The following is a 42,459-nucleotide window of genomic DNA, read 5'->3' on the forward strand; positions in this document are numbered from 1 at the left end:
GTTAATTACGGCGGCAGCACTGGTTACGGCCGAGAATACAGAAAAAGGCTGCAAGATAGTTGGGGAATTGTCGATGTTGACGACTGCGCTAACGGTGCTAAATATTTAGCTGAAAAGGGTTTAGTTGATGGCGAAAAAATGGCGATCGCCGGAGGCAGCGCAGGGGGGTACACTACTCTGTGCGCTCTTACTTTCCGCGATGTGTTTAAGGCCGGTGCGAGCTATTATGGAGTTAGCGATTTGGAAGCTTTGGCAACGGATACTCACAAGTTTGAAGCGCGCTATCTGGATGGATTGATTGGGCCTTATCCTGAAAGAAAAGATTTGTATGTAGCTCGTTCGCCGATTCATTCTGCCGAACGTTTATCTTGTCCCGTCATCTTCTTTCAAGGATTAGAAGATAAAGTGGTTCCGCCCAATCAAGCGGAAATGATGGTAGAGATATTGAAAGCTAAAGGTTTGCCGGTTGCTTATGTTGCTTATGAAGGGGAACAGCACGGTTTTCGCCGCGCTGAAAATATCAAAAGAACTCTTGACGGCGAATTCTATTTCTATTCGCGGGTGTTTAAGTTTGAGTTAGCTGAACCTGTGGAGGAAGTGGTGATTTTCAATCTTTAGAAAACATTAAGTTTGTAGTTGCTCGGTCTTCCATCAAACGCACCTGCCCACTTTATCATAATTCGCCAATTTCAAATGTGATTTACTTCACAAATTTTGCTGTTTATTGTCACACCTTTAAAGGCAATAGAGCTATAAATTTTTATAGTGCGATCGCCTTTTGTTAATGCAGAAACGCCCGATCGCGCGATCGTCGAATTTAGACTCAATCGCTATGCAAACTCCTGTCCACCTGATTCCATCTGCTTTGGCCGAGCTGTTTGCCGAAGTGAATCAAAATGGCTACATTACTCTAGCCGATAGGTATGGTTTGATGGCTGCTATTTTTGACGAAAATTTGACTGAGGAAGACAAACGCTCGATCGATCGGCTGCTGCGCTCTGTGTGCCGGGGAAGGATAAAATTAGTTAACGAATTGTCTATGCTCAGGTAAGTGACGACATTTTTCCTTAAGAGAAATTTTAAACATCTCAATAATCAAAAAAAGTCCCACTTGTCTGTTAGTTGGAACTTCGAGCGAGAAAACTATTGTTAATCTTTTATCGACATAGAACTTACGCAAAAAAATGTTTGGCGCGCGAATTTATAGCGGTAGGGTTTGCACTGCGAACCTTACATATAGTTTTGCGTAAGTGCTCAACCAGTTTAATGTGCAGGTATAGTTGTAGCCAACTGTAACTTACTCAAACTTTCTTCAGGCTGAACCTCCATCTGATAGCTGAGTGCCGAAGGAATCCCGAGTACGCAGCACGGAAAATTATTGCCTAGTTCCCTAACCAGCGAGTGGTTTCCCGAATCGCAGCCCAAGAAAAGTAAGTTGGCTGATTCTAATTCAACCACATTTCTCAGTTCTGTAGCAACCCGCCCGATGCGTAAATGAGCTTTGAATAAACCGCGCCACTCCTCAGCCAAACAGCGCGCTTGCCACAGCAACTTATCTGCTACCTCGTACTCATTTTTTTGACCAAAAATTTCTCGAAAATAATGCGGATCGATCCAACTTTTTTGCTGGGATACCGATGAGATTTCGGTTTGTAAAGCCAGCGCAGGCGCTGCACAATTAAGGGCGAATGCTTCCTCTAAATTAGACACTTTCTGCTGTGCGACCAAGGCATTTGCTACAGCAAATTTGCAATTATCTTCACCGTAACTTTTTGGCGATTCGTCGATCACGTAGACGACTTGAACCGTGACTTCTTTAGTTGTTACTAAACGAGTTTGATGCGCCATCCAAAGGGTAATATCCAGAGCTATTTGACTTTGGGGAGAACTGTTGTAACCGACAATAAAATTGATAGTTTTTGCCTGTTTTGGGGATTTTGATTTCTTAGAAACTGGTAATGTTTGCTCCGGCAGCAATACCATTTCTTCTGCTAAATTTTGGTATCCCAATGCACTTTCAAAACGCGCTAACATTGTTTTGAGATTCACAGGCTTAACCTCTCTTAAGTGAATTGTTATGTCGATCGGTCGGGTGTTATTCGTCTTGAGTAAAGTAGCGATCGAGAAAATTCAAAGCATAGTTGCGGAGTTCGTAATAATCCTTCGATTCCCGCAACTCCTGGCGATCGCGCGGGTGCGAAAACGGCACTGACAAAATCTCTCCTATTGTCGCTGCCGGACCGTTTGTCATCAGCACAATGCGATCGGACATATAGATAGCTTCATCCACATCGTGAGTAATCATCATTGCAGCTTGTCTGTGATTTTCCCAGATATCCAGCACCTGTTTCTGCAACTTGCCGCGAGTTAGAGCATCCAGCGCTCCAAACGGTTCGTCCATTAATAACATTTTCGGTCGAATCGCCAAAGCTCGCGCAATCCCAACCCGCTGTTTCATGCCTCCTGAAATTTCGTCTGGATATTTATCGGCTGCTGCCGTTAAGTTTACCATTGCTAGGTGTTCGTTGACAAGACTAATCTTCTCCGCGCGGCTAAGACTTTGCAAAACTTCATCAACGGCCAGCCGAATATTTTCCCGCACTGTCAGCCAAGGCAGCAATCCGTAGTGCTGGAATACCATCATGCGATCGGCTCCCGGTTTGCGAATTTCTTTTCCTTCCAGTGTCACCATACCCCTGCTCTGTTTTTCCAAACCAGCCACTATTTTTAGCAGCGTTGATTTGCCACAGCCCGAGTGACCGATTACCGAAATATATTCGTTTTCTCCAATACTTAAATTGATATTGTCCAAAACGCTAAATTCGCTACCGTCAGGATTTTTATACGACTTGAACAAGTTGTTAATTTCCAAAAATTCAGGCTGCTTCTTGACTTGGCTGCTGGCTTCGATAGAAGTAGAAAAGTATTGAGTCACGGTATTCTCCTAAAAAGTAGTAAAGTGTTAATTTGATTTCCTTCCGCTTGGGTAAGCGCCGGTAAGGTTCGCCACCTCGCAGAGGTTCTGCGTTCAGGAATGTAGAAATTAAGACTGAAAAAAAGACTGAGGACGGTTGGCTCGAATTTCAAAACTATTCAAATAACCCACCGGATCGCTTGGATCGAATGCCTTTTTATCAATAAAAAGTTCCGCAGGTTCCACTTGGTAATCCTCCTGGGGACAATCGATCCCCATTTCGGCAACAATCTTGCGGTAAATGTCGGTTCTCCAAGCTTTTTTAGCTAATTCCTCAGCATTTTTTGGAACTTCTTTAATCTGTCCCCAGCGAGCGGCTTGAGTCATCAACCAAATACTCTGAGACTGCCACAGAAATGTTGAATGATTTCCCGGTATTTGAGGCAAATTCTTAGGAATGTCATAGAAAATAGTTGCATCTTCCGATTGTAGGATGCGGTCTTTTCCGTCAAACCCTCCATAGTTGTAGTCCCCAACTATTGCCGGTCGCGTAAATTTGTCGATCGCCCCTTTTTTCGGTCTCGCCCCCGTAAACGATCGCTCAGTCAGCAGCGCCGATATTTCACTGCGATTTTCCGGCTTGCTGCAATACTGACAAGCTTCCACCATTGCCTTAACCAGCGAGTAATAAGTCTTGGGATTTTCCTCAATGAATGATTCCATTACTCCCAAAAGGCGATCGGGATGTCCCAGCCAAACTTCCTTGCCTTGCACGAAGGTAAAACCCACTCCCAAATTGCCTTGAATTGCCCGCGTATTCCAAGGTTCGGCCACCATGTAAGCCTGCATGGCGCCAATCCTGATGTTGGTTACCATCTGCGGCGGCGGCACAATAATTACCCGAAATTCTTTGAACGGATCGACACCGGCAGCCGCCGATATGTAGCGGACAAAGTATTCGTAAATCGCAGAACTCAGAACCACTGCCCAAACCCTGTTTTCCGGTGCCTGACTGTCAAAAAAGGCTCGAAATTGTTTGCCAAATTCTTCCAAATTGCCGTTGTATTCGTGCCACGGGCGCAAACCGAAATCCCACATAGCTTTGTTCATAGTCATGGCGTTGCCGTGGCGGTGAATTGTCATTGCCGCGCACAGGGGTGCGTGGCGCGCTCCTTCGGCGCCAACTCGGGCGTTTGTGACGGCGCCGGATACGACTGGGGAGGCGTCGAGGCGGCCGAAGATTACGCCGTCGCGAGAAGTTGCCCAGCTAGCTTCGCGGTTGAGTTGGACGTTTAAACCGTATTTGCGGAAAAAGCCTTTTTTCCAGGCGATCGCAAATGGTGCACAATCGTTAACCGGCACGTATCCTACGGTTAAATTTGGTTTTTCTAAGGTTCGGGAATCGACTACCGGCTTTACGGCTGAGGCTTCTTCTGTGAGTCCTTTTGCCGATCGATCCGCGCTAATTCCACAACCAGATAAAGCCATTCCCGCCGCCACCGAGCCCATTCCTTGCAAAAACTCGCGGCGCTTCCATTCATTGGAAAACTTGTCACTCATATTTAATTTGACTAATGACTGTTAACTGTTGACTGTTGACTGTTGACTGTTAACTGTTGACAACTGACAACTGACAACTGCTTTCCTAACAATTGCCAACTGCCAACTGACTAATGACTAATGATTCTGGATAGATCGATGCGTTACCAATTCCTGAACTTTGTCAACCGTAGCGTCGAGCAACAATCCAGTTAAGCCAATTACAAACACCGCTAAAAATACCGAACTCAGATTCAAACGGCTCCACTCATCCCAGACAAAAAAGCCAATTCCCACACCGCCTGTCAGCATTTCCACCGCCACAATCACCAGCCAAGCAATCCCTAAACTAATCCGCAAACCTGTAAAAATGTATGGCAAACTCGCCGGCCAAATTATCTTGGTAATCCGCCTCCAGCGCGGCATTTCCAACACTCGCGCCACATCCAGATAATCTTGGGAAACGCTAGAAACTCCCAAAGCTGTGTTGATAATTGTCGGCCACAAAGACGTGATAAATATGACAAAAATTGCCGACGGCTCTGCTAAATTAAAAATCGATAAAGCTATCGGCAGCCACGCTAGCGGCGACACCGGTTTGAAGATTTGAATCAGCGGATTGAGCGCCATCATTGCCGGTTTCGACATCCCGATGAGAAATCCCACGGGAATCGCAACTGCTGCACCCAGCAAAAATCCCACCAACACCCGTCGCAAACTCGCTAGCAGCAGCCAGCCAATGCCTAAATCTCCAGGCCCGCGCTGATAAAATGGATGGAATATGTAATCTAAATTAGCGATTAACGCCTGATAGGGAGTGGGAATCAAATCGCTGTTGAAGCTGGCAACAATCCACCACACACCAAGAATTCCCAAAAAACCAGCCGCAGGCAACAAAACTGCATCTCGGATAACAACGGGTTTGACCCGCTTCCACGTTGCAACTCCTGCAACTGCGATCGCAGATAAATTAAGCTGTATGAACATTTCAATCTCCTTCAGAGTCAGGGCAGGTACAAGAATCTTGAACAATACCAACCTGAGACACTGACGAAGCCAAACAATCTTTTTCAGAAATTTGGCTTTTCAGTCTCTTCTCAATGCCTGCGAAGTTAGCTGACGGGCTAGGACTGAGAGATGTCCTTCTCCTTAGATTTCAAAATCAAAAACTACACTCAAATTTGGCACTTTTTAACTTTGCTTTTTAATTCTGTAGAGATTAGCCCCGAAAATTGGTTCCTCCGCTCCAGCCACACGCTTGGTTCGATCGCGCATTGGTGGATTAGGCTTGACGTTTTAAGCCAATTCAACTTAAGCTAGCACGACCATTTAATTTTGTCAATATGTCTTTAGAAGTAGCTCTTAACGATCGGCGAAGCTCAAATGTTGAGAGAAAATTCAAAAAGTTAACTATTAAACTAACCTAGAGATATAAAATGCGATCGCTTACTTGATTTATATAAAAGCAATGATAGATTTTAGCCAAGCGTTACAAGATCAAATTGATATAATTACCGAAAACTGGATCGAAGCTGTTCGCGGCGACGAGGAAATCGAAACCGCCAAGCAACTCACCTACGATTCCGTGCGCGACAGCCTTCCCATCGTACTGCAAGCGATCGTAACTATCCTGTCACAATCAGAAGAAAGCGACATTCGGACAGTCGTAGAAGAAAGCTTAGAACACGGGACTGTCAGGGCACAACAAGGCTACGATGCCGAAGAAATTGCGCGGGAATACCGCTTGCTGCGGAGGGTCATTTTCGAGGCTATAGAGCCAGAATTGTTAAAAGGCTCAGCCGTTGAAGTGAACCGAGCTTACCGCTTAATTGACACTGTACTCGACGAAGCAATTGCTAAATGTTTCAAAACCTATACCCAGGCAAGATTCCAAGAACTACTGGAATTGCAAAACCAATTGCAACTTACAAATCAAGAGCTGACTCGCTTACTTCGCGCCAGTCAAGAGAGTCTATCTCACTTAGCTCACGAATTGAAAACCCCCCTTACCTCTATTATTGGCTACTCAGAATTGTTTTTGCGCCAAATAAACAATCCTAGAGTTAAAGATTCGGCTCCCAATTTGGCACATATTGATAAAGTCCTCAACAACGGCAGACTATTACTTAGATTAATTAACGATACTCTCGAAATCTCGCGGTACGACGCGGGACGCATAAAATTGCAGCTAAGTGCTACAAATGTGCGATCGGCGATCGGCACGGTTGTCGAAATAATCGAGCCTTTGGCGAAAGCCAAAAATTTAGAGATTGCCGTTGAGTGCGATCCGGTTCTCGATCGAGTTATGACAGATTACTTGCGCTTGCAGCAAATTATCAGCAACTTGGCGAGCAACGCCATTCGCTACACCCAAGCTGGTACTATTACCATAAAAACCGAATTATTGCGCGACCAACATTGGAGTATCTGCATCACCGATACAGGAATTGGCATTGCTTCAGAAGACTGCGATCGGATTTTTCAGCCATTTTTTCGCGTCAACACCTCCCTGGGTTCTGTGATGCCTGACAGTACGGGCTTAGGGCTAGCTATTGTCGCTCGATTAGTCAACCTCTTGCAAGGTAAAATCGAATTAGTTTCTGAAGTAGGAGTTGGCTCCTCCTTCACGGTAATTTTTCCCTTAGAATTGGATGGATTTTAGATTACTGTTAACTGTTAACTGTTGACTGTTAACTGTTGACTGTTAACTAATGACTGATGACCAATAACTAATGCTCAATGCCCAATGACTAATGACTAATTACTTCTTCAAATCAGAAATCGAATAGTTACATAAACAGCCGCAGCCACCAATTGCACCGCCATCACAGGCAGCCCATAACGCAGAAAAGTTTGAAAAGAAATGCGGCGCCCGTGCAGTTCAGAAATTCCCGCCGCCACTATATTAGAAGAAGCTCCTACCAAAGTGCCGTTTCCGCCTAAAGTTGCTCCGTACATCATCGCATAAAACAGCGGCAGCACAGCAGGTGGAAACTGCCCTGCAAAATCGGGAGCCAGCACCTCTGCCGGTGCGAGCCCGATATTAACAACATACTGTTTTAGCAGCGGCACCATCGCCACTACCAGCGGAATATTTGGCACCACACTCGACAACAAACCCACAAAAAATAACAAAACTAAAGAACCCAGAAAAATATTCTTCCCTAAAATTACTGCTAATACTCCAGATATATTGCCGATAACTCCGGTTTTTTCCAAACCGCCAATCAGCACAAAGATAGACATAAAAAATAGCAGCGTGCTCCAATCTAAATCCCGCAAAATATTATTAACAGAATCAATTTTGGAATGGTGAGCTAAAAGCATTGCCAAAGCAGCCCCCAACAAAGCAACCGCTGCCGGTGAAATAGGCACGGGCAGAGACTCTCCTATGACAAAAAATGTCAGCACGAAAGTTATAATTAAACCGCCCACTGCTAAGACTCGCGGGTGATTAATTTTTGGGTTCGGCAAATGTTCCAAATCCTCTAAGTTTTTGTGCCAAATTTCGCTGAACAGCCAAGGCAACATAACTACTATCACTCCTACGGCAATTGCCCCGCCCAAACTTAACTTTATCAGGTAATCTGCAAAGCTCATGTTAATAGCATCGCCGACAATGAATGTCGCCGGATCGCCCACGATTGTCAGCAGTCCCGAACTGTTAGCCACAAATACCATTAAAATCAGTAACGGCACAAAATCTACACCGACTTCTTCTGCCATTGGCGGAATTAATGGTGCTAGCAGCATGACTGTCGTGGCATTGGGCAAAACTGCACAAATTGGCGTAGTAATCCCGACAATACCCAGCAAGAGATTTTTGCCTTTACCTTTCGCCAAAAGAACCATTTGAGTTGCCAAGTAGTCGAATACTTTGGTAGGCTCAAAGGCTCTTACCATTACCATGACTCCGAAAAATAAGCCCAGGGTGGCGTGACTCCGACCGATATATTCGATCGCGTTGTTTAACGTCATCACGTGGGTAAAAACCAGAATTACCGCTCCAAGAAATGCCGCAACTGTGAGGTGTATCCATTCTGTAATTATTAAGAAAATCACACATATAAATGTTGTTGCAGCAATCACAGCTTGCAGGTTTTCCATTTAGTCCCCTGAAAAAAATAAAACTTAAAAATTAAAAACTTTCGGTTCGAGTGAATATACTACTTTCTGGCTCTTCTGTCAATAAATTTAAGTGCTGATTTTGGCAGCCACAAGCTGGGAGCAACTCATCAAGAGCTTTCCGGTACAGGGAAAAAATCACCTCAAAACTACTTCTTTTGGGAGGGTCGCGATCGGCAGAAGTTTGGTATGGCGATCGGGCGATCGCTCAACTACAATGAAGCATGGGCAATCTCTGCCAAACTCAACCCCCACGCAGACATCATGGACTACAGCCAAGTGCTCGCCGACAAAACCGATACTATCGTCCAAAACTGGATTGAAGCAGTTCGTCAGGATCGGAAAATTGAAACCGCTGACGCCTTACCGCACTCAGCAATCGAAAATCACATACCTCACCTGCTGCAGGCGATGACCACAGTGCTTTCCCAATATCAAAACAGCGAAATAAAACTAATAATTGAAGCCAGTTTAGATCACGGATTTCTCAGAGCCGAACAAGGCTACGACGCAGCAGAAGTAGCCCAGGAATACCACTTATTGCGTCAAGTAATATTCTCGCAATTAGAATCCGAATTGCTAGCCGGAAGCACCGCCGACGTGTTCAGAGCTTTTCGGCTGATAGATGCCGTACTAGACGAAGCAATTGCCCAGTGTTTCAACAGCTACGTAGCTCAGAGGCTGCAGGAACTTCAACAAATCCAAACTCAGTTACAACTCACCAATCAAGAACTCTCTCGCCTCGTCAGCGTCCATCAAGAAAACGTCTACCATTTGGCTCACGAACTCAAAACTCCTCTCAACTCAATTATTGGTTATTCCGAACTATTCCTGCGAAAAGAAAAATGGCAATCAGAAGTCAAAGATACCCTCCCCGGCATCGAACACATCGAGCGAGTATTGCGTAACGGCAGACACTTGCTTCGCATGATTAATGACACACTAGAACTTTCTCGCGCCGATGCCGGCAAAATTAAACTTAACCTGCAGCGAACTAATGTACAATCAGTAATTAACACCGTAGTAGAAATGATGCAGCCAATTGCTGATGCTAAAGGACTAAAGCTCGCTGTTACCAGCGACTGCGCCCCAAGACAAGTAATCGCCGACGCACAGCGGCTGCAACAAATTCTGATCAACCTGCTGAGCAATGCCATTCGCTATACAGAATCTGGTAGCATCGAATTAAGTTGCCACTCTGCTGGAGAAGGAAAGTGGGCGATCGCAATTACAGATACCGGCATTGGCATTGCCCCCGAAGATACAAAGCGCATCTTTGATCCCTTCTTTCAAGCAGGAGAAGCAGGCAAACAGCTCTTTCCCACCGAAAGCACTGGCCTGGGATTAGCAATAGTATCGCGGCTCGTCACGCTGCTCCAAGGCAAAATCGAGTTAGTATCAGAAATAGGAGTAGGCTCAACTTTTACCGTGATTCTACCCCAAGAAGTTAAAATACTCCAAGAAGTAAGCTAAACATTAAGTTCAAATTTTTACATCCGAAAATCCTATGCCCGCAGCCAACCTTAGCCCTTCCACCACAGCCTTTCCCCTCACCGCCGTAGTCGGGCAAGAAGCAATCAAATTAGCCCTGCTGTTAGCAGCAGTCGATCCCGGATTGGGAGGAGTTGCGATCGCAGGCCGCCGCGGTACAGCAAAATCAGTAATGGCCCGCGCCTTGCACTCATTACTGCCACCCATTGAAATTGTTAAAGATTCTTTTTGCAACGCCGAACCTAATGAAATTATTGCCGAACAAACATCAGGCTTGTTACCAGAAAATGGCGGACAAGATGCCCACACCACCGATACTAATTCATTAACTACTGAAATAATTCCCACACCCTTCATTCAAATTCCTTTGGGTGTCACAGAAGACAGACTCTTAGGTTCAGTCGATGTCGAACAATCAGTAAAATTCGGTCAAACCGTATTTCAACCCGGACTCCTAGCCCAAGCAAATCGAGGCGTACTATATGTAGACGAAATTAACCTCCTCGATGACAACATTTCCAACCAATTGCTAACAGTATTAACCGAAGGGCGCAACCAAATAGAGCGCGAAGGCATCAGCTTTCAACACCCCTGCAAACCTCTATTTATCGCCACCTACAACCCCGAAGAAGGGCCGCTGAGAGAACATTTGCTCGATCGCATCGCGATCGTACTTTCAGCCGACGCAGCACTCGAACTACAAGAAAGAGTCTATGCAGTAGAACAAGCTTTATCCTACTCCAGCTCCCCCCAAGACTTTCTCAATCAATACAGCGAAGACACCGACAACCTCAAAACCCAAATCATCCTAGCCAGAGAATGGCTCAAAGATGTCAGCATTAAACGCGAACAAATTGCCTACCTAGTAGAAGAAGCCATCCGGGGTGGCGTTCAAGGACACCGCGCCGAAATATTCGCAGTCCGCGTCGCCAAAGCCGCCGCCGCCATGGAGGGACGCACAGAAGTTAACGCCGAAGACCTGCGCCGCGCCGTAGAATTAGTCATCGTACCCCGCGCCACCATCATCCAAACTCCCCCAGACGAAAACTCTCCTCCTCCTCCCCCCCCACCGCCTCCCCAAAAGCAGTCAGAACAAGAACAAGACGAACCAGAAAACGAGCAAGAAGACGAAGAAGACCAAGAGGATGAAGACAACCCGGAACCTGAACAAGAACCAGAAAAAGATACCATTCCCGAAGAATTTCTTTTCGACCCTGAAGGCGTAATTCTCGACCCCAGCGTGCTTTTCTTCGCCCAAGCCGCCAACCGCCAAGGCAAATCGGGCAGTAGAAGCACCATTTTCTCCGAAGATAGAGGGCGTTACGTCAAGCCAGTATTACCCAAAGGCCCCGTCCGCCGCATCGCCGTTGACGCCACCCTCAGAGCCGCCGCACCCTACCAAAAAGCCCGCCGCGACAGGAATTCTCACCCCCCCCAAGCTTCAGGGGGGCAACAGGCGAGTCAACCCCCCGGGCAAGGGGGGGTTGAGCGCCGTGTATTTGTCGAACAGGGAGACATTCGGGCGAAGCGCTTGGCTAGAAAAGCTGGAGCTTTAGTCGTATTTGTCGTCGATGCTTCGGGTTCGATGGCCCTCAACAGAATGCAGTCCGCCAAAGGTGCAGTCATGCAGCTACTCACAGAAGCTTATCAAAGCCGTGACCAAGTTGCTCTCATTCCCTTTCGCGGAGAACAAGCAGAAGTGCTGCTACCGCCGACTCGCTCGATAGCCTTGGCCCGCAAGCGTTTGGAACGGTTGCCCTGCGGAGGCGGTTCCCCTTTGGCCCACGGTTTGACTCAAGCAGTGCGGGTGGGAGTCAACGCGCGGCAGTCTGGAGATATCGGTCAAGTTGCGATTGTCGCCATTACAGACGGACGCGGTAATATTCCTTTGGCTCGTTCTTTGGGCGAACCGATTGTAGATGGAGAAAAGCCTGATATTAAGCAGGAATTGTTAGAAATTGCTGCCAAAATTCGCGGGTTGGGAATGCAGTTGCTGGTAATTGATACCGAGAGCAAGTTTATTTCGACTGGCTTTGCGAAGGAATTGGCCAAGACTTCTGGAGGGAAATACTATCACTTGCCCAAAGCTACCGAACAGTCGATCGCAGCTATGACTAAAAATGCTCTGCGCGACGCGATCGGCTAAAATCCTGACACCCGGATTTATCTCCGTTTATCTGCAGTTAAAAACCAAAAAATTAGACTTTTGCCCAAAAGTCTAATTTTTTACTCTTGCTCTCCGGCGACTCACCGCCAGGGAACCGGCAACTAAACCCAACCCTACCACCGTCGAAGGCTCAGGAATTCTTACGGGCAGAGGTACGCGGTTTGCCGTCCCCCGGCTCGGGGTTGAAGAAGTTGTACCTTGGGGGAGTTGACCTGTCTGAGCCAGCAGCAAATTTTCTGAACCCTGGCCTGAAGTAGCCGTATAAACGGCTCGGACATTAGCTGCAAGTGCAGCTTGACCGCTGCAAATAATGGCGGCGGCAGCCAATAAAATCCCCGCTGTAGGGGGCAATAATTTGCGCTCAAAAAAGGTGGGCATTGGACATTACCTATTTAGCAGTTTGTCGATACAACTCGATCTTTTCATTTATTTTCTCGGTATCCTGTGTCTGAGCTACTGTCTGAGCTACCTTAGCAATTAACGGAACCGATTTTAGATTTTAGATTTTATTTATATTTTATATTTTAGATTATTGAAGTTTCTTGTCCCTAGTTTCAACTAAGTCGCGAATCAAAAACCTAAAATCAACTTGGGCTACTGCCTCTAGCATATACTGTATAATCCCCAATCGTAAATCTCCCCTCCCAAATTGATTGACTTCAGCTATCTGTGATTTGCGCGACTTTAAGCTAGCCCTTGGCCCCAGATAGCGCCGATACTTTAAACTAAATTATAGCTTTGCAGCGAGACAGCGAAACAGCACCGACTTGTACGCAGTCTATTATAAACAATCGATCCCTGGTTTGGAGTGATTTCACCCCCGTTCTTTATCAAATCTTTAAACTCTTTCAGGTTTTGCAAACAAAGTGTAAAGCTGTCAAAATGATAGATAGCAATTCTCAGCCAAAATTAGGTAAATCCTCGTGAGTAACACTAGCAATTTCCGCGAAGCCGTGCGCGAGGCCAAAAACCACGCGCTGGTAGGCCCCAACGTCATCTCCAACGCTCTCCCCTTCGTGGGAGGCGGACTTGTCTTAACTGCTGTCGGCACCTACGGCGGGCTCGGAGTGATTCGTAACTATCCCAGCATCTTCTTTCCCACATTCATTGCCGCGATCGTCGTAGAATTAATTCTCTTCTTCATTGCCCGCGGCGCCGCCGAACAAGGCAACAAAAACACCGCTTTGCCCCTGCTGGCAACCTACAGCCTGCTTTCCGGCTACACCCTCAGCGGATTGGTATTTACAGCCCTCAGAACCCAAGGCGTCGGCATCTCCGGCATCGCTTTTGCAGCCCTCGGATGCGGCATTACCTTTATCGCCGCCCGCCAAATTGGCTCCAACCTTTCTGAACAAGATGGCATGGCCCTCACCAAAACTATCAGTTTAGGTGTGATTGCTTTGTTAGTCGTCGTTGGCGGTCAGTTTCTGCTCTCTCTCTTTGGCGTCTACACCCCAACCTGGTTGGAAATTGGCATTTCTGGCATCGGCGTGTTTATATTTGCCGGCGCTGCGATCGTCGATTTTTACATATTACCCCGCAGTTACCGCGACGACCAGTATTTGCCCGCCGCTCTGTCGATGTACTTGACCTACATCAACTTGTTCATTTTCATTCTGCGCCTGCTGATTGCTATCAACAGCCGCGATTAATTGAAACTTTAGCTTAATAAAAAAAACCGCGGCCCGATCGACATCCGGCCGCGGTTTTTTTTATTAAGATTTGGAATCAAGATAGTCGTCCTCGCCTCCTTTGTCCTACATACAAAAAACTTATATCATGTTCACAGGCGGCAAGGATAAGGTATAATTTTACTTTTTAATCACTCTACCAAACCTCTTGCTATCTAATTGTGTCGATCGCGATTTCAATATTAATCACAAATTAATCGGGGAAAACTCATGTACTTAAAATATGAAGATATTAGGAGAGTCAGCGTAGAAATTACCTCCAGGTGCAATGCAGCTTGTCCGCAGTGTCCCCGCACCGGCAACCCGATTTTGCCGGGGGCGGAATTAAAGATGGAGGATATTGAGAGAATTTTCCCACAAGAGTTTTGCTCTCAGTTGGATTTGGTGTATATGTGCGGCAACTACGGCGATGCTATGACTAGCAATACCACAATTCCCGCGATCGAGTATTTGCACCGCATGGGAGTTCCTCATATCTCCCTGTACACCAACGGTAGCGGACGCAATCCCGACTGGTGGCAAACCCTCGCAAAGGCGATGACAGGAGAACACGATCGCGTAATTTTTAGTATCGACGGGTTGGCCGATACTAACAGCATCTACCGCCAAAATACCAACTGGGACAGGATAATGCAGTCGGTTAATGCCTTCATCCAAGCTGGCGGAAAAGCTGTATGGCACTACTTGATATTTGAACACAACCAGCACCAAGTAGAAGCAGCACGCGATTTAGCCCAACAACTAGGATTTGTCGAGTTTGTACCGAAAGCAACCTCTCGTTTTGTGGCAAAAGAGATTTATGACAAAGAGTCCGCAAATCAACAGCCTCAGAAGCCAGAAAACTCTCAGGTAGAGGCTAAGAGCGATCCCCCCAACCAACCAGCAACAAATAATGCGTCAGCCCCTCAAAATCAAACACAGACCGCTGTTGGGTTGCACAAACAAGCTGAGGAATGCTTGAAACAAGGAAAGCTATCAGAGGCGATCGCAGCCAGCCAACAAGCCCTCAAAATTCAACCTAATTTTGCAGCAGCCTGGAAAACTTTAGGCAATGCTGTTCAAGGTTTGGGGAAGATGCAAGCAGCAGCAGATTGTTACGCTAAAGCCCTCAAAATTCAGCCTAATTTTCCAGAAGTTTATGCTAATGTCGGCAGTCTTTACGCTCAACAGCAACAGTGGCAGCCAGCTAGTGCTTATTACCAAAAGGCGATCGAGCTTAAACCCAATTTTGCCGGAGCTTATCGCAATTTAGCTAAAGTTTTGACGCAGTTGGGGCAACCAGAAAAAGCAAATTATGCTTGGTATCAAGCGATAGCTATCGAAACCTCTCAAGCACCAGAACCAACTCCTTCTGTCCCATCAAAGCCAGCCACCGAAGAACTTCAACCCCCATCGTTGGAACAATATAAAAATCCCCAGGGAGACCAATTTATCCAAGCTGTAGAAAAATTTGGTAGCCTAAACAATTACTACAGAAATGTAGAAATTAGCTGCCAAACTCAAGCCACCCAAGAGATTTTTATCAGTTTTGAAGCGGAACTCTGGCCTTGCTGTTGGGTAAGCCATACTAAATACGCTATTTATAACCACACTTACAGACCGCAGATGCTGGCTTTAATTGAAAAGTACGGAAATGGCTTTAATTCTCTCAGAACTCAATCGGTGAAAGATGCGATCGCCAGAGATTGGTTTCGCGAAGACCTCACCAAAAGTTTTTCCTGTTCTAAAAGGTTGGACGTATGCGCTCACGAATGCGGTAAAACTTTCAATTCAACAGGTTCGCAGTATATATAAGAAGGAAGGCACGACACGGATACATGGATTAATTGCTGAAATGTCGAAATTTCAGCTAAAATCGATATTACCACCCAAAACCAAGAGGACTAATAGTGGAAGTTCTAGACATCAAACACAATATCGAAACATTGTCCGATCGACTGGGTGCAACCCAGGACTATCTTTGACATCCCCGCACTCACAGCCAAAATTCAAGACTTAGAGCAAATCTGCGCCCAACCAGCATTTTGGGATGACCAAGATCGAGCTCAAGAAACCCTCCAAGAACTTAATGACTTCAAATCTCATTTAGAACAATATCGCGGCTGGCAAACGAGCTTGGAAGATGCTAAAGCTATTTTAGAACTGCTGGAGTTAGAGGCCGACGAGTCCCTGTTCCAAGAAGCCTCATCGAGTCTTTCTCAGTTAACCCGCGAACTCGACCAGTGGGAACTGCAACAATTACTATCTGGGCCCTACGACGAAGGCGGCGCTGTTTTGACGATTAACGCCGGGGCCGGCGGCACAGATGCTCAAGACTGGGCCGAAATGCTGCTGCGGATGTACACCCGCTGGGGGGAAAGTCAAGGTTACAAAGTACATTTAATGGAAATTTCCGAGGGAGAGGAAGCAGGTATTAAATCTGCTTCTTTGGAAATAGTCGGCCGCTACGCTTACGGTTATATGCGATCGGAAAAAGGCACTCACCGCTTAGTCAGAATTTCGCCTTTTAACGCTAACGACAAGCGTCAAACCAGTTTTGCAGGCGTCGAAGTAATGCCAATTCTCGATCGATCCGTCAAGTTGGACATTCCAGAAAAAGATTTGGAAATCACGACTTCCCGCGCTGGCGGCAAGGGCGGGCAAAACGTTAACAAGGTGGAAACCGCAGTCCGCATCGTTCACCTTCCTACTGGTTTGGCCGTGCGCTGCACTGAAGAACGCAGTCAGTTGCAAAATAAGGAAAAAGCTTTGGCATTACTCAAGGCTAGACTGTTGGTGGTTGCTAAGGAACAGCGGGCTTCGGAAATTGCCGAGATTCGCGGCGACATGGTGGAGGCGGCTTGGGGCAACCAAATTCGCAATTATGTTTTTCACCCATACCAAATGGTCAAGGATTTGCGTACAGGGGTGGAAACAACCGCCATCGCAGATGTGATGAACGGCGAATTAGACCCGTTTATTCAAGCTTACCTGCGGCAGGAAAATCAGTTGATAGCCCAAACCGATGCAACCGCGGGAATCTAATTCGCTCCTTGACATACAAAGTCTGCCTGTGCAGACTAAAGAATTAAGAGCCGTGATGGCAGCGGATTTGGTATAATTTTGGGGTTTTGGTCGATCGCCCGACCTTCAACAGGTCGCGCGGCCAAAAACCTTGATATGATAAAACTTGATCTAACGAACAAAAGGAGAAATAATGACCCAAGTTGTAATAGGCGAAAATGAAGGGATTGAGTCAGCCCTGCGACGGTTTAAGCGACAAGTTTCTAAAGCGGGTATTTTCCCCGACATGAGAAAGCACCGCCACTTTGAAACCCCGTTGGAAAAGCAGAAGCGCAAAGCTATTGCCAGAAGGACTAAGAGACGCTTTCACCGCAACAACAAGCCCTAGAATTATTAGCACTAAATTGATTCGGCAGATATAATGCCTTGCGATTCTAGTACCGCAGCGACTCGGAGAATCACCGCTTCGCTGTAGGGAGCACCAATAATTTGTACCCCCAAGGGCAAAGCGCCGGGCCGCTGTACGGGCAGGCAAAGAACGGGCAAGCCAATAAATGATAGGGGTTGGGTGAACAGTCCGAGATTGGGACGCACTAAGATTTCTTGTCCGGCTATTACCATTTTCTCGACGCCAATTTCAGGGGCAGCTATCGGGGTTGCGGGTGCGAGGATGATGTCTGTGTGTTGGAATATTTCGCGAATTCGATCGCGGTACCACTGTCTGAATCTCTGGGCTTGCAAGTACCAAGTCGCAGGGATCAGGGTTCCCGCTAAAAAGCGATCGCGCGTCGCCGGATCGAAGTCTTGAGGGCGCGATCGCAAATTGTCCAAATGCAAGTTTCCCCCCTCGCAAGCGGTAATGATAAATGCCGCAGCCCTGGCGCGATCGGATTCCGGTATGCTGACAGTTGCAAGCCCCCCTATTTTTGGGGGGTTTGTTGTTTTTTCTGTGCTTCTACCACAATCAAAGACACTGGTCAAGGCTTTAGCAACTATTTCTACAGCATCCATTGCTTCCGGTTCCGCCCCTGTGGCAAAATAGCCGTCAGCAACAGCAATTCGCAATCCTTCGATACCTTGATTTAACTGCGGCGAACAAAGTTCTGGCGGGCGTTGAGTGCAAACTGGGTCGCGAGAATCAGGGCCTTGCAGGATATCGTACAGCAGCGCCATATCTCTGATCGATCGCCCAAACGGCCCCACACAATCCAAACTACCCGAAAATAAATAAGCGCCAGCCCTCGACAAACGGCCGTAAGTAGGCTTAAACCCAAAGACACCGCAAAAAGCAGCCGGTACGCGGATGGAACCGTTAGTATCGGAACCGAGAGTGAAGGGTACAAAACCGGCAGCGACTGCTGCTGCGGAACCGCCGCTGGAACCGCCAGCGATGCGCGCAGTATCGCGGGGATTGCGAGTCGGGCCGTAGTGGCTGTTTTCGGTGACAAAACCGTAGGCGTACTCATCCATGTTGAGAGTACCTACGAGCACAGCCCCGGCTTGTTTGAGTCTGGCGACCACAGCCGCGTCCTGGGTAGCCGGAGGATTGTCTGCGTTGATTTTTGACCCAGCTAGGGTGGTAATTCCGCCGATGTCGAACAGGTTTTTGACTGCGAAGGGAACGCCTGCTAAAGGGCCTGGGTTTTGGTTATTTGCGATCGAACTATCTATATTTTCGGCTGCTGCGAGGGCGCTTGATGCGGTGATTGCAGTAAAGCAATTAACAGCTTTATCCTTAACAGCAATCCGTTCCAAAGCAGCACTTACCGCCTCTGTAGCCGTAACCTTACCACATTTAACAGCCGCTGCCGTAGCAACCGCATCAGCCTTCTCTAAAAAACATCTGCGTTCCTCTGCGTTCATCGGCCCTCATCTGCGGTTAAAAATCTAAGGTTCAAACACCGGCGCGACTTCTACTTCTGGAGGTAAAGGAAACTCAGTAACGAGTCGGGCGATCGCAGCTATTCTCTCGAAGTTTACCACAACACCGGGCCGGTGTTCCGGGTCTAATGGTAAGTTTATCAGTTCGGCCGTGCGATCGACATATTCTTCTATATTTATCATTAGTCCATCCCAAACAACATCAGCGTTCATCCGCGTACATCTGCCCTCATCTGCGGTTGAAAATCTAAGGTTCAGATATAGGTGCGATCGATTATTGTATTGTAATCGCGATCGGGCAGTCAGTTATTATTGCTCAGTTTTTTGTATTCCTCGGATTGTCTGATATCATCTAAAGGCGATTTTTGCTTTGCTGGTTCATCAGAAGAAAACTTTATACATACCTGCTGTTTCCCAGGCTGCAAATTTGTATTAATGGCTATTTGAAGCTTTCCTTTTTGCCAACCCTTAGAACCTATCTTGAGGATTTGACAATCAATTCCTTCTTGAGGGGAGTTCCAGTTTATTTCCCCTCCTCTAATTTTTGTTTCTTCGTTAATCTGTACCTCTGTCATCCACTGAATTATCGCCTTATGACGTTGATTAGTTTCTGGTGCATTAGTCAGAAGCATCTTCTGAAAGTTACTGCCGGCTAGCTGTTTAAACCTACCCACCGTAAAAGTAGCTTGACCCAATAACAAAACATCATCCTCGCCGTCTAGTGTCTCATAGCTTCTATTGATTTCAACTTTTTCGTCCATTTTATTTCACAAGATGCTGCTACTTGATATTCTATACTATTTGGAGGTGTGTGAGTCAAGCTGGTTAACAAAATCAATTAACTATCGCACTTTTCCACTCAAACACTGACAGTTTCCCGCAACTTCTCAACTGCAACATCCAGCGGAGGCAAAGCAAAATCCTCAGCATCCATTAATTCCTTAACCTTATCAAAAATTTCCACCTCCGCCTCTTCTTGGTCGGTCAGCTTATCATAAAAATAAGGATCTGTAAACCACTGTTCAAACGCTATCATTAACAAGCCATTGGGCGAAAGTTCAAACCGCCAATACTTAGAAACCCTACTGTCAACCACTTCAAACAGCGGTGCCGGATTCTCCATCGGATAATAGCTAAAAATATCGTCGCAGATGTAGTACCAAATACTACCTTGCCATTCTCGGATAGCGTAAACAATATATTCTTTGCCTATTGTTAATGCCAACTTAATTTTTTTAGTGTAACCGCGTGGCGGATCTATATATTTATCAGGGAGAGATTCACCCGTATTAGCAATACAACGAATTTTCATAACTTGATGACCTACAAATTTTTAGGAGCAATTTTGGGATACTGTCGCTTGAACTTAAACTCCACATCTTGAAGAGTCTGACTGTTCCGAAACCAATGAACTTGTACGGAAGCTCCATTAATTTCAAAAGCCTCAATACTTGTCATTTTATCCCAATCTTCAGAATTCCCGCCATAAACAGCAATAAGTCTCGGCGCATCCCCCAACAATCTATCTGTACCGCGACGAATTACTTTGCAATTACCAGCCTTAGCATCTTGCAGTAGCAGTTGCTCCTGCAAATTTCTCGGACTCTCATCGGGAATAGCACCTTGATTCACAATTTAACAGCTTCAAATATTATTTGTCAAATACCATAAAAACTAATTTTAGCAGGTGAAGTTTCCGCCAACAACTTACCCCGCGCAATCACATACCGAACCGCAGCGCGCCTCCTAATTGCATCATAACAATCCTCAGCGTCCAACACAACCAAATTTGCAGGTTTCCCCGCATCTATCCCATAATTATCATCTCCCAGATTGATAGTTATAGCACCGTTGACAGTCACCATATTAAAACCAAGGGAAATCATCCTAGATTTCCCTGCACTTGCAATTCTTATCCTCTGCAATATCAGTGTGTCATCCACTGTTGCAGGCGAGAAAATAAAGGACTCTCAGAATACAGCCAAACCACATCATCAGTCATCTTTCCTGCTTGCGCTTTAGACAATTGTAACCGATGGCCCAAACCTTCCCGTTTCGCCTCCAAGTTAAAAGCTTCATAGCCAAAGTCATCCATCACAGAGCAAAGTTCTGCTACACTTGAACCAGCCCGTTCCAGATGACTTCCTACAACTTCTGTCAACACCGCAGGGCGAAGCTTTTGCAGCGTTTGGGAAAAACCTTTAATCACATTCACCTCAAACCCCTCCACATCAATTTTAATAAAAGTAGCACCAGGAAGATTATCTGGGAGCATTTCATCTCCGGGATACACAGGTACTTGATACTGATTAGAAATCAGACTTCGATCTTTTTCTGCGAGTTGAGCGAAAGTACCCAAACCAGTAACATCTGTAGGCACTGTCAGTGTCAGTTCATTTCGCTCGTTAGAAAGCCCACACTGGTGCAGAGAAACTTTCTGCAATTCATTGTCTGTTACCGCAGCTTTTAATTTTTGAAACGCCAGAGGATTTGGTTCAAAAGAGTGTACGCATCCCGTTGTTCCTGTATGATAAGCAGCCAAAAGAGTAATCATGCCCGTATTTGCCCCCGCATCAATAAAACTGTCCCCAGGCTGTACAGCATTTTGGATGAAAAGTTGTGTGGGCAAGTCATAATAACGGCCTAAAAAATAGCTCATGCGATCGTTCCACTTGGAAAGATCCATCGCCATCCGATAACCGTGGAACTTGCCTCGAATCTCCCGTATAGGAGCATTTTTCCACAAATCGTCCCGGTACACCCCTGTGAGTGTCATCAATTTTCCCCATCCTGGGAGTTCGCGGCGCGTATATGGTAAAATCAAAAGAGAATAGAGTGGATAATTCATAATTATTATACCTGTCCCAAAACTATTAAACACGGTTAAGCAGGTAGAATCAGCCTAGTTGATATACTATCAAAATTCTACGATAAAGTTTTCTTAAATCAATCAGACAATCTCAAATTCCTGATTGTGATTTTTCACCAAATCAAAGGTAAAATGGTCAACCACATTAGTATCGCTCAATTCCAGATTGTAAAAATCAACAAAGTCCGCATCAAAGTAAGGCCCAGCGTGCCAAGTCCCCACATCTAACTTAATAAAACAATTGCCCGGAATCCGAAAAGCAGCCAGATCCTCTAAACTCGGTTTATAGCTATCCCCAGGAGGCGCAACCGCCATCAACCAATCCTTCCCATCCAAAGAACCCAAACATTGAGTACATTGAACGTGTCGTGTAATTTTGCCAAACTTGCGACCTTTATTGTGCAGCCGCATAATGTAAAATCTAGGAATACCATTTTGCAAGTTTAACTGAGCATCCTCAGCATCGAAAGACTTGCCATCAACAGCCGCAAAGATAACTTGACCGTAACTCCGAAAATTCTCCGGTGTCACCCATTGTGCGGATAACTGCTTAGTCGAAATTGATTCGCTCATAAATTCCAACATCCCCTCTCTGCTTTCCATCAAAAACATTTTAATACAGTAAATCCTCTCTCATCTCTTCTCTGTGCCCTCTGTGTCCTCTGCGGTTAATTAAATAAAAAAATCTAGTTCGCTTTCTCGATCGCCCAAAACACCCTTACAATCAAAATCAGCACACTGCTGCAAAAAACGAGCCGGAATATCAGGCCGAGCACCCCAATGCAAATGCAAATAAGAAGCGTGTACCTGACAAACTCCCCAACCTTCAGCAACCGCCTCAACTTCCCCCCGCTTGCCATACCTCCAACTGTGATAAACTGGATTACTCGGTTCAACAGTTAAATGCGATCGATGAAACTCATGTCCCCAAACCTCATCAAGAGCAGTTAACACCGAACTATCCCTCACCGCCACAGCTTCTCGGTATCCCAGCGTCAAACGCTTTCCCATCGCAGCAGCAGTTTCCAACACTCCCACCCCTTGCCAAGAATTGCCATCGAAGTCTACAATAGAATCGCACAAATACATCAAACCGCCGCACTCCGCATAAGTCGGCATTCCCGCAAAAATCGCACTTCTTACCGCATCCCGAATTAAAACATTACCGCTCAATTTTTGAGCAAACACTTCGGGAAAACCACCACCAAAATATAACCCTTGCACATTGTCAGGAAAAACCGAGTCATCAAGGGGACTCCAAAATACCAACTCCGCACCCAACTCTTCCAACAAATCAAGATTGTCCTGATAGTAAAAATTAAAAGCCCGATCGCGCGCAACTGCAATCCTCACTCCAAATTGTTTTCCCAAACTGTTGACAACATCATTTTTTTGAGTTACAATTACCGAAGGGAGACCGTGCCTACCCAAAAGTTGCTCAGACCCCTCACCCCCCTCATTTCGAGTTGCAGCCAACAAAGGCAAAAGTTGCTCCCAGTCAAAACTAACAGCAGCCAAATCAGCCAGTTTATCGATCGCAGCATGAAGATTCGGCAACTCCTCAGCAGGAATCAGCCCCAAATGTCGATCGGGAATAGTAACAGCCTCATCCCTACGCAAAACCCCCAAAATCGGTAAATTGAGCGGTTGGAGAGCATCTTGAAGCAGTTCCAAATGTCGATCGCTCGCCACCCGATTCAGCACCAAACCAGCGAATTTAAGGTCAGGGTTAAAAGAACGAAAACCGTGCGCGATCGCAGCCACAGAACCAGAGAGCCTGCTGCAATCTATCACAAACAATACCGGCAAATTCAGCAAATAAGCAACATGAGCCGTAGAAGCAAAGGAAATAGAATAGTGTTGTTTTCCTTCTGGCTTCCTTAAATCCGTTAAATCCTTTACATCTCGTACAATCGTTGCCGAAATTTTATCCGTTACATCCGTTACGAAATCCGTTGCCGAACTTTCTTCTTCTTTCTTCCGAGAAACCCCATCAAATAAACCCATTACCCCTTCAACTAAGGCATGATCGACATCTTGAATATGACGAGAAAAACAATTTTTCACATAAGATTCAGACGTTAATACCGGGTCTAAATTCCGACAGGGGCGACCAGTAACAAATGCGTGAAACATCGGGTCAATGTAATCGGGACCAACCTTAAAAGATTGAACATTCAAGCCGCGGCGGATTAAAAAAGCTAAAAGGGCGATCGTTACAGTAGTCTTTCCCGCCCCGCTGCGTTCGCCAGCAATTACTAAAGCCATAGTTCTAAATTATTTACAAAAAATACATATTTAACGAACCGCGAAGACGCGAAGGGCGCGAAGGAAGAATGAGAATAATAATAGTAATTTCGTTGCTTTTTAGAAGTAATTTATAGTTTTGAGTCAAAGAACATTATTAATTAAAAACTCAAAACTCAAAACTCATAACTCCTAAAAAAGTAGGGCAGACATTGCCTGCCCCACTGAATACTAACTCAATCCTTCTTCCTTCTTCCTTCTTCCCGACATCCGTTACATCCGTTACATCCGTTACAGAATCCGTTGCCGAACCTCTTTTTACCGCTTAGCTAACTTCAGCATTTGAGCCGTCACTGCCAAACTTTCTTCGTAAAGCACATCTCGGCCCCAACTCTGCAAGTGTTGGCCCAGCAACTGTTCCGTCACCTGATCGAACAGTGGACTCACCTGGTTAAACCGATCGGTTTGAGCGCCGCCCTTCGTTTCCATCCGCATACAGCCGCCCACTTCCGAACACAAAACCGTACCGCAGTCAGCCTTCTCGTTCGTAGAATTCAAACGCAGAGCAATCAAATCGCCCGGAACATCGCCCGTATCAGCAGTAGGAATAGCAGCCAACTCCGCTTCTACAACCCGTTCGTCCGGCCCCGCGAATTTAATTCGCTTGATTTGGTAATCGCCCTCTTCTTGTTTGAAAGCAACAGGACGCCACTGAAGCCGGCTCGCCAGCCAACCCAAATACATCAGCGCTTGCGTAGAATTGTCCTGTTCGTAATCGATCGTCACCCGATCGATTTCCCGAATCGCAGCGCGGCGTTCCGGGGCGTCAAAAGCCTCAGCAGCCAACTCCTGCCATGCGGCCAGCCGGCGCCAATTGAGATCCGCGATCGGAATTCCCTCTTCGATCAGACTGTGCATCAACAGCAATTCCGCTTCACACTCGGCAAAGCTGCTAGAGTCAACAATCACAGAACTGCTAATTGCCGCCAGCCGCTGGAACAAACCTCGATCGGCATCAGGATTCGCCTTCCACCACAGCAGCGTCGGCAAATCAGCGATAGTCAACGCCGTCACGATGCCGCTCACCCGTTCCAAAGCAGCTTCCGTACCCCGCAGCGTTATATACTCGCAGCAGATCAGATTGCCAGTGGTGCGCTTGTGAACCGGACAATAAGCAGCGACTTGAGCCTGTACGCCCGTATCTTCTCCCGCCGTCGGGCACAGAGCAATAATCCGGCAGGGATTGGCAGCCACGATCGCATCAGCCACCCCCGAACCCCCGGAACCCAAACCACTCGATCCCATCTCCTCGCCTTTTGAATTTTTGCGAGCCACTTCTTCCCGCAAAGTTGCCAGCAATTCAGCGTTAGGTTTGCCAGTTCTCGGCAGCCCGTAAGCTTTTTGAGCCGCCCTGATGCTAGATGCCGTCATCGGCCCGGTAATACCGTCCACCGGCCCGTCGTAAAATCCCAGATCCGCCAATAACCGCTGAGTTTCTTCGGGTTCGTAGACTACAAAAGTAAAAGTTGTTGCCCTACTAGCGATCGGAACATCCCCTTTCGACCCCGATTCTCTGTAACTTTCCCAAATTTGACTCAATTCGGCCTCTATTTGGTCGATCGACACATCTTTAGGATTTTGCAGCGAAACCAGAGGCGGAGCTTTCATAGGTGTCATCGTCATAAATCTTCTCTCCCTTGTTATCAGTCATTACTCATTGGTTATTAGTCCTGGGTCATTAGTTAGTAGTTATTAGTTATTAGTTAGTAGTTATTAGTTAGTAGTTATTAGCTAATCACTAATACTAAGGCTGACCAATAACTAATGACTAATAACTGCTGACTAATCACTCTTAAAGTCTGCGCCACTTGCGGCCGTCTCTGTTAATTAGCAGTTCTGCTTCCGCCGGTTCCCAAGTACCCGCTTCGTATTTAGGAACCAAATCTTGGTCGTTGGACGATTCCCACTCCATCAGGGCCGGCGTTACCACCCGCCAAGCTTCTTCCACTTCATCAGAACGGGTAAACAAAGTTTGGTCGCCCAGCATACAGTCAATTAACAGTCGATCGTAAGCATCCGAAGATGTCACCCCAAAGGAAGAACCGTAACTGAAATCCATATCCACCGTCCGCGTCCGCAAATCCGGCCCCGGCATTTTCGCCTCAAACCTCAGCGAAATCCCCTCGTTCGGATGCACGCGCATAGTCAAAACGTTAGGAGTAGTTTGTTGGGCCGCGGACTGAAAGATTAGCAGCGGAACTTCGCGGAACTGAATAGCAATTTCGCTAACTTTTTTCGGCAACCGTTTGCCGGTTCGCAGGTAGAAAGGCACTCCCTGCCAGCGCCAGTTGTCAATCATAAACTTCATCGCCACAAAAGTTGGCGTTGTCGAGTTGGGAGCAACCCCCGGCTCTTCGTGATATCCCGGCACGGGTTTGCCCTTCATCCAACCTGCGGAATATTGACCCCGAATCGCTGAGAAGTCCAAATTATTCAAATCTGCCAAGCGAGTTGCTTGCAGAACTTTCATCTTTTCGGTGCGGATGCTGTCAGCGTCGAGCGAGTTCGGCGGTTCCATCGCCGTCAGACAGAAAATCTGCATCAAGTGGTTTTGCAGCATATCCCGCAACGCCCCAGAGGATTCGTAGTAACCGGCCCGGTCTTCTACGCCTACTGTTTCTGCAACTGTAATTTGTACGTGATCGACAAATTGCCGATTCCACAGCGGTTCAAAAATCGCGTTGGCAAACCGGAATACCATTAAATTCTGAACAGTTTCTTTACCCAAATAGTGGTCAATCCGGTAAACTTGCTGTTCTTGGCAAACCTGCTGCACGACTCGGTTGAGAGCTTTTGCCGAACTCAAGTCGCGGCCGAAGGGTTTTTCAATTACCAAGCGGTGTTTTGCTGGGTCAACCAACATTTGAGCCGCGCCCAGTTGCCTAATTGCTTCTGGGAAAAAGTTCGGGGAAACCGAGAGATAAAATATGTGATTGCCGCGAGTTCTCCTTTCTTCGTCGAGTTCCGCTAAGAAAGCTTTGAGTTTTTGATAGCTTTCCGGGTTGTCAATGTCGCCCGGACAGTAGTACAAACCTTGAGCGAAATCTTGCCAAAATTCTTCATTGCCAATGCCGCCGCCAAATTCTTCAATACCTTCGCGCATTTGCTCTCGGAAGTAATCGTGACTCCAAGGGCGGCGGGCTACTCCCACCACGGTAGTTTCCGGTGGCAAGCGCCGATCGCGCTTCATCTGATAAATGGCAGGTACCAGTTTGCGCTGGGTGAGATCCCCAGAAGCTCCGAAGATTACCAGAATTTGCGGTTCCGGCACCCGTTCTTTTCGCAAACCGACCCGCAGTGGATTTTCAAGTAGCGTTACCATTATTTATTTTCCTTGTTCTAGTGGTGTTAACCCTGCCAAGACACCATGATAGTTTGCGGTCATTTCTGCTAGTTGCTGGGTGAGAGAGTTAATCGATTCTTAATACTGCTAGAGGAGGCAGATGATTTTGCTCTCTAGGAACTCTGACACCCATTTATCTCAAAATTCCTAGACAGGATTTAAAACTCAGCCTTTAAGAACCCAAATAATTATCTACTCCCATTCCTAAATGCTTCTGCCTTTCAGGATACAGATATCTGCCTAAGCGACGGGTGACAACTTCTGGACTTTCTCTTGCAAGGAATCCATCAGGGATTGGAACGGATTGACGAATTTCTCAATCCCGTCGATGAGCAAGTCTGCCATCACTTGGTCCAAGTTGATGTCTATGTCGGGATCTTTGAGACTTTCGATCAGGGTGTAAGCTTCTTCAACGTTGTTCTCAATCCGGGGTGCGACATCGCAGTGATCGAAACAAGCTTCAACGGTGTTCGGTGGCAAAGTGTTAACGGTGTCGGGGCCGATTAATTCATCGACGTACATCACATCGCTATAGTTGGGGTTTTTGGTGCTGGTGGAAGCCCACAATAAGCGCTGCACTTTCGCTCCTTTAGCCGCTAATGCTTGCCAGCGATCGCTCGCTACGATCTCTTTATACTTCTGGTAAGCTATCTTCGCATTGGCGATCGCAATTTTCCCCTTCACTGCTTCCAGTTTAGCTTTTGTGGAAATATCTGTGACATTTTTGAGTTTCTCGTCAATCTTGCCATCGATATTGATGTCGATCCGGCTCAAGAAGAAACTGGCAACAGAAGCAATATTGCTCACATCCAAACCTTTAGCCACCCGCGCTTCCAAACCGCGAATGTAAGCCCAGAAGGTTTCGACGTAGCTGTCAACTGAGAACAGCAAAGTCACGTTAACGTTAATGCCTTCGCTGATGACTCGCTCGACTGCGGGCAAACCTTCAGCGGTTCCCGGAATCTTAATCATCACGTTTTCTTTGCCGAGGGCTTGGTAATAGCGCATGGCTTCGCTAATCGTGCTTTCTGTGTCGTTGGCGATCGTCGGTGGCACTTCAATGCTAATGTACCCGTCCAAACCCTTCGACTCTGCGTAAACTGGAGCGAAGATGTCGCAAGCGTTGCGGATATCTTCAAATACCAGAGATTCGTAAATCTCCATTACAGATTTACCCGCCCGGATGCCGGCTTCGATATCTGCGTCGTAAATCACATTACCCGCGATCGCTTTCTCAAAAATAGCCGGATTAGATGTAATCCCGCGCAGTCCCCTACTTTCAATCATCTTTTTGAGTTCGCCGGACTCGATCAGATCGCGAGTCAAATTGTCCATCCAGATACTTTGGCCAATTTCTTTAATTTCTAACAGGTGATTCGTTGACGTTGCTGTCATTACTGTAACTCCTACAATTTGATAGCTGTTAATTGGGAATTTAGGCTCTGGTCTAAAAGCATTGGGCATTGCTTAGTTGTTAGTTGTTAGTTGTTAGTTGTTAGTTGTGATTTTTTGGTTCTAATAACCAACAACCAATAACCAATAACAAATAACTAATAACTAATGACTTCATTCTTCAAGTTTTCTAGGATTGCGCGATCGATCTTGAATAAAAGACTCCACCATCGCTACATTTTCTTTACTGCCGACAATCAAGGGCGATCGCTCGTGCAGTTGGGTCGGCACAACGTCTAAGATGTCTTGAGTCCCCGTACTGGCGCGCCCGCCGGCTTGCTCCATCAAAAACGCCAAAGGAGCCGATTCGTAGAGCAAACGCAATTTGCCTTCCGGTTTTTTCACCGTTCCGGGGTACAAAAACACGCCTCCCTGGAACAAAATCCGGTGGAAATCTCCCACCAAAGCCCCGCCGTACCGGGCGGTGTAGCCTTCGCTGCGGTGTACGTAGCGAATGTAGTCCCTCAAAGATTCCTCCCACTGCCAGAAGTTGCCTTCATTAACGCTGTAAATCGGGCCGCGATCGGGAACCTTAATGTTTTCGTTAGCTAGAATAAACTCGCCCAAACTGGGGTCGAGGGTAAAGGAATGAACGCCCTGACCGATCGAATAAACCAGCATCGTACTGGGGCCGTAGAGTACATAACCAGCGGCAATTTGTTTGCGTCCGTGTTGCAGCAAGTCAGAAGCAGAGCCATCTGCATCGTCGCCCTCTTGCTTGCGGATGCTGAATATGGAGCCGACATTGAGATTGATGTCAAGATTGGAAGAACCGTCTATGGGGTCGTAGAGCAGACTGTAACGCCCGATCGGACAATTTTCGGGAATGTAGTAGGGTTTTTCCATTTCCTCGGAAGCCAAGCGACAGACAAGTCCACTTTGCTGGAAGACCGAGATAAACACTTCATTGGCATAGATATCCATCTTTTTGACGGATTCTCCCTGCACGTTCGTAGCCCCTGTAAACCCCAAGGCATCTGCCATTAATCCGGCTCTGCTGAGTCGCCGCGCGATCAGCTTGGCAGCTAGTCCGATGCGATTCATCAGGGCGCTGAGATCCTGAGCATCTGCTGAAAAGCTGTGAAGTTGCTGGAGTACGTGACGAGATAGGGTTGTGCAATCGCGGTCTAAGGCTTGCACCTGATCGATCGGGCCCAGGCGGGTTTCCCCTGTCGGCGCTTGTACCATGATATTGATAACCTCCCTGTCTTGCGGCTCTGAGTTTGGGATTTTCAGGTGCTTGACACTTGCCCCTGAATCGGCTATTAGACCGATCGTCCCCTAACTTCTATCTTAGGGAGGGTTTTGCCAAAGGGCGTCGAACTTTAGGTGAATTTTAGATCCCCACCGAAAATTGAGGAGTGCGATCGGCTGTTGAGTCGGGAATTGTATCCAAAATCACTACTTTTTTTGATTAACCGCAGAGGACGCAGAGGGCGCTGAGAGAGAAAGTGGCGATAGAGAAGCCTACCAACGTTGGCTAGCATCTCAAAAAGACCGACAACTTCCTTTGCGCGAAGAAGATGTAGAACCTATTGTTAATTTGCCGGAATTGCTTGCAGGCATTTACGATCGCGTCGGCTATGATTATCGGCTCAATTACGATCGATATCCCGTACGTAAATTTTCGCCAAAGGTGATATGCCCCTCAAAAATTCTGGGTAAGCTATCCATAGAAATACGGTAATTGAAATTTAAGCAAATATAAAGAGTCAGTCATTGACTTTTCTATTGACTTGTTTGAAATATACTCAAACACTCAAATTACATTGCATAAATTTCTCAACATTTGGGTTGTAAAAACCCAAATAGAAAATGTTTCTTGGCACTCATCAACCCAGGAGAATGCTATGGATATTGTTGAACAAATTCCCCATAACTTAGTCAAAGACTATCAAATTAAAAAGCTACTCGGAGAAGGCGGTAGTAGCACAACTTATGAAGCCGTTGACCTCCAAACACACCAGCGAGTCGCACTCAAAGCTTTGTCTTTACAGAAGATGAATGACTGGAAAGTCCTGGAACTCTTTGAACGAGAAGCCAATGTTTTATCAACATTGAATCATCCGGGAATTCCGCGTTATTTGGATTATTTTTATGTCGATACTCCCGATAACCGTTGTTTTTATATAGTACAAGAACTGGCAGAAGGGCAATCTCTAGCCAGTTTAGTCGAAAGTGGCTGGCACGCTAGTGAGTCCGAAATTAAACGCATTGCCACACAAATTTTGAATATTTTGGTTTATCTCCATTCACAGATACCACCTGTTATCCACCGGGATATTAAACCAGAAAATATTGTTTTTAAATCCCCCATTAATTCCCACCAACCAAAAGACGGGGAAGTTTGCTTAGTAGATTTTGGAGCAGTGCAAAACACTTATTACAATACTTTAATGCGAGGAAGTACCGTAGTTGGAACCTATGGTTATATGGCTCCAGAACAATTTCTCGGACAAGCCGTACCTGCAACAGATTTATATGGTTTAGGAGCGACCTTGTTGTATTTACTAACCCACCGTTCCCCGGCCGAATTACCAACAAATATACTAGAGGGAGATTTTCGCTCTCAAATTCAGATTTCTTCAGCATTTGCCGATTGGTTAAAAAAGATGATAGCGCCAGATTTAGAAAACCGCTTTCGATCGGCAAAAGAAGCGCTTGAATCTCTTCGCAATCCTCGAATAGTTAACCTTAAATCCAATCCGACGCAATGGAAAAAGCGCCTAAAAATAGGAATTGCTGCTATTGCTACTGTTGCTGTTTTAAATCACTTTAAATATCCCATCCTTAACCGGATTGGATTTACACCAAATGCAGTTGTCAAGGCTGTCGAACAGGGAGATACTAACACTGTTAGGCATTATCTGGATCTTGGTATTAGTGCCAATAGCAGGATAGGCGATCAAAATTTACTACACTTTGCTGGCTCAAAAGAGGTGGCAGAATTGTTAATTGCCAAAGGTGCAGATGTCAACGCTAAGGGTGGATGTGGCTGGACCCCATTACACATCGCTGCTGTGTCCGATCGCATAAAAGTGGCACAGACGCTAATTGCTAAAGGTGCAGATATTAACGCCTGGACAGGAAGTCAATATTTTAATAGAACTCCTCTGTTCTTTGCCCGATCGCCTGAAATGGCTAAGTTGCTGATTGCTAAAGGTGCGGATGTCAATGCCAAAAACAAAAATGGCATGACTCCTCTACATACGGCGCGATCGAAGGCGATCGCAAAGATACTACTCGCCGCAGGCGCAAAAATTAACATCAAAGAAGACAATGCCCGAAATGGCAAGGGTACAACTTTATTACATAACGCAGCAAAAATAGGCTTTAAGGAGTTGGTACAACAGCTAATTAAAGACGGCGCAAATGTTGTTATCAGAGATGGTATAAAAAGAACTCCACTGCACTATGCAGCCACCAAAGAAGTTGCTGCTTTGCTAATGCTGGATATCAACGCTATAGACGAATCTGGAAATACTCCGTTACACCTAGCTGTCGATCGAGGCTCTCAAGATATCGCTGAACTGCTAATTGCTAATGGTGCAAGGGTTAACGCTAGAAATGAGTACGGTCAAACTCCATTGTATCGAGCGATCGCGATCGGACACAATGATATTGCTGCACTGCTAATTAACAACGGTACAGATGTCAATAATATAGATGGATCTGGCACAACTCCACTGCACAAAGCCGCACATTATGGCAGTGTAAAAATCTTAAAATTGCTGATTGCTAAAGGTGCAGAAATTAATATCCAGGATAATCAAACAAAAACTCCACTGGATATCGCCGTAGACCTGAAACTTCAGGATACAGTGGCGCTGCTAATTAGTAAAAACCCAGATGTTAATAGTGAAGACAAAGAAGGCAGAACTTTACTGCATATCGCTGTCGATTTCAAACTTGAGGATGTAGCCAAACAACTCATTGCCAAAGGTGCATTCGTTAATGCCAAAAATAACTTGCTTCAAACTCCCCTGCATCTTGCTGTTGCTCAAGGATCTCAAGATATCGCTGAACTGCTAATTGCTAATGGCGCAAGGGTTAACGTTAGAAATGAGAACGGTCAAACTCCATTGTATCAAGCGATCGCGATCGGACACAATGATATTGCTGCACTGCTAATTAAAAACGGTGCAGATGTCAATAACAGAGATATATGTGACACAACTCCACTGCATAAAGCAGCACATTATGGCACGGTAGAAATCTTAAAATTGCTACTTGCTAAAGGTGCAAAAATTAACACTACCAACTGCTATGGCGAGACACCGCTAAAGATAGCAGAAACCAACTGGAACCCCGACCGAGAAGCAGCAGCCAAAATACTCAGAGATCGCGGTGCAACAGACTAATTATCCAAAATCAACCCAGGCATAACAATATGGAAACACTACAACAATCGGAAAAAATCCTTGCTGAAAGATATCGCATTCTCGGCAAATTAGGACAGGGCGGAGTTGGAATCACCTATGCTGCTGTAGATTTAAACAGCAATCAAAAAGTTGCACTCAAAGCTTTATCCCTGCGTCTGACAACTGAATGGAAGAAAGTCGAGTTATTTGAACGAGAAGCAAAAACTTTATCGGGATTGAATCATCCGGGAATTCCTCGCTACATTGACTACTTTCAAGTTGATACTTCCCAAGATCGTTGTTTTTATATCGCCCAACAACTCGCACCTGGAAAATCTCTCGCACAGTTAATAGAAAATGGCTGGAAACCCAATGAAGCGCAAGTCCGTCATATCGCCTCTAAAGTGCTAGAAATTCTAGTTTATCTGCAATCGCTGTTACCTCCTACTATCCACCGAGATATCAAACCCCAAAATATTATTCTGCAAAAAAATGGGCGAGTCTTCCTAGTTGATTTTGGCGCAGTTCAAAATACTTACCATCATACCGTTACTGGAGGCAGTACCGTTGTCGGAACCTACGGTTACATGGCACCAGAACAATTCAGAGGAAAAGCTGTATTATCAACAGATTTGTATGGATTAGGAACAACGCTGCTTTTCCTGTTAACCCAGAAATTTCCATCCGATTTACCCAGACAAAAGCAGAAGATAAAATTCCGCGATCGCGTCTCTATTTCTCCAGAGTTTGCCAACTGGTTAGAGAAGATAATTGAACCCGCAATTGAAGATAGATTTGACTCAGCAAAAGATGCTTTATCAGCGTTGCGAGGGGAACAGCCAAGCGGGATTAATCGCGAAAAAATGTTTAAGCGATCGCCCCAATCCCGAATTACTTTAATTGACACTAAACGGTGGTTATTAATCAAGATACACCCCGATCTTTCACCTAGCAAACTCAAATGTTTTTTCCAATTCATTCATTTTATTTATAAAGTTTTACTTCCATTCTCTTTGATTCTGGGATTTTTGCTATGTAGCTTGTTTGAATACACTTTAACCGACTGGCTATTGACATTATATGAGCGATCTTTTGTTATATCAATCCTGGGTATAACAACATTTACCCTATTTTATGCTTTGATGTGGTTGTGTAGGTGCTTGTGTAGGATTGTTGATCGTCGATTCGCTCGGAAAATTCAAATCAGTCCTCAACATATCCAGCGGGTAAAGTGGAGTGGAATTCATCTGCCATTGCTCAAAATATCGATAACTTTTTGCCGGATTCGCACCAAGTCGCGTAACTATTGTTTTGGCTTATTTTTGCCGCAAGCTGAGAAAGAATGGTTGGTAGGGGAATTGAGTGATTGTTTAAGTAAACTAAAATAAATCATTGTTGATATCCACAGAGTCGATCAAAAATCCGTTTTTTTTCGGAGTGCGTGGGTTAAATAAATGCGGAAGTATAGAAGATTTTATGTACTAATTTAGGCAATAATAATCATCAAAAAATCCTGGCTCGGGCATGAAAATAAAAATATAAAGAATCTCGATATTTATGAAATAGGACTGCAAAAGGGGAAGCCGATCGCACTTGTTGAATACGTAGCTAAAAAGATTAGTTGAGAGTAGCGATCGCCTTGTCGATTGGTTATGCTTGAGTCAGGGTGCTCCTTTCTGCCAATTGACTGACCAACAAAAATAAAGATGTTTGTGCTTAAATACCGTCAAGGCAAGAAATATCTCGCCCTGACTGGGGTAGTGTGCTTAAGCTCCAGTATCTCCTAAGCGTGAAGGTTCGATTGATGAGTATTTCTACTCGAAATAAAAAAACTATCCTGTTTTTAGCAGCCAACCCCAAAAATACCACCCCTGTGGACTTACAGAAAGAGGCGAAGGAAATTGCAGAGGGGTTGCAACGCTCTCAAAAGGGCGACAAGTTTCAACTTGAGCAACAGTGGGCGGTGACGCCAAGAGAGATGCAGCGAGCAATATTAGATTATAAACCAGAGGTTGTGCATTTTTCTGGGCATGGTGCAGGAGAAGGGGGTTTAGCCCTAGAAGATGACATGGGGCAGATTAAGCTGGTAAATGCCAAAGCTTTGGCAGCTTTGTTTGAGGCGTTTAAGGAGTACGTGGAGTGCGTCATACTCAACGCTTGCTATTCAGAAGTGCAAGCTGAGGCGATCGCACGTCACATTCCCTACGTGATCGGCATGAAGCAAACGGTGGGAGATAACGCCGCACGAGAATTTGCTGTAGGTTTTTACGATACCTTGGCGGCGGGGGAGTCGATCGAACGTGCCTATAAGTTGGGTTGCGTTAGCATCAGCATGGCAGGAATTTCCGAAGAACTTACGCCGGTATTAAAGAAGAAGTCGGATTTTTCTGAAGAATCAGATCGATCGCCCGATCCTTCTAGCGATATCGTTGAGGAGTCGTCGCCTGTGGTCGAAAATGCGCGATCGATCGCCGCACCTCCCGTTTCTCTTCTCAACTTAGACAACCCCGAAGGTTCTGTGAGTTTAGATTCACCCCTATATATCGATCGGCCTCCCATTGAATCGGACTGCTACCAAACTATTGTTAAGCCCGGAGCTTTAATCCGAATCAAAGCGCCCCGGCAAATGGGAAAAACTTCCTTAGTGCAGCGAATTTTATACCGCGCCAAGGAACAGGGATATCAAACGGCTTATTTAAACTTTCAATGGGCAGATGGCTGTTTTCTCACCAATCTTGATGAGTTGTTGCAGTGGTTTTGTGGTGAGATTACTAATGAATTAAATTTAGAAGACAGGTTAGGAGAATATTGGAAAGGCGTTCTCGGCAGTAAAAATAAAAGCACCAAGTATTTCCAACGCTATCTACTATCTGACAGCGATCTGCCTCTTGTTTTAGGGTTAGATGAAGTCGATCGGATTTTTCAGCATTCGGAAATAGCCACCGACTTCTTTGGATTATTACGAGCTTGGCACGAGCGGGGGAAAAATGAGGAAATTTGGAAAAAGCTAAGGTTAGTCATTTGTCACTCTCAAGAAGTTTATATTCCTCTCAATATTAATCAGTCGCCATTTAACGTGGGATTGCCCATAGAGTTACCTGAACTCAATCAGAGACAGGTAACAGATTTAGTGAATCGACACCAATTAAATTGGTCAAATCAAGAGATTTGTGACCTGATGGAAATGGTGGGCGGTCATCCTTATTTAGTGCGAGTTGCTCTCTACCAAATTGCCAGGGGGAGAATTACCTTAGAGCGCTTGCTAGAAGTCGCTCCTACTGAAGAAGGCCCTTACTACGATCATTTACGACGGCATTTAGTTAACTTGGAAACAGATACAGAACTAGCAGCAACAATTAGACAAGTGATTAACAGCGAACAACCTGTAGAGATAAAAACGGGAGAGGCTTTTAAATTGCGAAGCATGGGGTTGATCAAATTTCAGGGGAATGCTGTAATGCCATTGTGTGGTTTGTATCGTGAATATTTTCGCCATCGCCTAGCCTCTCCCCAACAGAATATGACTGCTGTGCAACAAATTAATAACCAATCAAGCTTGCACGTAGAGAGTAATTTAGCAGCTATTATTTTCTCGGATGTCGTTAATTCCACCGCCTTATCAGTTGCCAACCAAAAGCTGACACTAGAATTAGTGAATCGAGATTTCAACATCATCCGAGGCATCTGCGCTAAACATCAAGGCAAAGTCCTTAAAGAAATGGGCGATGGTTTATTAATTTGCTTTCCCGAAAGTGCCGTAAAAGCAGTCGCCTGTGCGCTAGAAATACAACGAAATTTCGCCGAAGCTGCTACAAGCTTACCTCCGAGTCATGTCCTCCAACACCGGATTGGTATTCACTTGGGGGAAATATTCTCTCTTAATAATGATATCAGAGGGGCTGGTGTAAATTTAGCGGCTCGTTTAGAAGGGAAAGCACAGCCAGGAGGAATCTGTATTTCTGAAACAGTTTATCAAGTCGTTAAAACCCATTTATCTTTAAATGTGATTGACTTAGGAATGCAACAGTTAAAGGGAATTTCTGAACCTGTACGGCTGTACAAATTGATTCCTTGATTCTCGGATTTTCATATATAAATTAACAATGACCTATGAAAGATTATCAATATCAAGTTGGAGGGAGCCTGCCAGCAAACGCCCCAACTTATGTCACTAGAAAGGCGGATGAAGAACTTTATCAAGCTTTAAAAGCCGGAGAATTTTGCTATGTTCTTAATGCCCGACAAATGGGAAAATCATCCCTGCGAGTGCGGACAATGCAGCGGTTACAAGCAGAGGGAATCGCCTGTAGTAGCATTGATATCACAGAAATTGGCACCTCAGATATTACGCCAGAAGAGTGGTATGCAGGCGTGATTGATAGCATCGTCAGCCGATTAGATTTGTATGACGTTTTTGATTTAGATGAATGGTGGGAGCAGAACAGCTTACTATCAAATGTTAAACGATTTAGTAAATTTATTGAAGAAGTATTACTCAAAAACATCTCAGAAGATATAGTAATTTTTGTCGATGAATCGGACAGTTTAATGAGTTTAAGTTTTAAAATAGAAGATTTTTTTGCTGTAATTCGTGATTGCTATAATAATCGAGCTGATCAACCCGACTATCGTCGATTAACATTTACGATGTTAGGGGTAGCAACTCCATCAGATTTAATTCAAGACAAGCGACGCACTCCTTTTAATATTGGTCGAGGTATAGAGTTAACGGGGTTTCAATTAGCCGAAGCCCAACCTTTGGCAGTTGGGTTAGAAACTCAAGTAGAAAATTCTAAAACTTTGTTAGAAGCAGTATTATATTGGACGGGCGGACAGCCATTTTTAACACAAAAACTTTGTAAAATACTGCTCGATAATGCCAACTCTGCCTCAATTCACAATCCTGCTGAGTGGGTGGGAGATTTAGTCCGAGAAAAGGTGATTGAAAATTGGGAAGGGCAGGATGAACCAGAGCATTTAAAGACGATTCGCGATCGCATTTTACGCAGCGAACAACGGGCAAGTAGGTTATTGGGACTATATCAGCAAATTTTGCAGCACAATGAAATAGCGACTGATGATAGTCCCGAACAAATGGAACTACGATTGACTGGGTTGGTGGTTAAGCAGTCTGGCAAACTTAAAGTTTATAACCGGATTTATCAATCGGTTTTTAACCTTGATTGGGTGGAAAAACAATTAGCGAATTTCCGCCCTTACAGCGAAAGTTTTAAAGCTTGGCAAGATTCTGATTGCCAAGATGAATCGCGACTGTTGCGGGGTCAAGCCTTGCAAGATGCTCAAAATTGGGCAGCCGATAAAAGTTTGAGCGATTTGGATTATCAGTTTTTAAATGCCAGTCGGGAAGTCCAACAACTGGAAGTTGAACGAGAGTTAGAAGCACAAAAACAAGCGAATAAAATTTTGACTGAAGCGAATCAGACGCTAATTAAAGCAGAGCAATTAGCCACCTATAAAGTCACTCAAGCTCAGAATTTAGCAAATGTCATCCAGGAAAGTGCTTTTTCTAATGAATCATTTCGTTCAGGACAGACATTCCAAGCACTGTTGGAAGCATTAAAGGCAGGGCAAGCATTCAAACAACTAGATGCTTCAGCGGAGACGACAAAACATATTAGAGGACGAGTGATAGCTGCGCTGCAACAAGCAGTGTCCGCAGTAAAAGAGCGCAATTATTTGGAAGGGCATAGCAATTCTGTCAGAAGCGTCGCCTTTAGTCCCGATGGCTTGACTGTGGCTTCTGCAAGTGATGATAACACCATCAAACTGTGGCACCTGGAAAGCCAAAAACTCATCGCTACCCTCACCGGGCATAGCAATCGGGTCAATAGCGTCGCCTTTAGTCCCGATGGCTTGACTGTGGCTTCTGCAAGCAGTGACAACACCATCCAACTGTGGCACCTAGAAAGCCACAAACCCATTGCTACCCTCTCCGGGCACAGCAATTCGGTCAGAAGCGTTGCCTTTAGTCCCGATGGCAAGAGATTGGCTTCTGCAAGCAGTGATAACACCATCAAACTGTGGCACTTAGAAACCCAAAAACCCATTGCTACCATCACCGGGCATAGCAATGAGGTCTATTCCGTCGCCTTTAGTCCCGATGGCTTGACTTTGGCTTCTGCCAGCTTTGACAAGACCATCCAACTGTGGCACCTAGAAACCCAAAAACCCATTGCTACCCTCACCGGGCATAGCAATCCGGTCTGGAGCGTCGCCTTTAGTCCCGATGGCTTGACTTTGGCTTCTGCCAGCTTTGACAAGACCATCAAATTGTGGCACTTGGAAAGCCAAAAACCCATCGCTACCCTCACCGGGCACAGCGATTCGGTCAATAGCGTCGCCTTTAGTCCAGATGGGTTGACTTTGGCTTCTGCAAGCCGTGACAGAACCATCCAACTGTGGCACTTGGAAAGCCAAAAACCCATCGTTACCCTCACCGGGCATAGCAATCCGGTCAATAGCGTCGCCTTTAGTCCAGATGGGTTGACTTTGGCTTCTGCCAGCTTTGACAAGACCATCAAATTGTGGCACTTGGAAAGCCAAAAACCCACCGCTACCCTCACCGGGCACAGCGATTCGGTCTATTCCGTCGCCTTTAGTCCAGATGGGTTGACTTTGGCTTCTGCCAGCCGTGACAGAACCATCAAACTGTGGCACCTGGAAAGCCAAAAACCCATCGCTACCCTCACCGGGCACAGCGATTCGGTCTGGAGCATCGCCTTTAGTCCCGATGGCTTGACTGTGGCTTCTGCAAGCTTTGACAACACCATCAAACTGTGGCATCTGGAAAGCCAAAAACCCATCGCTACCCTCACCGGGCACAGCAATCCGGTCTATTCCGTCGCCTTTAGTCCCGATGGCTTGACTGTGGCTTCTGCAAGCTTTGACAACACCATCAAACTGTGGCATCTGGAAAGCCAAAAACCCATCGCTACCCTCACCGGGCACAGCAATCCGGTCTATTCCGTCGCCTTTAGTCCCGATGGCTTGACTGTGGCTTCTGCAAGCAGTGACAACACCATCAAACTGTGGCATCTGGAAAGCCAAAAACCCATCGCTACCCTCACCGGACACAGCAATTCGGTTTGGAGCGTCGCCTTTAGTCCCGATGGCTTGACTTTGGCTTCCGCTAGCGGTGACAAAACCATCAAACTGTGGGTTTGGGATTTGGATAAACTAATGGCATTTGGCTGCAACTGGATCGGGGATTATCTCAAAACACATCCTGAAGTGGCAGAAGAATACAAACAGATATGTGCTGATTACCTCAGCCAAGAGTCAATCAAATAGAATTTAGGAAAAAACAGCCAGCCAGCCAGATGTTCGCCCTACATTTTTTTTACCACTACTTCCACTTTTTCCGTTGTCCATTTCTCACTCGCATCAGTCACAATCCTAATATTTCGCTGCGGCGAATCTTCATCCACAACCGGCACCAGCATCGGATTATTAAATCTTGCTATTTAATTTTCACTTTTGTAGTTAGTCGAGGTTTGGGGAGTTCAAAAAGCGGTAGGTGCTAACTCTGAGGGATATTACACTGATGTCCCTTTGAATATAAAACATAAAACTCCTGGAGTGCTGACATTTTTTCTCTCAATCTAGATATCTCTACATCCAAGGGAGGGAGTAGTTTCTCAAGGTGGCGAACCTCACTAAACCACAGTCGTAACTCGGGTTTGAGAGTCGCATAGAGCGTTTCGGGACAGGAGAGTAATATTGCTGTTATTATCTCTGCTACGAATGGCTGTTGCGGCCACTTCCCTACAACAGACATTGCATCCCCCTCATCGCTTGACAAGCATTGGTGAACAATATCAAACAGTGAATTTAACTGAATAGCTGCCCGTAATTTCTCAAGTGTCTCTGCCGTCTCTGACGAGGTATGCACCATAGTTGTGAATTCAACAGGCAAATGGTGCAGGATGGTACTGACAACTGAAGCAATGGAATCAGGTTGCTCTTTTCTCAGAATATCTGGGAGTATTTCTGTAAAGTAAGGAGCAACACTACGCCACTGATGTAAATCACAAGCAACATGAAAGAAGGTTTCTGGCAACCTTTCACTCTTCTGCAATAAAATATAACCTCGACATTGATTAGTGACCGGATCGAGAGCTTCAAACGCTTGCCATAACAAAGGCAGAGAAACCCAGTGAGGTGGATATTTGAAACGGGCAACATCCAGCAGAAGAACTAGATCCCGCTTTGGATGATAGCCACCAATTGGTGAAAAGTGACCATCACCCGTTTGTCCCAATACCTTTCGGCTGTAGGAAACAACTAGATGAATATCACCTGACGCCGCACTCACCTCCTCAACTGCTTGCCGAAAGTTTTCCAAGCTGCTTTGGTGGTAACGATTAGGTTTTACAACAGCACCGTTGCAACGTGCTATACAGACAAACTCATCAAAGGTGATACCATTTTCTTTAATGACTGAAAGAGGTAAGCAACAGTCTAAAAATTCCTCTCCATACCATCTCCACACCCCTTTCCAAATGCGACCCGGATCGATGGATAAGGCATTAAGAACCACAACTAAACTACCCAATCCACAAAAAGCGGGTTCTGCTTGAGTGTGAAACTGTTCCGCTAGAGCAAAATACCCTTCCATACCTCCCAATGCCAACGCTTCTCGAAATATTTGCTTTCCCTCTACGGAGGAAAAGGCAATAGCAGAATCGGGGAGTGAACGACGATAAAACCCTTGAGCAGACATTGAGTGTTTTAACCTTTATTGCTTGTGGTGCTAAGCTGTTGTGCATTTAAATTAAATATTGTCGGTTGCCCGTTGCCCGTTCCCTGTTCGCTTTCACCAAATCCTCACACCCTATTTAAAATGCACAACAGCTTATGGGAATTAGCAAATATAGCCTTTCTCAAAAAGATGAGGTATGATTGATAGATTATATCAACACTGAAACTATGAGGGCTGAAGCCCAACTACGTACCTCATATGAGAGCTCGAACCGCTATATCTCACAGGGCCACTTTCTGCTCCCTTGTTGGTTGGCAGAACTAGCTATCTCGTCAATAATTGCTCTCAGCTATCGGATAATTGTAGAGCAGCACAAAGGAGACTTAAAGTGTTTTGGGCAGCCTGGTAAAGGTACTATATTTCCGATAGAACTTCGGCTGCGTCGCAGTTGATTAATAGTGTTTACCGTTGGGTGGGGGCGGGTTTTTGAGATGGTTGGTTTTAGCCTGAGATTGTTGGTGAACCCGCCCCTTGTATCTTAAAAGAGTGAGCTAGCCGATCGCCACGTCATTGATTCGATCATACCGACAATCA

The 42,459-nt window shown here is 45.7% G+C and carries 34 protein-coding genes and 1 riboswitch (1 of these 35 running past the window's edge); of the genes, 14 read left to right on the forward strand and 20 right to left on the reverse strand.

The window, feature by feature from the left end:
• A protein-coding gene (locus tag QUA33_RS04345) for a S9 family peptidase (RefSeq protein ID WP_333146760.1) crosses the window boundary here: on the forward strand, positions 1–618 show its final stretch. 1,326 nt of this gene lie to the left of the window's left edge; only the last 618 of its 1,944 coding nucleotides appear in the window; its start codon lies off the left edge, out of view; its stop codon occupies positions 616–618.
• 214 nt (positions 619–832) lie between these two features.
• A complete protein-coding gene (locus QUA33_RS04350; protein WP_333066921.1) occupies positions 833–1,051 on the forward strand; it encodes a hypothetical protein in 219 nt (72 codons plus the stop codon).
• A 212-nt stretch (positions 1,052–1,263) separates the two neighbouring features.
• Here QUA33_RS04350 and QUA33_RS04355 read toward each other — a convergent pair whose 3' ends face one another.
• The 4 genes from QUA33_RS04355 to ntrB all read right to left on the reverse strand — a co-directional run bounded on the left by QUA33_RS04355 (position 1,264) and on the right by ntrB (position 5,440).
• The gene (locus QUA33_RS04355) at positions 1,264–2,049 is read right to left on the reverse strand and encodes a universal stress protein (RefSeq protein ID WP_333146761.1); all 786 of its coding nucleotides are present in this window, start codon (positions 2,047–2,049) and stop codon (positions 1,264–1,266) included.
• Positions 2,050–2,095: 46 nt separating this feature from the next.
• Complete coding sequence (locus QUA33_RS04360; protein WP_333146763.1) at positions 2,096–2,935, reverse strand: nitrate ABC transporter ATP-binding protein; 840 nt, start codon at positions 2,933–2,935, stop codon at positions 2,096–2,098.
• A 108-nt stretch (positions 2,936–3,043) separates the two neighbouring features.
• Complete coding sequence (locus tag QUA33_RS04365) at positions 3,044–4,474, reverse strand: ABC transporter substrate-binding protein (RefSeq protein ID WP_333146764.1); 1,431 nt, start codon at positions 4,472–4,474, stop codon at positions 3,044–3,046.
• Between the two features lie 117 nt (positions 4,475–4,591).
• The gene (gene ntrB / locus QUA33_RS04370; protein ID WP_333146766.1) at positions 4,592–5,440 is read right to left on the reverse strand and encodes a nitrate ABC transporter permease; all 849 of its coding nucleotides are present in this window, start codon (positions 5,438–5,440) and stop codon (positions 4,592–4,594) included.
• A 99-nt stretch (positions 5,441–5,539) separates the two neighbouring features.
• Positions 5,540–5,752: riboswitch (cyclic di-AMP (ydaO/yuaA leader) on the reverse strand.
• Positions 5,753–5,921: 169 nt separating this feature from the next.
• On the opposite strand from ntrB, the gene QUA33_RS04375 reads away from it, so the two are divergent.
• Positions 5,922–7,115 carry a sensor histidine kinase gene (locus QUA33_RS04375; RefSeq protein WP_333146768.1) on the forward strand — a complete coding sequence of 398 codons (1,194 nt, stop codon included), beginning with the start codon at positions 5,922–5,924 and terminating at the stop codon, positions 7,113–7,115.
• A gap of 107 nt (positions 7,116–7,222) precedes the next feature.
• Here QUA33_RS04375 and QUA33_RS04380 read toward each other — a convergent pair whose 3' ends face one another.
• The gene (locus QUA33_RS04380; protein WP_333146770.1) at positions 7,223–8,560 is read right to left on the reverse strand and encodes an ArsB/NhaD family transporter; all 1,338 of its coding nucleotides are present in this window, start codon (positions 8,558–8,560) and stop codon (positions 7,223–7,225) included.
• Between the two features lie 207 nt (positions 8,561–8,767).
• On the opposite strand from QUA33_RS04380, the gene QUA33_RS04385 reads away from it, so the two are divergent.
• Together QUA33_RS04385 and bchD are read left to right on the forward strand one after the other, a co-directional pair.
• A complete protein-coding gene (locus tag QUA33_RS04385) occupies positions 8,768–10,051 on the forward strand; it encodes a HAMP domain-containing sensor histidine kinase (protein WP_333146772.1) in 1,284 nt (427 codons plus the stop codon).
• Between the two features lie 34 nt (positions 10,052–10,085).
• Entirely contained in the window at positions 10,086–12,215 is a 2,130-nt protein-coding gene (gene bchD, locus QUA33_RS04390) for a magnesium chelatase ATPase subunit D (protein ID WP_333146774.1), read from the forward strand.
• Positions 12,216–12,287: 72 nt separating this feature from the next.
• Here bchD and QUA33_RS04395 read toward each other — a convergent pair whose 3' ends face one another.
• Positions 12,288–12,614, reverse strand: a complete 327-nt coding sequence (locus QUA33_RS04395) for a PEP-CTERM sorting domain-containing protein (protein WP_333146776.1) — start codon at positions 12,612–12,614, stop codon at positions 12,288–12,290.
• A gap of 545 nt (positions 12,615–13,159) precedes the next feature.
• Between QUA33_RS04395 and QUA33_RS04400 the strand changes: the two genes are divergently transcribed.
• The 4 genes from QUA33_RS04400 (at position 13,160) to rpsU (ending at position 17,318) form a co-directional block, all read left to right on the forward strand.
• A complete protein-coding gene (locus QUA33_RS04400) occupies positions 13,160–13,888 on the forward strand; it encodes a Bax inhibitor-1 family protein (RefSeq protein ID WP_333074202.1) in 729 nt (242 codons plus the stop codon).
• Between the two features lie 249 nt (positions 13,889–14,137).
• On the forward strand, positions 14,138–15,721 hold the full coding sequence (locus QUA33_RS04405) for a tetratricopeptide repeat protein (protein ID WP_333146778.1): 1,584 nt from the start codon (positions 14,138–14,140) through the stop codon (positions 15,719–15,721).
• Between the two features lie 95 nt (positions 15,722–15,816).
• Positions 15,817–16,951, forward strand: a protein-coding gene (gene prfB, locus QUA33_RS04410) for a peptide chain release factor 2 (protein ID WP_333146780.1) whose coding sequence is annotated in 2 segments (ribosomal slippage) — positions 15,817–15,888 and positions 15,890–16,951 — 1,134 coding nt in all. Because the reading frame shifts where the segments join, the coding sequence is not laid out codon by codon here.
• A 172-nt stretch (positions 16,952–17,123) separates the two neighbouring features.
• Complete coding sequence (gene rpsU, locus QUA33_RS04415) at positions 17,124–17,318, forward strand: 30S ribosomal protein S21 (RefSeq protein WP_006632476.1); 195 nt, start codon at positions 17,124–17,126, stop codon at positions 17,316–17,318.
• An 11-nt stretch (positions 17,319–17,329) separates the two neighbouring features.
• On the opposite strand, the gene QUA33_RS04420 is transcribed toward rpsU, so the two are convergent.
• From QUA33_RS04420 to fbp, 13 genes are all read right to left on the reverse strand, one after another.
• Positions 17,330–18,793, reverse strand: coding sequence for an AtzE family amidohydrolase (locus QUA33_RS04420; RefSeq protein WP_333146782.1), 1,464 nt, complete (start codon positions 18,791–18,793; stop codon positions 17,330–17,332).
• A gap of 24 nt (positions 18,794–18,817) precedes the next feature.
• Positions 18,818–18,994 (reverse strand): DUF4089 domain-containing protein, encoded by a 177-nt coding sequence (locus QUA33_RS04425; protein WP_193974111.1) that lies wholly within the window; start codon positions 18,992–18,994, stop codon positions 18,818–18,820.
• A gap of 119 nt (positions 18,995–19,113) precedes the next feature.
• Complete coding sequence (locus QUA33_RS04430; protein ID WP_333146784.1) at positions 19,114–19,572, reverse strand: KGK domain-containing protein; 459 nt, start codon at positions 19,570–19,572, stop codon at positions 19,114–19,116.
• 98 nt (positions 19,573–19,670) lie between these two features.
• Entirely contained in the window at positions 19,671–20,123 is a 453-nt protein-coding gene (locus QUA33_RS04435; RefSeq protein WP_333146786.1) for a hypothetical protein, read from the reverse strand.
• A gap of 11 nt (positions 20,124–20,134) precedes the next feature.
• Positions 20,135–20,443, reverse strand: coding sequence for a hypothetical protein (locus tag QUA33_RS04440; RefSeq protein ID WP_333146788.1), 309 nt, complete (start codon positions 20,441–20,443; stop codon positions 20,135–20,137).
• A 26-nt stretch (positions 20,444–20,469) separates the two neighbouring features.
• The gene (locus QUA33_RS04445) at positions 20,470–20,697 is read right to left on the reverse strand and encodes an amidohydrolase family protein (RefSeq protein WP_333146790.1); all 228 of its coding nucleotides are present in this window, start codon (positions 20,695–20,697) and stop codon (positions 20,470–20,472) included.
• A 41-nt stretch (positions 20,698–20,738) separates the two neighbouring features.
• Positions 20,739–21,659 (reverse strand): FkbM family methyltransferase, encoded by a 921-nt coding sequence (locus QUA33_RS04450; RefSeq protein ID WP_333146792.1) that lies wholly within the window; start codon positions 21,657–21,659, stop codon positions 20,739–20,741.
• 102 nt (positions 21,660–21,761) lie between these two features.
• Positions 21,762–22,253: an ureidoglycolate lyase gene (locus tag QUA33_RS04455; RefSeq protein WP_333146794.1), complete on the reverse strand. Its 492-nt coding sequence runs from the start codon at positions 22,251–22,253 to the stop codon at positions 21,762–21,764.
• A gap of 99 nt (positions 22,254–22,352) precedes the next feature.
• Complete coding sequence (locus QUA33_RS04460; protein WP_333146796.1) at positions 22,353–23,948, reverse strand: cobyrinate a,c-diamide synthase; 1,596 nt, start codon at positions 23,946–23,948, stop codon at positions 22,353–22,355.
• A 297-nt stretch (positions 23,949–24,245) separates the two neighbouring features.
• Positions 24,246–25,610, reverse strand: a complete 1,365-nt coding sequence (opcA, locus tag QUA33_RS04465; protein ID WP_333094988.1) for a glucose-6-phosphate dehydrogenase assembly protein OpcA — start codon at positions 25,608–25,610, stop codon at positions 24,246–24,248.
• A gap of 169 nt (positions 25,611–25,779) precedes the next feature.
• Positions 25,780–27,309 (reverse strand): glucose-6-phosphate dehydrogenase, encoded by a 1,530-nt coding sequence (gene zwf, locus QUA33_RS04470; protein ID WP_333146798.1) that lies wholly within the window; start codon positions 27,307–27,309, stop codon positions 25,780–25,782.
• A gap of 261 nt (positions 27,310–27,570) precedes the next feature.
• On the reverse strand, positions 27,571–28,725 hold the full coding sequence (gene tal / locus QUA33_RS04475; RefSeq protein WP_333146800.1) for a transaldolase: 1,155 nt from the start codon (positions 28,723–28,725) through the stop codon (positions 27,571–27,573).
• 171 nt (positions 28,726–28,896) lie between these two features.
• Positions 28,897–29,970: a class 1 fructose-bisphosphatase gene (fbp, locus tag QUA33_RS04480; RefSeq protein ID WP_333146802.1), complete on the reverse strand. Its 1,074-nt coding sequence runs from the start codon at positions 29,968–29,970 to the stop codon at positions 28,897–28,899.
• 322 nt (positions 29,971–30,292) lie between these two features.
• Here fbp and QUA33_RS04485 point away from each other — a divergent pair, with 322 nt between their 5' ends.
• From QUA33_RS04485 to QUA33_RS04505, 5 genes are all read left to right on the forward strand, one after another.
• Positions 30,293–30,469: a DUF4058 family protein gene (locus QUA33_RS04485; protein WP_333146804.1), complete on the forward strand. Its 177-nt coding sequence runs from the start codon at positions 30,293–30,295 to the stop codon at positions 30,467–30,469.
• A gap of 163 nt (positions 30,470–30,632) precedes the next feature.
• Entirely contained in the window at positions 30,633–33,143 is a 2,511-nt protein-coding gene (locus tag QUA33_RS04490; RefSeq protein ID WP_333146806.1) for an ankyrin repeat domain-containing protein, read from the forward strand.
• A 29-nt stretch (positions 33,144–33,172) separates the two neighbouring features.
• Positions 33,173–34,531 carry a serine/threonine-protein kinase gene (locus QUA33_RS04495; RefSeq protein ID WP_333146808.1) on the forward strand — a complete coding sequence of 453 codons (1,359 nt, stop codon included), beginning with the start codon at positions 33,173–33,175 and terminating at the stop codon, positions 34,529–34,531.
• Positions 34,532–34,947: 416 nt separating this feature from the next.
• A complete protein-coding gene (locus tag QUA33_RS04500) occupies positions 34,948–37,218 on the forward strand; it encodes an AAA-like domain-containing protein (RefSeq protein ID WP_333146810.1) in 2,271 nt (756 codons plus the stop codon).
• Between the two features lie 35 nt (positions 37,219–37,253).
• Positions 37,254–40,454 carry a WD40 domain-containing protein gene (locus QUA33_RS04505; RefSeq protein WP_333146812.1) on the forward strand — a complete coding sequence of 1,067 codons (3,201 nt, stop codon included), beginning with the start codon at positions 37,254–37,256 and terminating at the stop codon, positions 40,452–40,454.
• A 229-nt stretch (positions 40,455–40,683) separates the two neighbouring features.
• Here the strand turns inward: QUA33_RS04505 and QUA33_RS04510 are convergent, their stop codons facing one another.
• Positions 40,684–41,886, reverse strand: a complete 1,203-nt coding sequence (locus QUA33_RS04510) for a phytochelatin synthase family protein (protein ID WP_333146813.1) — start codon at positions 41,884–41,886, stop codon at positions 40,684–40,686.
• Positions 41,887–42,459: the final 573 nt, after the last annotated feature.

It is taken from the genome of Microcoleus sp. Pol14D4 (genome assembly GCF_036701245.1).
Taxonomy (GTDB): Bacteria; Cyanobacteriota; Cyanobacteriia; order Cyanobacteriales; family Microcoleaceae; genus Microcoleus.

Excerpts from the sequence above, each read along its gene's own strand:
- QUA33_RS04430 (WP_333146784.1), bottom strand. The coding sequence starts at position 19,572 with ATGGACGAAAAAGTTGAAATCAATAGAAGCTATGAGACACTAGACGGC.
- QUA33_RS04505 (WP_333146812.1), top strand. The coding sequence starts at position 37,254 with ATGAAAGATTATCAATATCAAGTTGGAGGGAGCCTGCCAGCAAACGCC.
- QUA33_RS04450 (WP_333146792.1), bottom strand. The coding sequence starts at position 21,659 with ATGAATTATCCACTCTATTCTCTTTTGATTTTACCATATACGCGCCGC.
- QUA33_RS04445 (WP_333146790.1), bottom strand. The coding sequence starts at position 20,697 with ATGATTTCCCTTGGTTTTAATATGGTGACTGTCAACGGTGCTATAACT.
- tal (WP_333146800.1), bottom strand. The coding sequence starts at position 28,725 with ATGACAGCAACGTCAACGAATCACCTGTTAGAAATTAAAGAAATTGGC.
- fbp (WP_333146802.1), bottom strand. The coding sequence starts at position 29,970 with ATGGTACAAGCGCCGACAGGGGAAACCCGCCTGGGCCCGATCGATCAG.
- QUA33_RS04495 (WP_333146808.1), top strand. The coding sequence starts at position 33,173 with ATGGAAACACTACAACAATCGGAAAAAATCCTTGCTGAAAGATATCGC.
- QUA33_RS04405 (WP_333146778.1), top strand. The coding sequence starts at position 14,138 with ATGTACTTAAAATATGAAGATATTAGGAGAGTCAGCGTAGAAATTACC.
- bchD (WP_333146774.1), top strand. The coding sequence starts at position 10,086 with ATGCCCGCAGCCAACCTTAGCCCTTCCACCACAGCCTTTCCCCTCACC.
- QUA33_RS04500 (WP_333146810.1), top strand. The coding sequence starts at position 34,948 with ATGAGTATTTCTACTCGAAATAAAAAAACTATCCTGTTTTTAGCAGCC.
- ntrB (WP_333146766.1), bottom strand. The coding sequence starts at position 5,440 with ATGTTCATACAGCTTAATTTATCTGCGATCGCAGTTGCAGGAGTTGCA.
- opcA (WP_333094988.1), bottom strand. The coding sequence starts at position 25,610 with ATGACGATGACACCTATGAAAGCTCCGCCTCTGGTTTCGCTGCAAAAT.
- rpsU (WP_006632476.1), top strand. The coding sequence starts at position 17,124 with ATGACCCAAGTTGTAATAGGCGAAAATGAAGGGATTGAGTCAGCCCTG.
- QUA33_RS04350 (WP_333066921.1), top strand. The coding sequence starts at position 833 with ATGCAAACTCCTGTCCACCTGATTCCATCTGCTTTGGCCGAGCTGTTT.
- QUA33_RS04460 (WP_333146796.1), bottom strand. The coding sequence starts at position 23,948 with ATGGCTTTAGTAATTGCTGGCGAACGCAGCGGGGCGGGAAAGACTACT.
- QUA33_RS04490 (WP_333146806.1), top strand. The coding sequence starts at position 30,633 with ATGGATATTGTTGAACAAATTCCCCATAACTTAGTCAAAGACTATCAA.
- QUA33_RS04365 (WP_333146764.1), bottom strand. The coding sequence starts at position 4,474 with ATGAGTGACAAGTTTTCCAATGAATGGAAGCGCCGCGAGTTTTTGCAA.
- QUA33_RS04510 (WP_333146813.1), bottom strand. The coding sequence starts at position 41,886 with ATGTCTGCTCAAGGGTTTTATCGTCGTTCACTCCCCGATTCTGCTATT.
- QUA33_RS04380 (WP_333146770.1), bottom strand. The coding sequence starts at position 8,560 with ATGGAAAACCTGCAAGCTGTGATTGCTGCAACAACATTTATATGTGTG.
- QUA33_RS04455 (WP_333146794.1), bottom strand. The coding sequence starts at position 22,253 with ATGAGCGAATCAATTTCGACTAAGCAGTTATCCGCACAATGGGTGACA.
- QUA33_RS04435 (WP_333146786.1), bottom strand. The coding sequence starts at position 20,123 with ATGAAAATTCGTTGTATTGCTAATACGGGTGAATCTCTCCCTGATAAA.
- QUA33_RS04425 (WP_193974111.1), bottom strand. The coding sequence starts at position 18,994 with ATGATAAATATAGAAGAATATGTCGATCGCACGGCCGAACTGATAAAC.
- zwf (WP_333146798.1), bottom strand. The coding sequence starts at position 27,309 with ATGGTAACGCTACTTGAAAATCCACTGCGGGTCGGTTTGCGAAAAGAA.
- QUA33_RS04395 (WP_333146776.1), bottom strand. The coding sequence starts at position 12,614 with ATGCCCACCTTTTTTGAGCGCAAATTATTGCCCCCTACAGCGGGGATT.
- QUA33_RS04420 (WP_333146782.1), bottom strand. The coding sequence starts at position 18,793 with ATGAACGCAGAGGAACGCAGATGTTTTTTAGAGAAGGCTGATGCGGTT.
- QUA33_RS04385 (WP_333146772.1), top strand. The coding sequence starts at position 8,768 with ATGGCGATCGGGCGATCGCTCAACTACAATGAAGCATGGGCAATCTCT.
- QUA33_RS04375 (WP_333146768.1), top strand. The coding sequence starts at position 5,922 with ATGATAGATTTTAGCCAAGCGTTACAAGATCAAATTGATATAATTACC.